Raw genomic sequence first — 57,671 nt, forward strand, 5'->3', positions numbered from 1 at the left:
CCTGCGGCCCAAAAGCGCGGCGCCCCGCGTCGCTTTTCGACCAGACTTTTGGGGACAGGCGCATGCCGGCCGCGTCAGTCCCAACAGGGAGCGTGAGTCTTAAAACGGATACGATCTGTTTGCGCCCCGGTGAAGAGTGTGATAAAATCAGCCATTGCCCGTGGTTTGGAGCAGGCTGCTGCCCTTGTATGTCTGAGAATTGTTGTCCCTGTGTCCCACATGATGATCCCTGCTTATTGACGCGGGTTGTTTGTCGTTGCTGTTGTACAGGCTTTCCCATATCTCAGTCCGATGTAGCAATTGCTCAGTCTCTGCCGAAGTAAGTGCCAACATCCTTAGATGGAGTAAGGACAATGACAAGAAACCGAGATAGCATCGTCGATGCCAGCAGGCCCAGCGCCGGTCGGATATATGACTACTACCTGGGCGGTCACCATAACTTCGAAGTTGACCGTCAGACGGCCGAGCAAGTTCTGCAATTGCTGCCTTTCTTGAGAAAAATGGTGCGCCTTCAGCGGTGGAGCCTGCAGGATGTTGCCGAAGAACTGACAATCAATCGTGGTTACGACGTCATCATTGACTTTGCTTCAGGAATCCCCACCCAGGACCATCTCCATGCTGTTGTGCCTTCAGGCACGACGGTGATCTATTCCGATTACGATCCGGTCGTAGTCGAGTATGCGCGTGAGATTCTGGGTGAAACCCCGGATGTGTATTTCTTCGAGGCGGATGCCCGCAGACCGGAGGAATTTCTCAATCGCCCAGAGTTGCTCGATATTCTGGGTGATAGGCGACGGGTGGCTGTTGTCTATTGGGGAATTGCAGGGTTCTTGACCGACGAGGAGATCATTCACGCAGTTCGAGTCCTGTATGATTGGACCGCGGATGGCAGTTGTTTGGCGTTTAATGCGCAGGTTGCCGATGCAAATCCTTCCGATCCATCAGGCGCCAGGGTGTTGAAGATATACGAGGAGATGGGTACTCCTATCCATGTTCGTTCTCGCGATCAGTACGAGGAGTTGCTTCGGCCCTGGCGGGTTGACCAGGGCGGTTTTGTCTCTCTGCTCGACTGGCACGGCTTCGACGAATCTGATTTGGGTGAGGAGAGTAGAGATGCCTTCGGGCCTACCGGTGCAGGCTACGGCGTATATCTTGAGAAGTGATTTGGTGGTTTGTGATACAGGAACATTGCGATGATTTGTGCCCTCCGGTTTTTTTCTCTCGGTTTTAATCCCACCCTTTTTGAATGAAGGACTTTTCGCAGCATCTCAGCCAGGATCAACTCTCGGACGAACTTGTGAGGACATTACGCACTACAGTGTTCTCAAGTGGCTTGCGGGTTTCGCCGCGGCGGGTTAAGCAGATAGGCGAAGAGATGGCGGCAGACTTTTTCCGCTATTACGATCAGCGAGACCAGGATTCAGTTCGACAGTATGGCGTTTCTTTGGCTGGGGAAGGACTTGGCCCCAGGTCGATGCTGGTGATGGTGGAAGCCTTGGGTCAGATGTGTCGGGAGGCCTCCAATCCGGTGGTGGAACTTCCGGATGTGGCTGGGAAATACTCGATGGCGCTCCTTGAAAGTTACATCGCAAGCCGGGAGGAGAATCTTCTGCGTGAACAGGAACTCACACATCGAGCCCACCTTCGGGCGCTGGGCGTGAGCGAGGGATAGTCGAATTGACTGACCTGGTCGACGCTGCCGAAGCCAGGATTGATAAGTTGGCTCAGGCTCGCGAGGAATTGAGCTCAGCGATCTTTGGGGCGCTGCGGGCGACATTGTTTGAAAGCCGCGCCTTCATTCGGCCAAAGGATCTACGGCGTTTGTCTTCTGAGGAGACAGACGCTTTTTTTGGCTTTTTGGCCGATGGGGAATCAAGCAGTGTGGCCGATCGAGGAAAGAGATTGTGTCATCGCGGGGTGGGCGATCTGGCCGTCCTGAGAATCGGCCAGGTACTTCGGCGATTCGTAAGCGATAATACCAGCGAGCAGGATGTAATCGACCTCCTGGAGGCGGCCGAAGGTTATCATCGCGCGTTATTGCAGGGCTACCTCGGTGCCCAGCGCGATATCATCCTCGAAGAACAGGAACGTATCAGGTTTGCTTTGCAGCAGACTTTGCACCGTTATACGATCCAGGTTCAGACGGCTTCCGAGGTGGCCCAGGCTACGATCTCGACTCTCGATTTGGGCGAATTGCTTACGACTGCAGTTGATTTGATCGGAGAACGCTTCTCCTTGGATTACGTCGGCGTTTACCTGGTCGATGAGGCCCAACAGTACGCCATTCTGCGAGCCGCGATCGGCCTGGCTGGACGGCGGCGGATGGCTACCGGACATCGACTGCGAGTGGTTGGTCCCTCAACCGTGGGAAGATGTATTAAATCCCGACAGCACCTTCTCGTGAATGATATTTCGGGGGCAGTGCTCCACGTGGAGACTTCCTGGGTCGAGGGTGTCCGCTCGGAGATCGCCCTGCCCTTGATCACCCGCGATTCGGTGATCGGCGCCCTGACGGTGCAGAGCAATCGAGCCAGTGCCTTCTCCTCCCTCGATGTCCCCGGATTCCAGATCATGGGGGACCAGGTGGCCAACGCCATTGCCAACGCCCGCCTCTATGCCGCTGCTCGCCGTCGCGCCGACGAACTTTCTCTCGCCTACGAGCGCCTCAAGGATCTGGAGGAACTCAAGGACCAGTTTGTCCAGAACGTCTCCCATGAATTGAAGACACCCTTGACCCTCGTCACCGGCTATGCCGATGCTATGAAAGCGGCTCAGTTGGGTCCCATCACACCGGAACAGATGGAGGCCCTGGAGGTCATCTCTCGCTCCTCCAGCGCCTTGGGTGACCTGTTCGACGATATCCTGACCATTTTGCAGGTAAGCGCTTCCCGGCCCAGCATTATTCCCATTTCGCTGGCGGAGGTTGCGGGGTCGCGGGTGGTGGAATTCGAGGCAGAGGCCAGGGAAAAGGACATTACGATCGAAGCCGATCTACGACCTTCCGGACAGCTCAGTTTCGTCGTGGTCCGCCCCAACCACATTCGCCGCATTGTCGACAACCTGTTGAGCAACGCAGTGAAGTTCACCCCCAGTGGTGGTCAGGTTTTGGTTCGCGTCTGGGAAGGTGAGGATCAGGTGTTCCTGGATGTTTCCGATTCCGGCATCGGTATTCCCCTGGAAGCCCAGGATCGGGTATTTGATCGTTTCTTCCAGGTCGATGGCTCCGTTCGCAGACGTTTCGGTGGCACCGGGCTGGGGCTGGCCCTGGTTCGTGAACTGGTTGAGTATTCCGGTGGCACCGTGGCGGTTTCCAGCCCAGGTGTGAACCAGGGCACTACCTTCACGGTGGCCTTCCCCGCTGCTCAGATTTGATTTCCTGATGTCGGAATGTCAACATATCGATATCGCATTCTGGAATCATGACATCATGACATCAAAACGCCGCCGCGCCCCCGCGGTCTCGCTCAGTCGATCCCCATGCGCTTCTGGAAGTCGGCCGCGGTTGCTGTGAGGCCCTGTTCGAGCGAGACCTCGGGGGTCCACTTTAGCAGGCGTTGCGCCTTGCTGATATCGGGCTGGCGTATCTTGGGGTCATCCTCGGGCAAGGGCTTGAAGACCACGCCGGCTTCATTGCCCGTTATTTCGTTGATCAGGTGGGCAAAACGAAGGATGGTCATCTCATGAGGATTGCCCAGATTAACCGGACCAACTTCGTCGGAGAGAAGTAAACGCAGGAGTCCTTCGACCAGGTCGGCAACATAGCAGAAGCTGCGGGTCTGAGAACCATCGCCATACACCGTCAATGGTTTTCCACGCAATGCCTGCCCCAGGAAATTCGGCACGACGCGGCCATCCTCGATCCGCATGCGGGGTCCGTAGGTATTGAAGATGCGAACGATGCGGGTATCCAGACCGTGGCTGCGGTGATAAGCCATCGTCATGGCTTCGGCAAAACGTTTGGCTTCGTCGTAGACACCTCGCGGTCCTATGGGGTTCACATTGCCCCAGTAGTCCTCCGGCTGGGGATGTACGAGGGGATCGCCGTATATCTCGGAGGTCGAGGCCAGCAGAAAGCGAGCCTCCTTGGCTTTTGCCAGCCCCAGCGCCTTGTGGGTACCCAGGGCACCAACCTTCAGTGTCTGTATCGGGAAATTGAGGTAATCTACCGGACTGGCCGGCGACGCGAAATGCAGGACCGCGTCCACGGGGCCTTCCAGGTAGATGTAATTGGTGACATCGTGAAAGATGAAGGTAAATTGTCGAGTGCCTGCCAGGCGGGCGATATTATCAGTGCTGCCCGTGATCAGATTATCCATGGCAATGACATCATGACCGTCTGCAACCAGACGTTCGCAGAGGTGAGAACCGATAAAGCCGGCACCGCCGGTGACGAGAATACGCATGAATTCAGGTCTCCTGTTCAAATATCGTTCCACGAGCGACCGATCAGACCCAGGCTGAGCATAAACAGGATCATCAGGTCGGTCAGGAACACGGAATTGTCGATCAGCCCGTGGAGCAGGGTGGCAACCAACGATGCCAATAGACCAAGCATCAGGGCCCACTGATCACCGCTCAACGATTTCAAGCGTTGCCGGCCCTGCCAGAATCCCGCAGCAAAGAGCCAGACGCCGACGATGACACCGATCAAACCAAGCCGCGTCCAGAAATCCAGAAGGATGTTGTGGGGGTGGCTCAGATTCAGTTCCTGCCATGCGGTCGGCAGGGCATAGATAGTCCGGTAGGTGTAGAGGAAGTTATCCAGACCGACGCCAAGCCAGGGATTGTCCTTGATCATGTTCCAGGCGCCCCGCCAGAGTTGGACCCGCTGGTAACTCGTGCCATCATTCAGATCAAACAGCCCGGCGAAACGTTCTGTGCTATAGAGGGGTATGAGCAACAAGAATCCAGCCGCAACCGTGGCCAATGCGATCCAGCGCCAGCGTCCCCCGGCAGCAAATCCCAGGAAGAGGATTGCAGCTGGCAGGCCCAGAATCAGGGCGCCCTTGCTGTAGGTCAGGAGCAACGCTGCAAGCACAGGCAACAGCAGCAGCAGAGCCAGGATGCGCCGGTTGCGGCTTCTGCCCAGCGCGCTGACTGCGATCAGCACAGGGGCAACATGGGCCAGGTAAAGAGCCAGGTTGTTGGGTGATCCGAAGGGCCCTCGAATGCGCCTCACCCCTTCGGCTACGATCAGGTCCAATCCTGTCACGGCCTGGCTGAGGCCCCAGACTGCCACGATGAGGGCTCCCAGGCCAACAGCCCAGGTGACGGGCCAGGGGTCAAAGGCACCTTTTCCCACCGGAGGCGACAGCCTGACCAGTCCGTAAACCAGCACACCCGCCAGGATCACAGTACGAAATTCGCGGGCGGCCACACCAAAATGGACTGCGAAGGGCAAAGAGAGAATCGAAATCAGTAACAACGCGACCACGGCCCAGTCCAGTATGGAAAGCTTTAACAAGGGCTTATTTGTTTCATTGTTCTTGTCCCTCCCCGTTGCCAGGTAGACAAGGATGGTTCTGACAACCAGAGCGACAGCGGTCATCCAGATGATCAGTTCCGTGGGGCTGAACCCCCGGCCCAGGATGTGGACAGGCACCAGGAAAAGGGGAATCGACAGGGCTATGAGGGCAATACCGGCGGCTGGAAAGGGCACCAGCCAGAGGAAGAGCAATCCTAACCCGATGATCCCGAGGAAACCGGGCAGGATCACTGAAAGCAGTGCCAGAAGAGCCGCCGCCCCATAGACCAGGGGGACCGGCAGATTGTCAAGCCGCTCGAAGCGTTGCTGTATTCCTGCGGGCGACTGGGATCCCGTAGAAGTGACCCACGATCTCACGGTGGCGCTGCTGGCCATCAAACAGATCAGACCTATGCCTGCCAACAACCAGGGTAGCCAGGCGGGCCAACTTGTGGCAGGCTTGCTTTCGATCACAATCTGTTCCAGTGGCCACTGCTGCCAGCCGCCATGGGCGCTGATTTCCATCCGGTGGGGACCGCCAGCCAGGTTGCGGGCGACCGAAACCACTGCCCTTCCTGCCAGCGGATCGTGGAGCAGCAGATTGGAGCGCCCATTGTCATCGACAGGCAGGGCGTTGGCGGGCGCACCGTCGACAGTGACATCCAAATAGCCCCAGTAGGGACCTCGCTGAATCGTCAGGGCTGCACCGGTACCTTCGAACTGCACCAGCAACCGGTTGTTAGCGATGGTTGCGCCATGGGGTGGGTCTGCCGCCAGATCTGTGATCCGCCAACCACCTTGTTGCGAAACAGCCGGATGAGAAGGGGGCCAGACCCCGGGAGAAAGGGGTTTGACGTCATGGTTCCACTTGTCGAGGGCATTCAATGCCGGGCGCTTCAGGCCGTCTTCTGTTACTAGTGCGAAGCCCCAGTGAGGATCGCCGGCTGGCTGAGGGGGTTGCCACCAGGCCCAGGCCATGCCACCCAGCCAGGGCCAGAAACCTCTCGCCCGTTCCGCAGCCGCTGCAGCCCACTCGGCCTGGGTGGCCTCGTCTACCGATTTCCAGGGACTCTCGCTGCCGGTCATAGTTGGTGATGGCGCATGCCAGCCGAACGAGGACAACCAAAGGGCTGTGCCGGCATCTTCGTGGTCCTGCATGACGTCACGCAGCAGCATCGCCCGGTTGAAATTCAGTACCTCCTGGTGTGCCGGGTCCGACGGAGGCAGATCAAATCCGTAGGGCTGTGCCGACACCGCATCGAAGTAGGGGGCTGCCCCCGAACTGTAAAGATCGTCCAGATAGCTGATATCGCTCTGGTTGATGCCACCCGGCTCCACATTGGGAGCCAGGGCAGCGGCCATCACAATGGCTTCTGGATCTGCCTCCCGGATCTGGATGGCCGCTTCCCGCAACAGCCCGGCATACTCGGTGGCATCGACCGGTCCGGCGCCCCAGTGAGGGGCGATATTGGGCTCATCCCACACTTGATAGAATCTGATTTGCTCGCCGTAACGTTGAGCGAATGCCGCCGCGAAGTTGCCAAAATCGGCGCTGGTCCCGGGGGGTGCCAGGGGGTTGGCACTGTCCTGTTGTGGCCGTGCCCAGGCGGGTGAACCATCTAGGACGGCCACCAGGCTAAGACCACTCTCATCAATCGCTCGGACGATTTCGTCCCATTGCGACCAGTCGAATTCCTGCGGCTCAGGTTCTATGAGATCCCAGGGGAAGCGCTGGCGAACCCACCCGAAACCAGCGCCTGCGATTGCCTGCAAGACATCGTATCGTTGGGCATTGTCGCCATATTGTTGTAGCGCGACATTTGTGCCCATGATGGGGCTGTGTCGCGGGATAACGGCTTGAGTTGGGGGGTCAACCGACGGGGTAGCGGGCAGAACGCCGGCCCAAAGCAGCAGGGCGGTCGCCAGCAGGAGTACACCCACAAAAACGAGTAGTCCTTTGCCCATAGAGCTTAAATCCTACCATAACGTTCCATGTTTTGACGAATCCCCTGACTTGGGCTAGAATAGGTCGATTGGCCCGCACCCTGGTCAACAATGGGAGCGGGTCAACCGCGCAAATAACGAGTATGTTTGTGGTGGGCGGCTCTCTGTAGGCGGCCCCCTCAGATTTGGAATGCATGGCTGGCGATTTCTTGGCGGCGGTCGGGTGAGAGATGGAGGAAAAGCAGAGAAAAATGGATGAGTTCACCATTGAAATTCAGAAACGCACCGAAGTGGGCAGCAAAGCGCGGCTTTTACGCGTTCAGGGTGTGGTCCCCGGTGTCCTTTATGGCGGCGAGGCAGACCCGGAAAATGTTCAGGTCGATGGCAAGACATTCGATAGAATGCTTGCCAGGGGTGGCGCTGCCCATGTTGTCGAACTGGTTGGCGATGGAATTCCCCAGACACAGGTCTTAATTCGCGAGGTGCAACGTCATCCCGTCCGGCGAAACGTCCTGCATGTGGATTTCGTGCGGATCGCCAGGGACGTCAGGATTCGAATGGCCGTTCCCGTGGTGTTGTTCGGTGAGGCGCCCGCCACTGCAGAGGGTGCAATCTTACTTCAGGGTATGGATGCCGTTGAGATTGAGTGTCTACCGGCTGATTTGCCTTCGCAGTTCGAAATCGATGTCTCCGGTCTGGAGCATATCAGCGACCGTGTTACGTTGGATGATTTAATACTCCCGGAGGGTGTGGTGTTGTACGGTGAGGTTGGCGACAAAACGATCGTCAGTCTTACCATACCTCGTTCTGTGCTTCATGACGAAGACGAGGAAGCGGAAATCCTTGACGAGGAGATGCTTGATGGTGAGGTTGAAGCTGAAGAGGCTGAGGCTGAATCCGAGCAAGACTGAAGCATCAGTTGAAAGTGTGGTAATAAATGGCGGCAGGCCCATGGGCTGGCCGCCATTTTTGATGTCAGCCCAGGGAGATACCCAGCTGTCTTGCGGTTTGAATTAAATCGCAATCCATTGGGATGGAACGAGGCACCCTGGCGACGCGTGACAGAGGCAGGTCGGTAAGGAATTCGCCGCGCAAAGCGACCATCCGGCCGAGTCGTCCCTGCTCAATCAAGCGTACGGCAGCGGCACCAAAACGAGTGGCCAACACGCGGTCGGTACTGCTTGGTGTGCCACCGCGCTGGACATGGCCCAGCACGGTTACCCGGATATCGTAATCATGCTGGCTGCTTTCCGGCGGCAACTGATCTCGCCGTTTTCTCAGCAACCAGGCCAGATGATCGCCGATACCGCCAAGTTTGGGTTTATCCTCGCCGGGCAGCGGGTCGCGGAAGACCTTATCGCCACCGGCGACACTTGCCCCTTCGGCAACGACCACGATGGCCGAACGCTGGACCTGGGCAAAACAGCGCTGGAGTCGATTGTAGACGGTGTCCAATTCGAAGGGGTGCTCCGGGACCAGAACCACGTCTGCTCCGCCCGCCACACCTGAGTGCAGAGCAATCCAGCCTGCGTGACGGCCCATCACCTCCACGATCATTGCCCGATGATGGCTTTCTGCTGTGGTTCGCAACCTATCAATGGCTTCAGTGGCGATACCGACGGCCGTATCAAAGCCGAAGCTGACATCGGTGCCATCTACATCGTTGTCAATGGTCTTTGGAACCCCAACCATGGGAGCACCCATGTCGTGGAGCTCCCGAGCAATGCGCATTGTGCCATCCCCTCCAATCACGACGACGGCATCCAACTGTAGCTCTCGAATTCGCTCGAGCACGCGAGGGGTCACATCAAGCTCAACCCTATTCCCTCTGAGGCGCTTCGAATAGAGGAAGGGGTTTGCACGGCTGGCCGCGCCCAGGATGGTGCCTCCCTGTGCCAGAATACCGTAGACCGATTCGAAGGTGAGTGGCACGGTGGCATTCTCATCGGTGATCAGTCCCTCGAAACCATCCCGAATTCCGATGACCTGCCAGCCGTAGGTCAAGATAGCGGTTTTGACCACTGCCCTGATGACGGCGTTCAGGCCCGGGCAATCACCGCCGGCAGTGAGAATACCGATTCGTCGGATGGGTTGTCTTGTTCTGATGAACCGCATTGTCTACCTCATGGCAGTGTCCTGCAATGGTTGCGACCCGCGATCGACGGCAAGGCTAGCGGAAGGAAGTCGTGGTCCACTGGAGAGGGTTGATGGCAAATCCGTGCAACCGCAGTTCCCAGTGCAGGTGATTGCCGGTGCTCAGTCCGGTTGTTCCTACATGGCCGAGCAGGTCACCAGGTTGCACGATCTGTCCCGCCACAACCGCGATGTCGAACAGGTGCCAGTAACCGGTGTAGACGCCGCCACCATGGTCGATTATCACCGCGTTGCCACGAACGGTCAATGGTTCGGCAAGAACGACCGTTCCTGGGCCGGCAGCGGTCACTGCCGCGCCCTCTGGCGCGGCGAAATCCTGACCCGAATGGAAGCCGCTGACAGGGCCACCATTGTAGGATCGCCTCTGCCCGTATGGCGCGCTGGTGACATACTGATCGCCAATGGGACGCAAGAATTTTCGCTGCCAAACCGGCTCGGTTTCGGGCAGACTCCAGATAGCCGCCAGTTTCTCTGCTTCGGCCCGAACCAGGTCGGGCTGTAAGAGACCACCTTTGGACGGCGGCAGAACGATATCATAGGTGGGATACCCGCCTTCGACAACCTCGATCGGCCACTGCATGCCACCTGTTTGCTCAAGGTCATCCTCGCCCTGCCAGGAGAGATCGAGGCGCGCGTAGCCCGGTTCGTGTAAGGCGTGGATAGCCACCAGCCCCCAATGTGCGCCATCCTGCGTCCGTCGCAACGGAACAATTTGATCGCCCAGAGTCATTGTCAGGCTGATCGGATCGCTCGTCTCGACCTGGATCAGCACCGCACTTCCCTGGGTAGCTTTTTCCGGCCAAACGACGATTCGCTGGATCGGGCTATCGGGCAGTGCAGGTGATGGGCCACCAGGGTCTGCAGGAACCAGGAGGTCCTGGCCGATCCAAAGACGTGCCTGCGATGGCATTCCGTTGATCTCCTGTAGCATTTCGGGGGAAGTGCGAAAACGCCGCGCGATACGGCCGAGGGTATCGCCTGGTTGGACCTCCACCCTCAGCAGGGGCGCGTTGGCTGGCGGGATTACCAGCCACTGCCCGGCAAAGATCTCATCTGGGTCGGCCAACAGATTGGCGGCAGCGATCGCATGCACCGTGCTGCCAAATTCCTGGGCGATGGCTGAGAGCGTGTCTCCGGATTGCACTTCGTAGCGCGATACAGTCTCATCCTGGGCGTTAGCTGGTGATGGGGAAACAAGGAAGAGGCCCAGCGCGAACAGGAGAAGGAGCGCGGTCGCCAGACGCTGTGCCAGCTTCGCCCGGTAAACGGGATCGATGGACCGCCGCTTTTGCGTGTACCACGCGGTCGCCCGCGGGCGCGGCATAGTGCCCGGATTGTCATCGCTGTGCCGTCGGGTGTGCATAGTGCCTTGTCTTACTCGTAGATCTCCGGTTTCAACACACCAATAAAGGGCAACTGCCGGTAAAGCTCGGCGAAGTCAAGGCCATAGCCCACGACGAACTCGTCGGGTACCTCGAATCCCACATAGTCGATCGGTACCTCGATCTCGCGCCGGGACACCTTGTCGAGCAAGCTGCAGACGTGAATGGTCGCCGGATTTCGTTGGCGCAGTAAGCGCAGCAGGTAATCAAGGGTTCGACCAGAATCTACGATGTCTTCCACGATCAGAATGTGACGGCCCTCGATCGCGTCATCCAGATCTTTGAGGATGCGGACCACGCCACTGCTTTCCGTGCCAGCGCCGTAACTGGCAATGGCCATGAAATCTACCGCCAGGGGCAGGTCTATCCGCCTGATCAGATCGGCCAGAAAGAGCATGGCGCCCTTGAGGACGGCGACAATCACGATCTCCTCGCCGGCGAAATCCCGGGTAATCCGGGCTCCCAGAACTGCCACGCGTGCCTGGATTTCCTCGTCCGAAATGAGGATTTCTGCCACATCGTTATACAAACTTGAAGGGTCTCGCGCGGGTGTCAAATCAACCTCCTGTGTACACGTAGTTGATGGTGACGAGTCAGTCGGCTGTCAGGCCCCTCCAGGAAGGGGCGCCGGTCGCCGTGATGTCGACAACTGGCACCTCCGCCAGTTTCTCCTCAGGCCCGACCGGCTGGACATAGTCGGCGCTGACCCAGCCATAACGCAAGTTGACACAACAAACCTGCCACCAGCTGTCGTCGGCCAGCCGGGCCGTGACGGGCAACATTCTACCGGCCGGCAGTTGAGCAAGCTGTTCCGCGGCGATGCTGGGGCCACTCCTGACATTGAGTGCCGCGGTTTCGACGCGGACGGCGGCGTGATCGGGCTCGGCAAGGACAGGCGCGACCCAGGATGAGGAGATCGCCACTGCCGGTGGCGGGTCATAGTTGGATGGCGCGCCGCTCTTGAACCGGCCGGTCCATTGGGCAGTCAGGTGCAGGAAGAGATCACCGTAGCTCCGGCTTGGCTCGATGTAGGTGCCTTCCGGCCACTCATTCCAGGACGTGATGATGACCCAGTCGGGATTGCTGTTGATGGCAGCCTGCCAGGTCTGGACATAATAGGACCCATTGTCGCGGCCCCGGATAAAGGCATTGCCGCGGCCTGTGCGCGTGTCGTCGTAGCCGGGCATGGTGGTAGCCACCCAATAGCGATGTCCACCGTATTGCTGGCCGGCATTGTCGACCCAGCGGCTGAACTTGTTGGCCGTGTACGACACATCGCTGGGCGGGTTCCAGGTGACAGAGTAGAGATGATGGCCATCGAACACCGACTGATAGCTCATATCGATGCCTTCGGCAATCCAGATGCTGTCGTGATTCGGGTCCACCTGGTTTCGGATCCACTGCCAGGTTGCCAGATCGAAGCGCTGTTGGCGCCAGAAAAAGAACACAGGTTTGCCATTCGCTCGCAGGTAAGCGGGATGGGCGGCGTGAACTCGCAGTGCGTGCTGAAGCATCTCGACCACGGACCCGGGTCCAGCAACAAATGGGCTGGTTACCTCGACGTCAAGCCCGACCCTGAAACTGCGGGCGGCCGCGACGTCCAACATGGCCGCGAAATTGCTCTCGGTCTGGTTGTTGACGCCGCCCCATGGGCCGTACCAGCTGACCACAAAGGCATCGATACCAGCGCCTTGCGCCTGGGCGATATGGCGATCCATGGTGCCCTGATCGCGACTGACGTAGGTCTGAACCGGAAAATCGGGCACCTTGGCCGGTGTCCAGCTGTTTTCGTCGAACCAGGTATAGTAGAAAGCCAGCACCAGTGGCGGGCCACCCGCTTCAACTGGCGCAGTCGAGTTGGTTGGTAAGCTCCCTGCTGCCTGGAAAAGCGGCGCGGCAACCAGACTGATAATTATGGTGATCAGGATGTGCAGAATTCTTCTGGGCAAGCGGTTCCTCAGTGTTCTGAGCGTGATGGGATCGATTATACCAGACGGAACCAGGGAAGGCCAAAGAATCAGGGACGCGGGGATGGGGAGACGTGGGGACGCGGGGATGGGGGGACGCGGGGACACGGGGATGGGGGGACACGGGGACGCCGCCAGCAGGCGTACCGTGAGGTAGGGAGGGTTTGGACCACGGTGGCGCGAAGGTCCGCGAAGGTCGCAAAGCGCGAAGGGCACGAAGCAGGAAGGGAGTTGATGGCAGGCAGAAGACGGCAGAGAGACGGGTAGGAGTCGAGGCTTTAGCCGGGGGGAGCGACGCGAGGACACAGGAGGGTTTGGACCACGGTGGCGCGAAGGTCCGCGAAGGTCGCAAAGCACGAAGGGCACGAAGCAGGAAGGGAGTTGATGGCAGGCAGAAGACGACGGACCGCGGACGGCAGACGGCGGCCGGCACAGAAGAGGGAGGTCAGTGGTCACGCATCCTGTGTGAAAGGTGCATCGGCTCGACTTGCCGGTCTGAAAAACCAGCGACCCGCTGCATCTCAGAGAAACGGCGGGTCGCTGGTAGTTCTATTCGGCGATGGGCAAGCGGAGGTCCAGGATCATCGTTGCAGGATCGGATTTACCATCCATCCAGCTCTGTTCCAGTCCCTACTCATGACCTATTGCCGGGCCATGATCATTCGCATTTCGGCTTCGTCATCCTTGATTACATCGCCGCTGACATCGAAGGTCACGCTGTAAACTGTGCCCGTGAATTCGAAGGGCGTTTCGTAGAACGGTGCCACCGGGGCACCAGGGTCGGCGCCAACGGTGATGCCGCCGGTTAACCCCAGGCTGAGAGGGGTGGTGTAGGGAAAGTCATTTTGGCCCACAAGCCTGTCATCGATGTAAAGTTGGGCGCGGCCTGGCGTTCCCTTGCCGTTGGCGATATCGGGCGGTCCGGAGACTTCGAACTCGAAACGCAGCTCGTGATGCCCAGTCGTCACCGCTTCGGTGGACTCGACATGCAGGTAGTCGCGAGCCACAAAGTTTTGCACGTATTGCAGTTTGCCATCCTGGACGAAGAGGGAGTAGCCGCCGTCGGTGCCTCCGAAGGAGACCAGCACGCCCCCCGAGCTCCCTTCTGGAATGTCCACGTCGGCCGTGATCGTGTGGGTTCGATTCAAGAGTTGCGGGCCGGCGTTGCTGGGTACCGCCTGCGTGTGCGGGTAGAAGGTGTAGCTGGTGCGATCTTTGGTAAGCTGGGGACGCTCTTCTGCGAAACGCAGCGTGCCGCGTCCATCCACCGGCAGCACATTGTACTTGCCTGCCTCGACGTACCACATACCGATCATGTCGATCAGCTTGGCTCGGACCTCGTCGGCCACGTTGCGTCCCTCGTTCAGCCACGTCTTGAGGGCGCCGACCGCGTTCTCCAGATTCAGCTCAGCGAGATTGTGGTTCTCGGCAAAGTCCTCTGCCACGTGATACAGTTCCCAGCCCGTGGCATCCAGCTCCGTCAACTTCTCGGCCGGGATTGGCTCGCCGAAGAATGCACCCGATTCGCTGAACGAGGGGCCGGGCCAGGGGCAGACCGCCCGCCAGCCGTCGTGATAGATGGAGCGATGGCCCATCATCTCGAAGTATTGGGTGTGATGGTTGCTGGCTGCCTCGCTGTCTTCAAATGTGTGAGCAAAGCTGACACCTTCCATTGGGGATTGGGTAACGCCCTTGATGCTGGCCGGCGGATCGATCTTGAGCATGTCGAGCACGGTGGGGACCATGTCGATGGCATGGGTGAATTGGGTGCGAACTGAGCTTTTGGCCTGGATGCCCTTGGGGAAGTGGACGATGAAGGGATCGCTGATACCGCCGCGGTAGGTTTCGCGCTTCCAGCGGCGGAAGGGGGTGTTACCTTGTATGATATGCGAGCAATCGGTTGCGAAATCGACCGTTGCGCAGAAGCCCCGCGCCCGGGAGATAGATATCCCCGGCTATTATGGGTGAATCCACTGATTGAGGCACAACTCAGCGATTATCTCACCTATTGCACCGCGATATTGTAGTTAGGGGGCACAATCTGGAACCAGCTGTTGCCCGGTTTGAGAGCCAGGGGATTGCCGCTGCCATCCACCAGCTCCAGGTTGTTCCATTTATCGGGCACGCGCCAGCGTCCCTCGACGGCGACGCCATCCCTCAGCACGATAGCCCGCCCCTCGCGCCCGGTCAGGTAGGTGCGAACACTTTTGCTGCCTATGCTATCCTCGACAAGATCGGTTAGCGCATGTTCCACGAACAGGATGACCACATTGGCGGCCGTCACCGGCTGTCCCGTATTGCCGTCGGACATGGGGATCCGACTGGTGCCCTGGAAGCGCTGATAGCGGCCCGTGCCAGGATCGTAGCGCCATTCCACCTGGAAGTAGCCACGGGGGATGTAGGGAACCACTACGCTGTTGCCTGGGGAACCCGCCGGTGGCGAGTCGCTGAAGATAAAGGGCTTGACCGAGGTTGGCGTATTGAGTCCGTTAGCCTCGACATAGGTTCGCAGTTTAGGGATGCTGGTGACCACGCGATTGCGCCAGTCGGAGCTCTCGACATCGGGGTTGGGGTTCATGAAGTATGGCCGGGAGTAACAGCGCTCATCCAGGTCCTGGATTCCCGATTGATAGGCGATCACCTGGTTCGGTCCGACTGCACCGCTGTTGGCCAGGGGGGCGTTGTACATCTGGGCCAACTGGATGCTGGTGGCTCGGTAGGAGCGCACCGGGCCCACTATCGGGGCATCTCCCGCCAGCCAAACCGATGTGAAGCGGGTGGTGTTCATGCTGTCCAGCAATTCCTCGAAGACCAGGTCAGCCCCGTCGAGACCGTAGTATTGCTCGACCTCCGACTGGTGTCCATGCCGGACCAGGAGGATGGGTCGCTGAAGTTGGGCTGGATCAACCTGCAATCCGGTGAGGGGATTGACGTTGCCGCCGACCGCCGGCCGGCTTGGGGGCACCTCCCGCACAGGACGATTCACGTCCAGATTGCACAGGCCCCAAAAACGTCCCGGAGGGGGGGTGTCGAAGTCGGGCACAACATTGCCGATCGCGACAGTGCCTCCGGCACCGGGACCCGATCCGGCGCTGGCAGAATCGCCCCCTGTATCGGCGTTCAGGGGCGGACTATCGATCACGGCGATGGAATCAGTTTCGCCACTCAGGTCGAGGAACTGGCCGGAAACCCAGGCTTGCTCCCCGTTGACGCAACAGAGTTTATACCAGGAGTTGTCCTCGTTGGTGCCCAACACTTCCAGGTTGTCGTTGGTGTAGACCAGGCCCACCTTGCCGTAGCGGGTGCTCGGACCCTTGCGTGCGTTGACCCCGTCTCTGGTGGAACTGGCGAAGGCCTTGGGCTGGGGCGTCGGCGTCGGTGGCTCTTCCGTCGGTTCCGGGGTTTCGGTAGGCTCAGGTGTAGCCGTCGGTGGTTCAGGGGTGTCGGTGGGCACCGTGGTTGGCGGCACCAGCGTATCGGTCGGTACCTGAGCGATGGCCGTAGGTGTTTTGGTCGGCGTCGGGATTGCTTCCGGTTCGTCGTCGCCACAGCCAGCCAGCGTGAACGCCAGGACGATCAGGGCAAAAAACAGTATTGTGCGCAGGATGTTTTCTCTCATTACTTCTTCCTCATGATATGGATCTTGGTATGATTGTCATGATGTCAATATGTCAAGATGCTACATGTCAAGATGCGGAATCATGACATTCTGACATTCCGCCCCTCCGACCTATTCCACGCCGGCATCGGACTTCAGGTTCACCACCTGTTCGGCGCGGATGATCCGCCACTGCTGACGCCCGCGGGGGCGGGCGAACCAGCGTTCCCAGGGCAATCCCCAGTTGTAGGCGACGGAGTCGTGGGCATCATCGAGCAGGTAGAAGGTAATGGTCGATGATGTCAGATCTTCGTGGGGAATCTGGTCGAGGGGAAGACCACAATTGGCGGCATGTTGGCTCAACTGTACGTTGACGCGGGCCGTGAAGGCATCGGTGCCATCCTCCATCTGCTGTGGTTCACAACAGGAGGTCCAATAGGTGGCAGGTGAGACTCGGTAGTCGTGCAGCGTGTCAGCCAGTTCAATGGTGAAGTCGATGGCTGCATCCGGTGTCGCGGCAGCCATCGAATCGGCCTCAACCGGCGCTGCGACCGGAGCGAGCGCCATCACGCCGGTTGCTTGGGTATGTCCGGGATCAGAAAGCCGCCAGAGCTTCAACGCCGCCAACTCGTTCCCCTGTTGAACCTGCGCCAGGTACTCGGTGACACTGTTTTCGGCCGTCGGGCCAGTGCCAGGCCAAAACTCGACAACCAGAATGAATGCCAGAAAAGAAACAGTTGATGTAAGGAGAACGACAAGAGGTAGACGTTGGCGCATTTCGTTAACTCAACTTCCAGGAAGCTCCCAGCTTCCTGGAGATTTTCAACAGTTACAAACAGGCAATCGACTCGCCGGCGCCCGGCCTGTGAGATTGCAATGCCCGCACTTCCTCGCCGAGATCGCGGGCCAGGTAGGTATTGATGAAGGCAAAGACATCCCGAAGATGTTGGAAGGCCCGACCATTTCGCCGGTCCAGCAGCCATTTGGCCTTCACGCGCCTGGTTTGCCGGTTGATGGGTCGCTCGATCCGCACCCGGGGCTGGCAAAACAGGTCGATAATCGTGAAACAGACGAATGGGTCCATTTCAACCGTATGATCCCAGAAGAGCAGGAAGGCCCTCGGGGCGTGAACCAGGAGCTTGCGGGCCGACACCTCATCCTGCACCAGCAACAATTCCTCCGGGAAATCGACCTCTTGCACCCAGCCCTGGCGGTAGTGCTGGCGTTTTTCCTTGGCCTCAAGCGCAACCTTGACCGGCTTGTTCCTTAGCGGCAACCTGAAGAGGAAATCGGGCCGGTTATGAGACTCGGTTTGATCCTTGAAGGGCCATCCCAGGGTGTCCAGCTGGTCCTTGATCAATTCCTCGAAGGAGCGATCAGCCAGGTCCCTGGTCCAGTAGTCGGCTCGACGTTCGTATGTTTCTGACATGAACAGTCCTTTTGCATTTCACCACCGATCACCCTGCCTGGAGTTCACCACACGCGACAGATCAGACCCTTGAGATACTCTCCTTCGGGGAAACTGAGCAGAACCGGATGATCCGAGCCCTGGCTCAGTCGTTCCACGATCTGCGCATCCCGGTTGGCATCAACAGAGGCGCCGAAGATGATCTTCTGGAATAGATCGGCCGAGACCAACCCGGAGCAGGAAAAGGTCACCAGGACGCCGCCGGGCCGCAGGAGTTGCATGGCAAGCAGATTAACATCCTTGTAAGCGCGGGCGGCCCGATCGACCTGTCGCCGGTTGTGCGCGAACTTGGGTGGATCCAGAATGATCGCATCGAACTGTTCCCTGCTTGCCCGCCAATCTCGCAGAACGTCAAACACGTTGCCGAGGATTCCTTCGGCCTGTGCGTCGGGATCAAAACCGTTGAGCGCCAGGTTGCGTTCGCCAAGCTCCAGGGCCTCCAGTGAGGAATCGACGTTGATCACATGGCGGGCACCGCCTCCCAGTCCGTAGACTGCGAAACCGCCGGAGTAGGCGAAGGCATTCACCATGCGCGCGCCGGCGCAGTAGGGGGCAATGCGGCGTCGATTCTCTCGCTGGTCAAGATAGAAGCCAGTTTTCTGGCCGCCAAGGATATCCACGTGAAACCGATAACCGTTCTCCTGAATCGTCAGTGCCGCCCGATTGGGGTCCTCGTCTGGTGCCATGTCGCCGGAGACGATCCCTGCGAACATGGGCAGCCCTTCCTTTTTGCGGACATCCACGTCGGAACGCTCGACGATGGCCTGTGGTTGACACAGTTCCTCGAGAAGCCTGATGATGGTAGGTTTTATCCGCTCCATGCCCAGGGTCAGTATCTGGATAACCAGCCAATCATCGTATCGATCGACGATCAGCCCGGGCAGGCCATCACTCTCGGCATGGACGAGACGGTAGGCATTGGTCGTTGGGTCTGCCGCCAGGGCCGCTCTCTGTTCAATTGCCCGCTCCAGGCGATAGCGCCAGAAGGCCTCGTCGACCACCTCATCGCGCTGCCAGGTGAGAAGCCGAAGCTGAATCTGGGAACGGCGGTTGACATAGCCACGCGCCAGCCAATTGCCACCATTGTCGACGACATCGGCCACCTGGCCATCTTCTGCGGTGGGGTCGATGCGATCGATGGCACCCGAAAAAACCCACGGATGGCGATTTTGCACCGGTTTCAGGCGTTTGGGTTTGAGCGTTACAGTTGTCATGACTGTTAGCGACACTCGCTTTTGGCGATCAGGCGCACATGCAGCACTCGATCCGTGTTATTGGATACCTTCGCCCTTTCGTCGACGCGAAGTCCGCAGACCCAGAGAATGGTGTCCTCGCAGTCAACCAGCAGGGGCCAGCGGTCCCGTGCTGGGGCAGGCACCTTTTCATTGGCGAAATATTCGCCCAGAAGCTTGCTGTGCCCTGCCATGCCCAAGGGCTGGAAGCGATCGCCGTCCTGTCTGGCGCGAAGGCGAAGTGGAGCACCTCCGTCCTCAATAGCCAGCCAGGCCTGCCAGGGATCGCTGTTCTCCCGCCAACCGAACGGCAGATCGGCCTGTGAAATCCAATCGGTTATTATGCACCACTCTGAAGCGCCGATTCGGATCGTTTGAGGCACTCTCAGCGGGAGAGATTGCCGATCCAAAAGAGGGAAACTGTCTATTGGCAGTTCGACAGGTGCCGTGCCCACAGCAAACTGGTGGTAGCCAAGCACCGCTTGTAGATCTGCTGGAAAGGTGATCCGGTCGCCCGTGTGGCCATCCTGGAGGATCCGGCGGGCGTTCTCGATGTGAACGAAGTTGATGTTGCGCAGGTTTTTTCGCAACCGGCCGACTATCTCTCGCAGCACGCTGCGCTGGAGGCTCATAGGCAGGGCGCGCCAGCCAGCGAGATCAACAACAATCCTGCCAGCTGTTTGGTGGACTGTCAGCTTGTCAAAGGCATCGTCCACCAATGTTCGCAGCAGGGCATAATCGTCACCCAGGACTTGGGCTGAGTTGCGCAGTATCCGGCGAATCTGGGGGTTATACTGTTCCAGGATCGGCAGGAGTTCATGGCGTAGCCGGTTGCGAAACAGGGTCGTGTCCTGGTTGGAGCGGTCGAAACGGGGCACCAGATCGTGATCGGCACAGTAACGCAGAACAGCATCGCGCGGGATCTCAAGCAGGGGCCTGACAACCCGAACGGTTCCCGGAATGGCAGGGAACGATGATCCCGAAGTTGCCGTTGCAGGCTGATCGGCGCCGCTTGCGGTGAGCCGGTAGTCCGATAGAAAGGTTTCGGGCATCATACCTCGCAGCCCTGCCAGGCCGCTGCCTCGAAGCAAATGCATCAGTACAGTCTCTGTTTGATCGTCGGCATTGTGGCCTACGGCAACCGCGTCAGTGCCGAGATCGCCGGCAAGACCAGACAGAAAGGTGTAACGGGCATGGCGAGCAGCTTCCTCCACCGACACCCCTGGCTGCCTGGCCTGGGCCGGCACATCGGCCAATGAAACGGTGCAGGGCAGGCCCCAGGAATCCGCCATCTTATTGACAAAGGCCGCGTCGGCATCAGCCTGTGCACCCCGCAGGCCATGGTGCAGATGTCCCACATGCAGGTTGAGTGCCCAGCTCTGTTCCAGTTGTTTCAGCACATGTAGCAGGCAAAGGGAATCGGGTCCACCGGAAACACCGACGACGACGGTGTCGCCAGGTGAGATCAGGTTGTAGCGCCAGATTGTATTCTCAACGGCCTTGAAGACATCCACGCCGCGATTATACCATAGAGGAAGAGGGTCGGGCGAAGAACAGGACTGTACTTTTGAGGAATTTTGAACCAGTTGTATAATATCACTGATGACTGCCGATATGCCACTCTCCCGAAAAGAAAGCACAATGCAGCCCGGAAACCTTCTGGCAAGCCTGCGAGCGCGCCGAACCTACCTGATTATCTATCAAGGCTACCTGCGCTGGCGCCCCAAGAGCGATTTTGCCGAACTGCTCGAGGTCTTGATTCAAGAAACGCAGGATGCCATCGCATCCATCAGTGGTACCATGCGGCGTCTGGAGGTAGATCCGAAACTGGCTGGCATCAATGAGACATTGCTGGCCCAAGGGGCTCGTCGAAAGGGCACTGCCAGCAAGCTGAACTTTTTGCTGGTCGGCGCCAATAATACGCTGGAGTGGTACCAAACCCTGGAGGCATCTGAAGAGGTCGAGGAAGTCCAGGTGTTGTGGCAGGCGTTGTCTCTGATGGAGCGCCGCCACCGGCAGATGATCGAGGAATTAATGGACAAGATTCAGATAGCGACCAGCCGCGTTTCCTGATGCCGGCGGGGTGCCCGTTCTGAACTGGTGACAAGGAGAGAGGGATGGCGATCAACAAGGTGGGGGTTTGCGGCTGTGGCCAGATGGGTTCGGGTATCGCCGAAGTCTGTGCCCGTGCGGGTTACCAGGTGGTCGTCTATGAAATCGACCAGTCGCTGCTCGATGGTGGACTGGCGAGGATCGAGAAGTCTCTCGCCAGGGCCGTAGCAAAGGCCAAGATTTCTGAACAGGAAAAAGAGGCGGCTCTGGCCCGCATCTCAGGCTGTACGGCAACGGAGAATCTGCGCGACAACGACTTGGTGATCGAAGCGGTCTTCGAGGATATTCAGACCAAACAACATATCTTTTCGATGTTGGACGAGATCGTCCAGCCCGACGCGATTCTGGCAACCAACACATCGTCGATTTCGGTCTCTTCGATTGCCACGGCAACCGATCGGGGTGACAGAGTCATCGGGTTGCACTTTTTTAATCCGGTGCCAGTCATGCCACTGGTCGAAGTGGTGCCCACGGTATTGACCTCCGAGGAGACGGTGGGGCGAGCCAGGGCCTTCGCCGAGTCGTTGGGCAAGACCACCGTTCTGGCCAGCGACACCCCCGGTTTTATCGTCAATCGTCTATTGTTGGCCTTTTTGATCGATGCGATCCGGGCCTACGAACAGGGGCTTGGCAGCAAGGAAGATATCGACAATGCGCTCAGGTTGGGGGCCGGCCACCCCATGGGACCTCTGACGTTGTGTGATTTCATCGGACTCGACGTTGTCGCCCACGTGGCCGACACCTTTTTCGATGCCTACGGCGAAGCTCGTTTCAAGGCGCCACCTCTGCTAACCCAGATGATTGCTGTGGGACACCTGGGCCGCAAGGCTGGCCGCGGATTCTATGACTATGGATAGTTCCCACTCTTGCCAGGCGGTGTCATGACAGGTTTGGACCAGACAACCGTAGACGCTGCATTGATTTCGGTTACTGATCCAGCCCTGGGCGAGAACATCGTCGATCTGGGCTATGTGCGCTCTGTGCGTACCGATGGGTCTGGCGCTATCCAGATCGATCTGCGGTTGCCCTCCGAGGACTATCCTCCTGCAGCAGCCATCCTGCAGGAGGTCCGCGCACAAGTGGCCGTGGCAACCGGTGCAAAAAACATGGAGATCAAACTCGTCAGGGATGGTCTCTGGACGCCCTACGATATGTCTGATCGTATCAAGGTTGTGCTGGGATTGCCATCGGTGGAGCCCCCACCACCTGCCATGCCACGATCTGGCTCGGGCATTGATCGCCTGATCAAAGGCCTGATGCGCCGCATTAGCATTAGATGAAGGAGCCACCCTTGCCTCGTACCCGAACTCTCGTGTTGCTCTCAGTGCCCTGGATAATCAGTGCCATTGTCGGCTGGTTCATCCTGACGGACCAGTGGTTTGCCGGGCCGGACCAGGTCCTGTTGCGTTATCTGTTCCTGGCTGTAATTGTGGTGCATACCATTGCCCTGATTATCGGATGGGCGTTATATATCTGGCGGCGACTGCAGCCAACTCCGGAAAGCCCTGCACTGCCCGAAGAACAGGACCTGCTGCCCGTTCTCCAGGAGATGTCTCCCTCGGAGTTTGAGGTGTGGGTGAAGGAACTGTTCGAGGAGCGGGGATACTGGGTTGAAAATACGCCGGATTCGTCCGATCACGGTATCGACCTGCGGATTGTGGCCCCAGACGGCACGCAGGCCCTGGTACAATGCAAGCGCTATTCGGGAACGGTGGGCGAGCCCGCGGTTCGAGACCTCTACGGCGCGATGCAGCACGAGGATGTGAATCAGGGATATCTGGTCACCACCGGTCGCTTCAGCCAGGCAGCGGAACAATGGGCCGTGGGAAAACCGATTGAATTGATCGATGGTCAGCAGCTGGTGCAGCTGGCATCAGGCGAAGGGACCTTGTGAGTCTTGCTCCTGCGCGAAGTCGGCCCCGAATTGTGGGCCACCGGGGAGCGAAGGGGTTGGCGCCGGAAAACACCCTCGCGGCGTTTCGCGTCGCCATCGAAGTGGGTGCCGACGGGGTGGAGCTGGATGTGCAGCGTTCGTCGGATGGTCATCTGCTCGTTTTCCACGATGACGATTTGCAGCGAATCACAGGGGTTCCCGGCAAGCTGGTCGAATGGCCTCTGGCCCGCTTGAAGGAACTGGACGCCGGCAGCCACTTCGGTCCGCAATTCGCGGGCGAGCCAATTCCTACCCTGGACGAAGTGATTGCCTCCTTGCCGCGGGATTGCTGGATCAACATCGAAGCGAAACGGTCCACCTGGGCATCGGACGGTCTGGAGAACGCCATTGTGGACGTGGTGCGAAACTGGAACCTGTATGAGCGCACGGTCATCTCTTCCTTCAACCCGGCAGCACTTTGGCGAATCGCCCGCATGGATCACCAGATTCCACTGGGCCTGCTTTATGCGCCCCACATGCCGCTGTGGTTGGGCACTGCCTGGCCCCGGCACTTTCTGCGCCTCCAGGACTTGCATCCCCATTTCTCCCAGGTGACGCCGGACCTGGTGCAGCAGGCTCGACAGGCGGGGCAGGCGGTCAACACCTGGACTGTCAACGAACCCGCGGAAATGCAGGCGATGGTCGATCTGGGCGTTGATGGTATCATTACCGATCAGCCGGCCGGCGTTTTGATGTCAATATTTCAAGATGTCAAAAAGTCAAAATGCGAATCGTGACATGATGACATAATGACATGTTGACATTCTGCCTCGGCAACCCTGCGCCCTTCCGCAAGGAGCGATTGACTTTCCAGGGGTCCCGGGATAAAATAGCCAGCGCCTGATAGCTGTTTTCGCGCATGGACAGGGCCAGGTTTTGCGCCCGCGTTGCCATGCCTCATTTTTCATCCGGAGTCTGTTGTGTCCGCAGCAAAAAAGAAGAACACTCTCGAATACGATTGGGATCCCCGCAAGTCGGTGGTCATTCGCAATGTCGGCGACAAGAATATCCTGCTTGACCTGCCCACCGGTCAATTTCGCCTGGATATCGGTCGCAGCTTTCGCATGACGCCCGAAGTCGCTGATTTGCCGCAGGTCAAGGAACTGATCGCTGCCGGCGCGATCGAGCTTGACGAATAGGACATCGGTCCAATCATGACAGAGAAACTTATCCTGATCGACGGGCATTCCCTGGCTTTCCGGGCCTATCACGCCCTGCCACCCGGGATGTCAACCCGCGACGGCGAACCCACCAACGCCACCTTCGGCTTCTTTTCCATGTTGCTCAACGTGCTGCGTGACGAGGCTCCGGAGTACGTGGCCGTTGCTTTTGACGTGGGTGAGACCTTCCGCCATCGCCAATATCCCGATTACAAGGGGCACCGGGAGCGCATGCCCGACGATCTGCGTCTTCAGATCGAAAGAATCCAGGAGATTGTGGAGGCGCTCAATATTCCGATTTTCACCCGGAAAGGCTACGAGGCCGACGATGTCCTCGGCACTCTGGCCAAGCAAGCCGACGATGTGCCAGTCAATACGATGATTGTCACCGGTGACCGGGATATCGTACAGTGCGTTACCGACTGGACCCATGTGCTCACCAGCGGGCGTCGCTTCAGCGATACGATTATTTACGATCCCGATAAGGTTCAGGAACGCTATGGCCTGGGGCCAGGACAGATCATCGATTTCAAGGCGTTGGTAGGTGACAAGTCGGACAACGTGCCGGGGGTTCGTGGAGTCGGCGAAAAAGGGGCAACCAACCTGCTCCAGCAGTATGACACGCTGGAGAATATCTACGACAACCTGGACGAGATCACGGCCAAGCGCACCCGAAGCGCCCTGGAAGCGGGGCGGGAGGACGCTTTCCTCAGCAAAGAACTGGTCACGATCGTTACCGATGTTCCCGGCGTGACCCTTGATCTCGACGCCTGCCGCACCCGCGACTACGATCAAGTGAAAGTTGTATCTCTCTTCCGCGACCTGGAGTTCCGCAGTTTGGTTGATCGTCTCCCCGCGAGCAGCCGCTCCAAGGAGGCCCAGAGCCCGCCCCCCACCGTGACACCCACCGGTCAATTGGCCCTCTTCTCCGAGATGGCGGAATCTGCTGCGACTGTCGCTGCCTCGCCCGGTGATGCCGAAGCAGTTGCCCTGCCCTATGGCATGGTTGTCAGCGATGAAGGGCTGGAGCGACTGGTTGCGATGCTGCAGGATGCCCAGTTGATTGCCTTCGATACGGAGACAACGGGCACCGACGCACAGACCGCCGAATTGGTGGGCATTTCGTTTGCCTGGGCCGAGGGAGAATCGGTCTACGTCCCGGTCGGTCATAAGGATTCCGGCGCCGGCGAGTCCGGCGAAACAGCGCAGCAACTGGCGCTGGACAGGGTCATTTCCGCCTTGAAACCGGTGTTGGAAGATCCCCGCATCGAGAAGGCCGCCCACAACGCCGAGTACGATCTGACGATGTTGGGTCGATATGGAATCCAGGTATCGGGGCCCCTGTTTGATACCATGATCGCCGAGTGGTTGATCAACCCCGGCAGCATGAATCTGGGTCTCAAGAATCTAACCTGGCAGCGGCTGGGGGTGGAGATGACTGCCATCAGCGCGTTGTTGGGCAGCGGTCGCAATCAGATTACGATGGACCTGGTACCGATGGCTGCTGCGGCCGGCTATGCCGCGGCCGACACCGATATGACCTGGCAACTTGTGTCTATCCTGCGGGAGGAACTTGAAGCCCTGGCGCTGACCGATCTGTTCCGCAACCTTGAGATGCCCCTGGTGCCGGTTCTGGTCGATATGCAGGCGGCCGGAATCGGACTGGATGCCGATTATCTGCACGAGATGTCCAATCGCCTCAGGAAACGGCTGGTGGAGATCGAGGAACAGATCCATCAGTTGGTGGGATATCGCTTCAATATCAATTCCACGCAGCAGCTTTCGGATGTGTTGTTCGGAACGTTGGGGTTGCCAACCCGGGGTCTCAAAAGAACCAAGTCTGGACACTATTCGACCGCCGCCGGTGTGCTGGAGGGTTTTCGGGGGCAGCATCCGGTCATCGATCTTATTCTGGAGCAGCGCCAGTTGACCAAACTGTTGAACACCTATGTCGACGCGTTGCCCCAGATGGTCAACCCGCAGACAGGTCGGGTGCATACCAGCTTCAATCAAACGGGCGCCGAGACGGGCCGGATCAGCAGCAGCAATCCCAATCTGCAGAACATTCCCATTCGCACCGAGCTGGGACGCCAGATTCGTCGGGCCTTTGTGGCCGAGCCGGGAACCGTTTTGCTGGCGGCTGACTATTCCCAGGTGGAACTGCGAATCCTGGCCCACATCTCAGAAGACAGGAACATGCTGGCGGCATTCAGAGCTGGCGAGGACATCCATCGCAGTACCGCGGCCAGAATCTACGATGTGCCGCTCGATCAGGTGACATCGGAGCAGCGCAGCATCGCCAAAATGGTCAATTTCGCCACCAGTTATGGCGTAAGCGCCTTTGGCCTCTCCCGCCGCACCGATCTGAGCCGCGCAGAAGCGCAGGCTTTCCTGGACACTTATTTCGCGACCTATCCCGGCATCCGTGGCTATGTGGACGAGACCATCGCTGCCGCTCGAGAACATGGCTATGTGGAAACGCTGTTGGGCCGGCGCCGCTATTTTCCGGCGCTGAAGGGTGGCCGGCGGGGTAACGAGCAGCAGCGGGCGGAGCGCGCAGCCATCAACCATCCCATTCAAGGCACGGCAGCCGACATCATCAAGATCGCCATGATCCGTCTGCACGGGGAGCTGCAGGAACGGGGCCTGAGAAGCCGGATGTTGTTGCAGGTCCACGATGAATTGGTGCTCGAGGTGCCGGAGGAGGAACTGGCGGAGGTTGTGCCTTTGGTGCGAGAGACAATGGAAGAAGCCTACCGATTGGATGTACCCTTGCAGGTCGATGCCAAGGTTGGGCCCAACTGGTACGAGATGGAGACGATGCCCACGTGATAAAAGATGAACTGATCGTTCTTTTCGGGAAAGCCATCAAAAAGGCGCAGAAAAAGGGGGATCTTCCCAAATTCGACATCCCCGAGATCGAGGTTGAACATCCAAAAAACCCGGCGCATGGCGATTATTCCTGTAATATCGCCATGAAGTCTGCTCGCCTGGCCAGGATGGCGCCGGTCAAGATCGCGGAGCAGATCATCAAACGCTTTCCCGAGGCGGACTTTGTTGGCAAGCTGGACATCGCTCACCCGGGCTTCGTCAACGTTACCCTGGACGAGGAGTGGCTGGCCCAGCAGGTCGCAGGGATAGAATCGGAGCCCGAAACATTCGGGAATTCAGATGCCGGCCAGGGACGCAAGGCGCAGGTGGAGTTCGTCAGCGCGAACCCGACCGGCCCCCTTACGATCGGACACGCCTGGGGTGCCGTGCTGGGCGATTCCATTGGTACTCTGTTGGAGGCCACCGGTTGGGATGTGACCCGGGAATACTATTTCAACAATGGCGGGCGACAAATGCGTCTGCTCGGCGAGAGTCTGCGAGTTCGATACATGGAACTGTTGGGCCAGCTCGAAGCGATTCCTGAGGATGGTTATCAGGGGGACTATCTTCGCTGGATTGCAGCAGGTCTGTATGCTGAACATGGCAAATCGCTTGCCGACGAAAGTGCGGATTTCTTCCGCAAGAAGGCGGAGGAGGCGATCTTCGCCAACATCCGATCCACGCTCGAGCGCCTGGATGTTCATTTCGATGTCTATTACAACGAACTCGATCTGTATGAAACGGGCAAGATCAATGGGGCGGTACAGAAGCTGACCAACAGCGGATATGCCTACGAAAAAGATGGGGCGGTCTGGCTGCGCACCTCCGATCTGGGTCTCAAAAAAGACCGGGTGATCATCAAGTCCAGCGGCGAACCGACCTATCGAATGCCCGATATTGCCTACCACGTGGACAAGCTGGAGCGAGGCTTCGAATACGTCGTCGATATATTCGGGGCGGATCATCATGCCACCTGGCCCGATGTCCTGGCGGGCGTTCGAGCGCTGGGCTACGATACCGAACAGATCAAGGTTATCCTGCACCAGTTCATTACCCTGATTCGGGAGGGACAGGAGGTCAAAATGTCCACCCGGAAGGGGGAATTCGTAACGATCGACGAACTGCTGGACGAAGTGACTACCGAATTGATCCCCGGCAAGGATGTGGTGCGCTTTACGCTGCTGACCCGGTCGCCAGACAGTCCCATGACCTTTGACCTGGACCTGGCCGTTCAGGAGAGCAGTGAAAACCCGGTTTTCTACGTCCAGTATGCGCATGCCCGCATCAACTCGATTTTGCGCAAGGCTGCGCAAGAGGGCCTTAGCCCCGATCTTTATGCCGACGGTGATCTGAGCCTGCTCAGACATCCGTCGGAGTTGGCCTTGATTCGTAAGATGCTCGAACTGCCTGAGGAGGTCGTGACTGCCGCGGAGCAGTTGGCTCCCCATCACCTGAGTCATTATGCCAGGTCGCTGGCGACGCAGTTCCATACCTTTTACCGGGATTGCCGGGTGATCTCAACCGATCCATCCGACCTGGAGGTCAGTAAGGCGAGGCTTCGGCTCAGTGAGGCTGCACGAATCACCCTGGCGCGGGTTCTGAATCTGATGGGAGTGACGGCACCGGAACGGATGTAGGATAATGGCAAACGGTCAATCCACTCCGCTTCGCTGCGGGACCTTGTGGTCAATAGTTAATTGTCAATGGCAGAGGTTGCAGTGAGAGACAGGGTTTTAATCGCCGATAAACTGGCTCCCGAGGGTATTGCCCATCTCGAACCACATGTCGAGGTGGTATTCGATCCATCTATCTCAGCCGAGACATTGACGGCAGCTATTCCCGGCTTCGACGGTTTGATCGTGCGCAGCCGGACGCGGGTATCGAGCGAAGTGATTCAGGCTGGTGGGCGATTGCAGGTCATCGGGCGGGCAGGCGTCGGCGTGGACAATATAGACGTGGCCGCGGCAACTCAGGCGGGCGTCACCGTGGTCAATGCGCCGACTGGCAACGCCGTTGCCGCGGCAGAGCATGCTGTCACCGTTTTGCTTGCGTTGGCTCGCAACGTGCCCCAGGCCGACCAATCGGTGCGTTCCGGTCAATGGCAACGCACTCGTTTCATGGGTGTCGAGGTACATGACAAACGGTTAGGGTTGCTTGGCCTGGGGAGAATCGCATCCCTGGTGGCCACGCGGGCCCAGGCCTTTGGCATGGAAGTAGTCGCATTCGATCCATACGTGGGAGAGGAGTACGCGGCGCGTCTCGGCGTAGAGCTGCTTCCCTTCGAAGAGCTTGTGGCGAGCGCAGACTTCATCTCGATCCATATCCCGCTGACCGAGCAGACGAAGAATCTACTGGGAGCAACGGAATTCGGGCGCTGCAAACCGACGGTGCGAATCGTCAACTGCGCTCGAGGGGGTATTGTTGACGAGGCTGCCTTGCTGGAGGCCCTCGATGCGGACAGGGTGGCCGGCGCAGCCCTGGATGTGTTTTCCATGGAACCCCCGGTGGATAATCCCCTTCTGGACCATGCCAAAGTGGTGCTTACGCCGCACATTGCCGGATCGACTCACGAGGCCCAGCAACAGGTTGCCGTGGATGTCGCCGATCAAGTTCTGGCCGTGTTGCAGGGCAAGCCCGCCATGCACGCCATCAATATGCCGATCATTCCTCCCAAGGATCTGGAAATCCTGATACCCTTCGTTGACCTGGTGGAGCGCATGGGGCACTTGCTCACCCAGTTCGAACCGGGTGTACTGGGCTCCATGGAACTGACCGTGCACGGACCGATCGCCAATTTCGACAGCAGCTACCTGCAGGCAGCCGCTCTCAAGGGGCTGCTCGACAATGTGGTGACGGAGCGCATCAACCTGGTCAATGCCAGACATATTGCGCGCCAGCGCGGTTTGATCCTGTCGGAACGACGGCAACGGCATCATGAGGAACGGTACGAAAACATGTTGACCCTGGCGGTAACCAACGGGGATCGTTCCAGCATGGTGCGGGGTTCGGTTCTTCAAGGGGTACCCCACATCGTTGCCATCGACGACCTGTGGGTCGATTTTGAAGCCAGAGGCCATTTCCTGTTGACCTGGCATTACGACCGTCCAGGAATCATCGGCAGGATTGGAACTATCCTGGGCGAGAACGATATCAATATCGCCTTCATGCACGTGGGAAGGCGCTCGCCGCGAGGTGAAGCCATCATGGTGCTCGGGCTGGATGACCCTATTCCGGAGGCACTATTCCCGCAGATCCTGGCCATGCCTCACAACTATTGGGTGAAGGCCCTGGAGCTCTGACAGGAAATCCAGGCGAGACTCGTCTGTTTTTTCGCGACGGCATTCCGTCACGCATCGCATCGACTGAGTTTTTGGGATCAGAAAATAGTACCAGCGTACTAGTGCAAACAGCGCCGAAACATGGTATGCTGTTAAGGGTTTGCAAATAGAAGGGGGCCCTTGTGCGTACGCGGGTGGGATTTTGCCGCGCAGGGCCTGGTTAAGTGTTGGAAAAGCGGACGCACAAGTCCGCCCTTTGGAGGGAATCCGCGATGACTGCAGCTCAGGCTCAATCGCCAGAGAATGATGGGAAGGACAACATCTTCCAGAGACCTGGGGAGGTTGAACCTCAGGTTCTGGTAATCGAAGACAACCCCGACATGAGAGCGTTCCTTCGGCGCGTTCTCGAGCACCAGGGCTGTTCGGTCATGGAGGCAGCGGATGGGACCGGCGGGATTTCGATGGCCCGGGAGCACCAGCCGTCACTTATCCTCATGGACCTGTCTCTACCTGATCAGGACGGCCTGGAAGCGATAAAAAGGCTCAAGTCAGATCCGCTGACCAGAGACATTCCTGTTGTGGCGGTGACCGCGCGTGCCCATCCGGTGGATGAAATTCGAGCTCTTGATGCCGGCTGCGACGGTTATCTGAACAAACCCTACAGCCTTCGCGAATTCATTGAACTGGTGAACAGGTTCCTGAAGCGGGACCCGGTAGATTGAAGAGAAAAAAGGTTGCTGCTGAGGCGTCTCTGTGGTATACTGCCGCATCATGCGCAGTGCCAGTCGATCATCCTCCAATTGGCGACCTATCATAGTGCCTTTTCTGGTGCTGGCCGCGGTGAGTCTTGCCTGCGGGAGCTTTGCGCCGAGACCAACCCCCATACCTCAGAAACCCTCGTCTACACCCATTGTTGAAGTTGCTCAGACTCAGAATACGCCCATACCCACACCAACGCGAAAGTTGCCTACCTCGGTTCCGACGCGGGTGGTTCCAACGGCGACTTTCACACCAACCCCCGTACCCGGCACCGAGATAATTGTTGGGCAACCCGCGCGAGTTGCGGCGGCCCAGGGCCTGAACGTGCGCAAGGGTCCATCCGTTGAAGGTGAGCGCATGGGGCGCTATGCACCGGGCACCTTGCTCAGCATCCTGGAAGGCCCCGTCGATGTCGATGGCTATCGGTGGTGGCGGGTGGGCAACAACGAGTTGAGCGGTTGGGTAGCCGAGGGGGATGACACCCAGGTTTGGTTGAGTCCCAAGATTGGCAGCACGCAGCCGGTCGATCGCCCTGTTCAACTCGGTGATGAGGTCATTGTGACGGTGGAAAGCACCGGTTTCCTGAAGCTGAGGGTGAAACCCGGCCTGGACTCGTTGATCGATCACCGGGTTCAGCAGGATACCCAGCTTTCGGTGGTGGAAGGCCCTGTGGATGTCAACGGCTATCGTTGGTGGTTGGTGACCGACGGGGGCGGCGTTTCGGGGTGGGCCGCGGAGGCAAGCCGCAGCGAACGTTGGCTGACTCCGTTGGAATAGCGGGCGAGGAGTGGCTGCATGAATTCTGATCGTGAACGACCGGCGGATCTGACGGTGAACCGTCCGGCTCAAAGGTTGGAGATTGTCTGGGGGGATGGACATCAAAGTCACTACCCTCTCAGTGGTCTGCGAAATGTCTGTCCGTGCGCCGATTGTCGCGGCGGGCATGAAAATATGGGCGGGCCGGTTGACAGAGCGGCGCTGCACCAGGTTTCTGACAAGACATGGGAAATTAAGCGGGCTGACCTGGTCGGCAACTACGCGCTCAATCTTACCTGGGCCGATGGCCACAACGGCGGGATATATTCATGGTCGTTTCTGCGGGAACTCTGTCCGTGTGATCAGTGTGAGGCTGAGGCGCGTCAAGCGGCCGAGGAAGCCGGGACCCTGGAATAGGGCGAACGATCATGGCAAAGAGCGACGACAAGGTAGTCTATTCCTCGGGAGACGATGATACGCCCAATCCCTTCGCCGAAAGCCTGGGCTTGACCCCGCCCAAGGCGGAGCCAGCTCCGACGGACCGTCAGACCTCCAGGCCATCCGGGGCGCCCGTTCCCTCCCTTCAGCGGGACACGCCTGTGCGGGTTTTCCGGGATCGGAAAGGCCGGCGGGGCAAGACTGTCTGCGTGATCACCGGTGTGATGAGTCGGACTAAAGGCAAAAAAGCACTGCTCAAAAAGCTCAAGAGCCAGTTGGGCACCGGTGGGACGCTCAAGGGGGACACCATCGAAATCCAGGGAGACCACCGGGAACGAATCGTGGAGATACTGAACGGTTTAGGTTTCAAGGCCAAGGCCGCAGGCGGATAGCGGGACCAGGATGTCGTAGCCCTGCCACGAATCTCGCCGTTGGGGTCTGGCCTGTGCGCGGCGCCTTTACGGTCAGGCGGCTCCATGATTTTTCCACAAAACACCGGCTGAAACCTCGACTCCTCTGTAAATTCAGAATGCCCAGGGGTGTTGCCTCTCTTGATCTATTGGGTTAGCCAACGCAGTGTCAGCGCCACGATCTCTCCACTGCGCTGCAATTTGGCGATGTCCAACGACTTGGCTCTGTCACGAACGCTGTTGATGTCGTCGTCAGCACCATCCCAGATCATCAAAACGGCTGGTACGTCCATCGTCTGGAACGGCGTATGGTCCCCTTCGTCCTTGCTGGAACGAACGTCAGCGCGAATGCCCAGCGCATCGGAGGAGGCGGACAATGCCCAGTGCAGCAATGATTCCCGACGCCGATCCCCTTCGAAGGTTGGGAAGAACCCCTGTCCCCCCGCGATGCTGTCGAGGTTGATGACGCCCAGGGTCTGCGACAGGGGAAGGGTCGGTTGCGCCACGTAGACTGTCGAGCCCCGTTGGTCAAGCTCGTCGCCATCCCAGGCCGCGAAGAGCACCGATCGGGAGGGTTCCATCCCCTGCTGCTTCCAGGTTCGGGCTACTTCCAGAAGTACAGAGACACCGGAGGCGTTGTCGTTGGCACTGGAATAGAGGGTGCCGTCCGGCCCCATACCCGCGCCGTCGTAGTGGGCACTCAGGACAACGACTTCGTCTGCCAATTCAGGGTTGGACCCGGGCCAGAGGGCCAGCACATTGCGGCCCTGTTGCTCCTGGGGCTCACCCAGGGGAACGAGCGCCTCCGCTTCAAGGTCGAGGCGCAACACCTCAGGTGCCGTGTTCAAATCCCTCAGGGTGATCTCGCCAAAACCCAGCAGAGCTTCAAAGGCATCTTTGGTCAACTGCATTACCGGCAGGGTTGGCGATATCGTCTGACTAAGGTCAACCGGCCGCCGGCTGCGAAGCTCGTTGGGTCCAATGTCGTTGGCCAGGATCAACGCGCCGGCGCCGGCCTCGGCTGCCCGGCGAACTTCCTCGTCCAATGCCTCCGATGGCTTGCGCAACGCCACCTTGCCGCCCAAGTTCATGTTGGTATAGTCAGAGTCCCGGACCCACACTACCTGCTCCCTGACGTCGCCGCCCAGGCCGTTGCCCTGCGTGAACTCCATGAAATCCTCGCGGTAGACCAGGGGCAGGCTTTCCCCGTTGCGATGCAAGGCCAGGACAGGCGTGGCTGCGGGCTGGGTCCGGGAAATGGCAAAGGTCTGAAAGTAGGAGCCATCAGCGCCGCCCGGAGCCAGACCCAGTTGCTGGAACTGGGCGGCGATGCTGTCACCGGCCAACCGGCCCCCTTCTGTACCGATTTCTCTGCCCTGGTACTGCTCACTGTCAAGGGTTTCGATCGATCCCATGGCGCGCTCGCCATCGAATGCCCGTGCCAGGGTTACCCAGTCGGCCGGGATGTGGTAAGCAGCCGAGGACTCCTTCCAGGCCTGTTCGAAATCCGCCAGTGAAAGGCCCAGCGCCGCCGGTATCGCGTCGATCAATGATGTGCTTTCGGAAAGCCTGGTCAGCAGATCATCCAGGCCCTGGCGGCCGTAGGTGTTCAACAGGTAGCGTGTGGCATCCCATCCCTGAGCTCGGGCCAGCGCTCGCTCGCTGATGGCCAGGCTTGCCGGCAGGGGCAGCTCTGCCAGGGGCCATAAGTTGTCCCGTTGAGCTGCCTTGGCTGCCTTACCGCTAAGACTGCCGGCCTGCTGCCAGCCGGTGCGCGGTGTTACCCATTGCAAGGCCAGGCGGCCCAGACCTGTGCGGAGCCACTGCGTTTCTGCCGACGATGAGATCCCGGCCTGAAGAAGCAGCTGCTCTACCAGGCTGTCCAGCAGCCTGTTACGCACATCCTGCACATCAGAAGCCCGATCACCGGCCTCGGCCAGGACGCGGATCGATTGACCATTGCCGGTCCATGTTTTGAGAGCTTCAGGCGCGGTGAAACCGGACGCCAGGGCGAATTCCCTGTCGTTGTTGTACAGATTAACCACCACAGGAGCCGCAGGCAGTCCCAGTATTTCGCCGATCAAGGCATGTGCCTGCTCAATCTGTGGCAGCAATGCTTCGGCCAGATCGCGATTGCTATGGCGATAGCGCAGGGTTACCAGGTCGCCTGCCGTTGAAAGCCATTGCGGACCGCCATATTGGAGGCGGTTCTCCTGTTCGGGGAACACCGCCTGGAAAGTGGCCCGCTTTGGTTCGCCATCCTCTTGCCACGTCGCACTGATTGCTGCGAGTGCGCCATCGGCGGTCAAACCATCCAGCCTGGCGGTGAGTTCCAGGTCATCGGGACGATTGGCCTCATCCAGCAAGGCAGTGAACCAGGTAGCTTCCTCGGAAAGCAGGGCGGGGTCCGCCGTGGCCACTGTGGACATGAACAGAGCCTGGTTGCCCTCGGAGATGGCCTGGGACCGGCGATTCATCAGCTCGGCGATCTGCCTATCGGCTCGTTGGAGGCGGTCCCGCCATTGGGCTTGCCAGGCCTGGTCGAAATCAGATGGGGATCGGCCAAGCACCTGCTGGAAGGCAAGCCTGGGATCATTGGACTCCGCCAGCGCTCTTGCCAGTTCGGGGACGATCTCCTCACCGTATTCCTGCAGGAGGAAACCGGTGGTGGCCCAGGCGACTGCCTGCCACGCGGAACTGCCGCCGGCAGGGTCCCGCAGCGAGGGGAAATCGTGTATCTGGTAGGGCACGGTGTCCTCCAGCATGGCTTTCAGGGAGGCCAGATACTGGCCTGGCTGAGCCTGACGGCCGGCGGAACTGGCGAAATGCAGGGGAAGCCCGTGCCACAGCCACGGCGCCGTCTCTTCCTGCAAGCCCAGTTGCGCCAGGGCCAACTGGGTGACGACGGTGGTGAGGGTTTCGGTACGGGTGATCTGTGAGCTGGCAATCAGGTGGACATTGTTGTCAACGACCCAGGTTTCCACGCTGTTGGGTAGGTTCAGGCCTGCGGCGACCTGCAACCGCTCCCGGGTTGGATGGAGATAGAAATCGCCGGGCGGCGCCTGTCGGGAAATGCCCATCCGTTCCCGCACTGCCTCGTAGTTGTTCCCGGCCATTTCGAGTACTTCGTCGACGAATCTGTCCGGTTGATAGGCGTGATGGAGGATCAAGGATGGGTTAGCCGTCGCTTCCAGGGCAGGCCCATCCAGCAGCCAGCGGCCCGTTTCCCGGGAGAACAGGGTTGGTCCGCTGAATCGTCGCACTACATCCCTGTCGGGGGAGCGCATTTCGTAGCGCAACGTGCCGGTGGCGACATCGCCGACCACAATCGGATTGGCAAGCAGGATATCGAGATGCTCCGGGGGAGCAACAGAGAGATCGAGCCACCAGCTTGCGGCCAGCGATCTCCGATCGGCCTCAAAGGTATCCAGAAAGGCATCCATATCTCGCTGGTCAATGGCTGTGCGTTGCTGATCAAGCAGTTGTTCGAGTTCAGGTTCCACCGATGCAAAGGAAAACAGGGCCAGTTGTGCCAGTTCGCCTGCCGCCTGGAGTTTATCCGGATCGATGACGTTGATCTGGTCGATGGGACGGTGGTAGTGGGCCAGTCCGGGGTCGTCTGCGGCGTAGTCGGCAAACCAGATGATCATACTGGCATCCACGCCGGCAGCCCGGAAGGGTACATGGTCGCTGCGCCCGCCATCCTCCAGGGTAGCCGAGATACCCTTGCTGGTGGCCAGGGCGATGAACTGATCGGCCACCGGGCCAGTTCCGTCCACCGCCAGGGTATCGCTGCCTGCGCCCACCATGTCCAGGTTGAGATAGGCCACGGTTCTGGAGAGAGGAAGCGTCGGGTTTTCGACAAAGTAGCTGGAGCCCCACAGTCCCTGTTCCTCGGCGTCCCACGCCGCGAAGACCACCGAGCGGCGGGGCACGAAACCCTGCTCCTGCCAGTCCCGGGCGATTTCCAACAGAGTGGCGATGCCCGACGCGTTGTCGTTGGCGCCCCAATAGACAGCGCCATCGACCCGGCGACAGATCTCGTCGCCGTCGATATTCTCTCGTGTGCAGAGCAGCCCGTCCGGGTCATCCCCAAGGTGATCGAAGTGCCCGCCCACCATTACTACCTGGCCGGCGAAATCGGGATCGGAACCGGGAATGATACCAAGCACGTTGCGCGCGATTGCACCCGTTTTTTCTTCCAGTTCTACCTGGAGGTGAGCATGGGTTTGCAGAGGTGTCCCCTGGGCCTGGATGGTCAGATCTTCCAGGGTGAGGTCGCTGCCGGCCAGCAGATCATGGACCAGCGCGGGTTCTATGATGAAGGCAGGCAGGGGGACCGGCACCAGCGGAATTCGGTAGCGTCCAATGCGGTCGATGGGTCGTTCGTCCGGTGCACCGATCAATAGCAGGCCGGCAGCGCCATGCTCGATGGCGTTGCGGGTGACATCCTCGGCGCCACCTTGCCGGCAGAGCACGATCGTATCCACCGCGTCAACCTGGTCGAAGTCGGCGTGCCGGCAGTAGTTGGCCCAAACCAGCGGACCCTCGGCTTCCCCCTGGCCGGCGTAATCGCGCACAAAGGAGCTGTAGTCGGTGCGAAACTCGTAGGGTCCCAGGGCCTCACCGTTGGGGTCGAAGATTTCGAGGACAGGCGGGGTGGTGTAGCCGATGAAGTAGTCTAGGGGGAATTCCTGAAAAAAACTGCGTTCGCCGTCCCGGGTCAGATCCCCGGCTGGCTGCAGATCATAACGGGAAAAGGCGTCGGCGATGTACTCGGCAGCCGCGCTGCCCCCTGCTGTGCCGGGCCGGCGGCCATCGAAGGGTGGCGCCGCAAGGATACCGATGCGCTCCATGGCCTGTTCTGCCGAAAATGCCTCTGCCAGAGCCTCGTGATCTCCCTCGCGGGCGGCGTTGCCAGGTTCACGGAGCAGCGGCGTGGTTCCGATGTTGAGGGTGTTGGCAGTGGAAGGCTGACCAGCCATCCCGGTGGATTCTGCCAGGGCCGCGGTTTGGCCCTGGCCATTTCCTGTAGCGTCGGCCGGCACCAACTCTCCCGAACTGGCGCTCGAGGTGGTGGAGATTTCACCGGGCGTCCTGGTGATCTCATCGATTCGCTCATTTTGCTGGAACCACCAATAACCCAGGCCCATGGCCCAAGCCGTCAGGAGTATCCAGGCAATGATGAGTAGGGGTTTTTGTTTTTCACTCGTCATTACTATCTACCGAATCTACGCTCGATTTCCTCTCTCCTTCAGTAAACTGGCTGCCAGGCTGGCTGGCTATTATTTCCCTGGTCCTCGGTGATCTGGGTCGTCGCGCTGCCCAGATCATCGACCAGGTGGATCAGCATGTCGCCATCGGGCACAAAGCCTCGACCGCTGGCTGTGTAGTGCTGGGATACGAAAGCGGCCTGGCGTCCATCGGGGGACCAAACGGGCACAAAGGCAGGATCGGCGACTCGCTGGCTCAGGTTGGTCAACTCGTCGTCGGCGATATCCAGGCTGTAGATGTCGGGCGCTGAGTTGCCTGTGCCGCCCATGAAGATCAAACGGTTGCCGTCGGGGTGCCAGGACATCCTGGTGAGAAACTCGAAGCCCAATCCACCCATGAGCATGGTCGTATCGCGTCCCGTTTCCAGCTCGTAGATAATCAGGCGCCGTCGTCGCCGTCCCGTGTCTTCGATCTCTCTGAATACCGCCAGCTGGCTGCCATCGGGGGAGAGCGCCGAGTCCAGGATGGTGCCTTCGATCAGCAGCTCGGGTGGTCCACCATCCAGCGCAAATGCATACATTCCCTGGCCATCCTCGCCATCCAAAGCCAGAAAAAGGGTGTTGCCATCGTTGGAGAATAGAATGGCCAGGTTGCTCTGGGCCTGGCTGATAGAAATGCCAGCGCGCCCGGCCAGGAGGTCCACCGGCTCCAAGTCTGCTTCGTTGGGATTAAAAAGCAGCAGTTGGGCTTGATCGTTCTCATTCCTTTCGTTGTTTTCGTCGCTGTCCTCGATGAAGAAAATGGCCGCCCTGGTGAAATCCTGGCTATGACCGCCGCTTTCCACCCAGCCTCCCCTCTTTTGCATGATCAGCTGGCGGTCGCCGCCGTCGGGCGTGGCCGAATGGACGCTGACTGTGTCGGTGGAATCGCCGAAGACACCGTTATCGTTGGTATCCTCGATCCGAGTCCAGATCAGGCGGGATCCGTCGGAAGGCCAGAAGGGATTTTCATCCATTCCCTCGTTTTCGGTGATACGCAGCTGATCGCTGCCGTCAGGCTGCATGACGTAGATCTCATCGTTGCCATCTCGGTCAGAGACAAAGGCGATCAACCCGTTGCGGGCGTTGCCGAGGGCTTGCGGCGGGCTTGCGATTGCCTGGTCGGTATCCGATTGGGTACTTTCCACGACTGCTTCGACCATGCCTGCCGGTTGGGCGGTTTCAGCAAGGCCGCGTTGGCGTACAGCCAAATAGACAGACCCTGCCAACAACATGAGTGCCACTATTCCAGTGATTGTCCACGCCAGTCTAAGGTTCATGGTTGCTCACCAGCTTGCATCCCGGCTGACCACAATCAGGGCCAGGTTTATCGCCGCACCAGCTTCCTGTAGCATCTCCGCTGAAAGAAGATCAATGGTGTCCCTGCGGATGTCGATCTCTGAATCGATTCGTTGGATGACGATGTTGGGTATTTCACGCCGCAACACCTGTTGATAGTCGTGGTGCAGGGGATCACCCCGCCGGACGTCAACGCCCAGGTCGCTGGCAGTGCGTTCGACCAGGTCGGCGACCCGTTCCGGCCTCTGGCTGATTTCCAGGGCATCGCCGCCGGCTCCCAGCCGGGTTAGGTTGAATCCAGCGACGGGGTTTAGTGGTCCAACTGGTCCTCCATAACTCTCGACATAATACTCGGCGCCCGACTTGGTCAATTCCGATCCGGTCAACACAGCGAAGAGTACCGTCCGGCGGGGGGTATAATCCTGCTCGTGCCAGAGCCGGGCAATCTCCATCAGGATACCGATTCCGCTGGCGCTGTCGTTGGCGCCGTCGTAGCGGACACTGCCATCGGGTTCGATACCGGGTGAATCGTAATGCGTGTTGATCACCACCAGCTGTTGGTTGAGGGCCACATCCTGGCCCGGATAGTAGCCCAATACGTTGTTTATCGTAACCCGTTCCGGTTCCGTCAATTCTACCTTGATTTCAGCCTGTACAGGAAGCGGGGCTTCGAGCCACGCACTGCCACCCGAATCTCTCAGATCGGCGACCTGCTCTTCCAGCGCTTCCAGGCTTGACCCCCCGGCCTTCAATAACCTATCGGCCGCGTCGGGCGACAGGGCCAGCACCGGAAGGGTAGGTTGTCGCAGGTAATCCTTCTCCACATCGGCCAGGTGAAAAGTACTCCTCAACTTCAGAGGATCCTCTTCGACAAGGATGACTGCTTGCGCTCCCCGGATCAACGCTTCGGTGGTAAAGCCGTCGGGCATGTTGTGGCCCAACGCCAGCACGATACGATCGCGCAGATCCATCCCTCGGTAGCTTTCGTTGTCCCAGCGGCGCCGACCAAAGGCGATGGCGGTGATGGGGGCCTGGGCCTCGCCACTGCCGGCGTGGTCGTCGATGCGCACGCCGAAGTCAATCTGGTGATCAAAGTTTTGCACCAGCTGTCCCGACGGGTCGACAAGCCTTAGCTGCGGCGTGCCCAGGGGCTTTACCAGATCGGTCTCGATCTTCTGAAAGTAGGAGCGCCCGCCGCCGGCTGGTTGCATGCCGTATGCTTCGAACCTGGCGGCGATATAGTCCGCCACTGCGTCATGACCGGCGCTGCCTGCCCGTCGACCTTCACTGGACTCTGTCGGCCCGGCAGGGTCTGCCAGTTCAAGGATGTCGGAGGCAGTCGCCAGGGCAGCCTGCCCATCGAAGGTCTGAGCCAGGCGGGCGTAGGATGGCGCCGGCCCAACATTGTTGATGATATACCAGGTGGCGGCAACCACCATGACGACGACCACCAACATGCGTTTACTCAGCAGCATAGCCGTGTTCACGCCGGCGTGTTCGATCAGGCGACGTAGTCCCTCGCCCATGGCGTTGAAGCCGAGAACTGCCAGGAAAAAGGCCATGGCAGGATATAAGACCATCCAGGGGCGGCCGCGGGCCCAAACGCGGCTGTCGGCCATCATGGCGCCCCATTCGGGAATGTCAGGAATGGTCGCAGAGACCTGGAAGATGTTTTCCTGCTGGGTGCCGCCCCCCATAAACACGCTGACGAATCCCAACTCACCCAGCAGCATCAGGGTCGCGCCCATCTCCAGGAGGGAGATGACTATCAGAGCTGGCAGGATATTGGGCAAGACGTGCCGGACGGCGATGGCGGAGCCTGTCAGACCCATGGCCCTGGCCCCCTCGATGAACGGCCGGTTGCGCAACACCAAGAACTCGCCGCGAATATACTGGGCGATCTCACCCCAGCCAACAACACAGAGGGCGATCAAAAAGACGATGATTCCCTTGCGAATGTCCAGGGCAAAGATAAGGATCATGCCGGTCAGAAGCAATGGCAACGCGGTGGTGACGCCGACCGTGCCCATGATGAACCGATCCATGCTCTCCCCTTCGTTCCAGCCGGCAAGGATACCCAGGATCGTGCCAAGCAGCACTCTTGCCATAGTGATGAAGGTGGCGGCAACCATGGTATTGCGGGTGCCATAGAGCAGCAGGCTGAGAATATCCCGGCCCCACTGATCGCTGCCCATGGGTTGTTGGGGCGAAGGTGGAAAGGGAGGCGACTGAAGTTTGCCCTCCACCATGGTCAGGCTGGTGGTGCCAACCAAATAAGGATTCTCCGGTGCGAAAAGGGGGCCGAAGAGGGTGATGAAAAAGAGAAAAACCACGATCACCATGCCCACCATCAGGGGCAAGTTCATCACCAGGTTGCGAGCGCTGACCCGCGGCCGGGAATGGGCTATCCTGGTTCCCGGATCCTCGTCCTCGGGCCTGGGCGGCAGCTGGAGGTTGCTGAAATCCGGTTTCCCGTTTAGAAACCGTTTCAGCGTGCGTGCGTGATCAGTCATTGTCGTTCATCAGGCGGCCTGGTCGCGCAGCCGGGGGTCGATAAAACGATACATAACGTCCAGCGCCAGGTTGACCAGCAAAAAGGTAGTGCCCAGGGCCAGGGCCAGGGCAGCGACCACCTGCGTCTCGCCGTTCTGGATTCCAAGTAGTAGACGATTGCCCAGGCCGGGCCAACCGAAAAAGAACTCGACCACTGGTAGTGTGCCCAGGGCAAAGCGCAGCGAGATGGCTCCAGCCGTGAAGATCGGGACCGCGGCATTGCGCAGGGCATGTCCGTTGATTACCTGTCTGAGGCTAAGCCCTTTGGCCGTTGCGGTGCGAATGTAATCCTGGCCCAGGACTTCACCAAGGGTCACAAAGGTTACGCGTGTGATGTAGGCAACCGGGCGGGCCGATAGCACGATGAGTGGGAAGAGCATGTGCCGCCAATCCCAACCGAAACCACCGACGAAGGCGATGCGTATCCCATAGTTCTGCACTACCTTGATGGAGAGCATCTGCAGGAGCATGGCAACGAAAAAAGAGGGAATCGAGATACCGATGACCGTTGCCGAAAGCAGTGCGAAGGATGCCAGCGATGTTCGTCGCAGCGCCGCAATGGTGCCCACCAACAGGCCCAACAGGGTCGAGATGACCAGAGAAGCAAGCAACAGCCCCATGCTGTTGACATAAGTTTCCTTAAGGATGTCGGTAATGGGTGTGGCGTGGTCACGGCTGACCTGCACCGCGCCCAGGTCTCCTTTTATCAGGTTGATGAAAAAGGTTTCCGTTTCGCCCACCGCAGCCTGGGCGTGGCGGCCAATGCGGTAATCGGGCCTGGGTGCGGTGGAATTGCGGGCCATACGCATGCCCAGGAAAACGAAGAAGACGATGGCAATAGCGACCACGAGGATAAAGGTGGCCCGACGGAGTGCGAATGAGATCATCGGTGGTGGTTTGGGAACGATTCACCAGGAGCTTGCATGGAATGGCGCGCGTCCTATGTACACAAACACGCGGGAGACAAGGTTCAATCCGTCATGTCAGTTGCGGCAAAACAAAGGCATAAAGAGCGACCAGATCCAGCAGCGCCAGCCCGGCGAAGGGCAGGGCGTAGGCAAACCTCATCATTCGGAGTTGAGTGGGCTCGCTCCAGCGGGGAATCAGGGCGCTCCAGGCGAAAAAGAAGAGACTTGAGGCAGCGAAGATAGCCAGCGACCATTTGTTGATGCCCGCGCCGAGCAATCCCCACATCACCGCGGCCAGGGCCGCTACGATGTAGACGATTGCCATCCAGCGCGCGGACACTGGACGCAATATGGCACACCAGCCCAGGGCAACTGCCAGTGCGATGGCGGGCAGGGCAGGAAATAGATAACGCCCCTGGGGCTGTACAAATATCATGTTATAGGCCGCATAGATTGCGACGGTCAGCAGGGCAGAAAGTGCCAGCAAACCGAGGGCCCATTTCTGGAAACGGATCTGGGCGGTATCGTTGGACTGTAGCGTCGCGCGATTGCGTGATTGCGATCCGTCGTTGACTCTTCGACCAACCAACAACGCCAAACATCCAGTTAAAACGGCCAGCGTGAAGGCCAGTAGCAGGGTATAGATCCGGCTGTCCATCCAGACACCCATCCATCCAAATACACCCCAGAAGCTGTCGTGGCTCCAGACAGCGAACCGTTCCAGCGCCGGACCCAGACCCGACTCTGCCAGCAGGGTGGCGGTGCGAAGCTGGCCTTTGACGACCGCGTCGTGGGTGCGGCGGGCCAGGAAATCCATCTGGCCATATTCACGGGCGTTGCGGGCATACCAGGGCAACGCCATGAGCAACGCCGCCACCGCCGCTACCGCTGCGAAGGTTATCGGTCCCTGCCGGGAGAAGAAGGCGGGGCAGGCAGTGGCCGGCGCGGTTGCCGCACTGCCAGCAGTTCTGCCTGGACGACCGGTTGTCGGACGGCCCTGTTCAACCCAGACGATCAGCGGCGCTGCCAGGGCGACCGGGACAGCTACATAGGCGCTCACCTTGGTGATCAGCGCAAAACCCAGCAGCAAACCGAGTAACAGGGCGTCAAGCCAATTCAGGCTGGCAGGGTCGACAAGACCGATTTTGACGTAACGTATCGAAGCGAACAGCACGGCTGCCAGCACCACCTCGGCCAACGCATCGTTGTTTATGGAAGCGGCCATGGCCACATGCATGGGCAAGTAGGCCACAAAGGCAGCGCCTCCGAGCTGAATGGCCGGACGATCGGGAAAGATCAGGCGAGCGATGCCGAAGATGAGCAAGACAAAGAGGGCGCCCAATAGAATTGACATAAAACGCAGCGGCAACAGGGCTCCACTGGCAAGGCGGAAGGTGACAGCCTGTAACAGATAGTAGAGGGGAAGTTGATGGCTCTCGTAGCGCACCGGGTCAATGGAGAGCTCAAGTGGGAAACGTTGACTTTTCAGCGCTTCCAGATAGGCTTCATCGTAGTCGCCGTCGCGCAACACAGGAAACTGACCGGATGTCGCCAGCTCTTTGATGTAGTTGTAATGGGCTGGCTCATCGGGGGCCTGCCAGGCCGGGATCTGCCATGCATACAGGCCCGCAATACCCAGGTAAATGAGAATGATCAGGATCAGCCAGATCCAGGTCGCAGCCATCCGACCTGCCCCGGCAGTTTGGCGAGACATGGGACCCATTGTACCGCAGATGGGTGGAAGGGGAAAAAAGCTTGGTTCAGGGGTGGTTTGACACGAGGTGAGGCTGCTGCTATTTTAGTGGAATGAACGGAATGCTTGCCTTTATCCTTGTGACGCTGATGGCGGTCCATTCCATGCCGGCCCCGGGTGCTGGCATGCCTGGTCCGGCGCGGCCTGTTTTCCTGACGCAGTCCCCACCGGCACCCACCCGCTTAACCCAGCTGGATCGGTTCGGTGATCTCCCGCTGGCAGATCTGCTGGGTGAGCCGGAGATTGGTTTTCGTTTCCAGGTCCTGAGTTCGCCCGGTGATCTTCTTCGGGCTGAAGTCGAACTGCGGCCCACCGGCGAGGCTTTCAACCAGGCCAATCTCGTCGGCGACCCTGTGCCGGCTGGCGGAACCGCCCAGTGGCTCGAGGTTTGGAATCGCGATCGGTTGCGACAAAGCGGCTATCACTGGCGGGCACGGGTTGTGGGGTCAGGAGGCGCCAGCGCCTGGGTCAACTTCGGCGACAACAGTGACACGGTGCAACCTCCAGCCCGATTCGCCGATGCCGATTTCTATAACCTGCACGAACCGATGGTGGCCTATCCAGACCCGCCTGCGGGATTCGAGGGCCTGGCACGGATTGGGCAACTTCCTCTGCTGGTCCCATCGGTGCAAACCTTCCAGGTGTCTTCATTTGATCGAAGCGAAGGCAACGCGGATGGGGGAAGCGAAGAACCGGGTCTGGAGACCTACTTCTACCGGGAGGGGGCAGCAGAGGTCGTGCTGGAGGCAAAGGGTCCTGGCCAGATCAACCGCATCTGGTTTGCCGAATCCAACGACCCGTCCTTTGTCAATACCCGCCTGCAGGTGTTTTTCGGCGGCGCCACGGAGCCGACCATTGATCTGCCTGTGGTGGACTTGATGTCGGGCGAGGTGCCGCCCTTCGTCGAGCCTTTCGTCTTGAATGCCGACCGTTCATCGGGGGGACTGATCTCCTATGTTCCCATGCCATTTCGGGATGGGGTCAAGGTACGATTCGCAGGACCCCACGCGCACTATCAGATCACCTATCAGTTGTTCGCTGAGCGGGGGAACATCGAGACCTTCACTGGCAACGAGGATTATACGCTCGCGCAGCACCTGTGGCGACGCACCGGCCTGGATCCCAAGCCCACGCGAGGCAATGAAACAGAGCAGATCGATGCGAACCTTGCATCGGGCGCTACTGTGATGCTCGTTGACCTGCAAGGTCCGGGGGCGCTGCAGAGTCTGCGGCTGCAACTTCCCCAGCTTCAGACAACCATTTACAGCGACCCGCCCCTGGAGGACACAGTCCGGGCCCATCTGGCAGGGGAGTCTCGCTTTCATCTCAGACCGCTTTTTTCCGATACGCCGACGCGGCTGCGAATGCGACGCGGTTGCCGTTTCGCGCCCCAGACTGCAACGGTCTTCGCTGGCGGGGCGGAACTGGGCCAGTGGATGCGCCAGGAGGGCAACGATCGCAACCGCTGGTGCGACGACAGTTTTTACCTGCCGTCGGACGTGGTTCTGGCAGGCATGCCCATCGACCTGCGGCTGGTCAGCGAGTCGACCGGCCATCCCTGGGAGGAGGCCCGCTACTGGCTGGAGCAACTCGATCTGGGCCATTGGCGGACTGCCGACGAACTGGATGTGGGCGATGTTCTGTCGGAGCAGGAACATGGCTACAGCATCGCGGGGCAGACAGGCTTTGGATTACAGGTCAACACCTATCCGGCGATCGTTGTATCCAGGCCGGACAGCCAGGCGCTGCTGGCAGGGCTGCGATTGCGAATCACCGCGGACGACCATGAGACAGCGGATGTGGATATCCCGGTTGGTGCCTTCTTTGGCTCAGCCGTTGGTGAGACGAACATCGAGTCGCTGATGGCTGGCATACAGCCAGAGAGGCATATCCTCTACTCCTATTGGCCCATGCCCTACGCCCATAGGCTGAAGATTGAATTGGTGAATACCAGTCACATACCTGTTCATGCCATGCATGCTGAGATTGCCTACGACCATACGGTCTATCCTTCACCAGGACGCCACACTGGCTATTTCCGGTCAGCGGAGTATCTTTCCCGGCCAACTGAAACGAGCACCGACCACGGGCTGATCCATGCCCGGAGCGCGGGCAAACTGGTGGGTCTGCACCTCCTGGTGCACTCGGGCAACGAAGCCTTCATCGAGGGGGATGAACGCTGGCATGTGGACGGTGCGCGAACGCCTCAGGTACGGGGCACGGGCACGGAGGATGTCTTCAACGGCGGTTGGTACTACAATCGAGGCCGTATTATTCGGCCGGTGCACGGTGCCAACAGTACTAGGCTGGAGGGCTGGATCGATCAATACCGCTGGTTTCTCAACGATTTCATCTCCTTCGCAGACCGTCTCGATGGCGGCATCGAACATGGCCCGACCAACGATATCAACGGTGATTATTCATCGTGGACCTTTGCCTACGCGGCCGAAGGCAGCGCGTTGCTTGGAACGGACAGTGTGGATCTGGACGACCCCGATTCGATGATGGATCACCAGGTTGAACTATCTGGACCGGTGCAGCCTTTTCAGATGGTCGGCCAGTTTGAGGGCGACGACGATTCGCTGGTTTCGGATGGCGGATTGCAGTTGCAGGCGGGATCGGTGCTTTCGGTCACGCTGGCGGTGGATCCGGCAGCGCGTCAGATTCTACTGCGCCGGCGCTACGACCAGGGTGAGAACAAGGAACAACTTCGGGTCTGGGTCGATGGGCAGCAGGCTGGCTTCTGGGTGGACGGGGGCCGAAATACCAGCAGGCGTTGGCGGGAGTCGATTTTCCTGGTGCCGCCGGAACTGACGGCGGGTAAAGGCCGTGTGATGGTGCGTTTCGAACCAGTGTCGTGGGCCGGCAGCCAGGGTGCAACGATGGCCCGGTTGACAGCGCTCAGCCAATACCGGGCCGAGCATGACATGTGGTTGCCCATGGTTATCGTCAATAGTCATTGACATTCGGGTAGCTCTCGATTAGAATGGCCAGACAGCGCCGCGGCATGGGTTGGCGAACGATCGGATTGGAGAGAGACTGGAAAGCAGGGCGCTGCGACAACCTAATGGAGGACCATCTGACTTCTTCGAAGACACGCGACCAGGCACCTTTGCGCCTCTTGCTGACCGCGGCCGGCACCCTGCTGCTGGGTGCCATCCTGCTTCTTCTGCTGGTGGGCTGCGCTCGCTACGGGGGCGCGGAAGGACTGGTCAAACGCATCCAGGTTGAGCTCGCCTCCCAGAAACCCCATCCCGAAATGGTGCCAACACCGCTGCCGACGCCGACGCGCGCTGCTGCTGAGACCAATGGTCCATCGCCAACGGCTGCTGCTTCAACCCCGCTGGAAACGCTTGTGCTATCGCCATCCTCCCCCAGCGCGGTGGAATCAGCGGAACAGACACCGGACGCCGATCTCGCTGATTCAGTTCCCGATGAGCCAACACCGACACTGATAGCGACTCCGATGGCGCCTTCTGCCAGCCCGACCGCTGCAGGCTTGCCCGTGGCGCTTGCGTTGGAAGGTTTGTCTCATTATTGGCAGACCTGGAACAACTGTGGCCCTGCAACCCTGGCGATGAATCTGAGCTACTTCGGCAGCACCTTGAGCCAGGAGGAGACAGCGGCCGTTCTCAAGCCGGACGACGACGACAAGAATGTCAGTCCCCGGGAGATGGCGGAATTCTCGCGGGCGCTGGGATTGCGGGCGTTGGTTCAGGTCAATGGCAATCCGGCCGTTTTGCGCCGGCTGCTGGACGCCGGCGTTCCCGTGTTGATCGAAACCTGGCTGGAGCCTGAGCCAAACGATGGCATGGGCCACTATCGTCTGCTAACAGGCTTCGACGACTCGCGGCGGCAGTGGATCGTTTATGACAGTTACGTCAGCGAGGGAGTCGATCCCGAAAAGCCCTATGCGGGCATCCGGTTGAGTTACGATGAGACGGAAGCGCTGTGGCGGGTATTCAACCGGACCTATCTGGCAATCTTCGATGACGCGCGAGCGCCGGCTGTGCTGGAAATCCTGCGTGATGAGGTTGATGCCGGAACGATGTGGACGCGGTCGAGGGCAACCGCCCAGGCTGAGGTCGAGAGACAGCCGGACGATGCCTACGCCTGGTTCAATCTGGGCAGCAGCCTGGTCTCGCTGGGCCGGTACGACGAGGCTGCCAGTGCCTTCGACCGGGCCCGGGTGATTGGTTTGCCCTGGCGAATGCTTTGGTACCAGTTCGGGCCCTTCGAGGCCTATTTTGAGACGGGGCGATTCGCCGAGGTCATTGCTCTGGCAGATGCAACTATCGCCACGGTCGACAACATCGAGGAGATTCATTTTTGGAAGGGCAAGGCGTACCAGGCGACGGGTGACCTGCAAGCGGCCCGAGCGGCTTTAGAACAGGCCATCGGTTACAACCCAAACTTCGTTGGGGCGGTTGAGGCCCTGGCGGAATTGGGAACCACCGACTGAGTGCCGCTTATTTCGCAGTGCTTTTTGACGCCGACGCAGCGACCTGGTGACACGAGGACGCGGCGACATCGCTGCCTGAGTGTGCGCCTGGTTTTCTGTTCACATCCTTCCAACCACCCGACACCATGACCAACGAATCGGCTACTGCCGCTGGCGAGACACGTCGCCAAAACTCGCAGCGACTGACCCACATCAGCCGCAACACCCTCATCGTCGCTGCATCTTTTGGGTTGGCAGCCGTGGTGGGCCTGGTGCGAAACGTTGTCATTGCTCAGCAGTTTGGCATCGGTGCAGACCTGGACGCCTATTTCGCGGCCTTCAAGCTGCCCGACCTGCTTTTCACCATCGTGGCGGGGGGTGCCCTGGCAACGGCATTCATCCCGATTTTTGCCAACTTCCTTTCGGCGGGGGATCGAAAGGGAGCCTGGCGTCTCGCCAGCGCCATCACCAATCTGGTGATGATCGTAGTGTCGACCCTTGCAATCCTGGCCGCGGTCGCTGCGCCATGGTTGGTAGAGACATTGATCGCTCCTGGATTTAGCGCAGCCCAACAGGCTGAAACGGTCGATGTGATGCGCATCGTGCTGATCTCGACGGTCATCTTTGGCATAAGTGCCGTTCAGGGCAGCGTGTTGCACGGCTTCAAACACTTCCTGTTGCCCGCCTTGGCGCCGGTGGTCTATCCACTGGGTATCGTGGTGGGTGCCATCTTTCTGGCGCCAACCATGGGTATCAAGGGCCTGGCAATTGGCGCTGTGATCGGCTCGTTGCTGAACCTGCTCATCAAGGTACCTGGATTGATCTATTATGGATTCCACTGGTGGCCGGTGCTGGATCTGCGGGGTGTCCACGCGGAGCCAGTGCGCCGGGTGCTGGTGCTGATGGGGCCGCGCGTGCTCGATCTGGCCGTGTTTCACGCCACGCTGCTGGCGGCGACTAATCTAGCTTCCCGGCTGGGTGAGGGCAGCGTCAGTGCTCTTGAATGGGGGTGGGACGCTATGCAGTTGCCCGAGACGGTCATTGGCACGGCGTTCGGATTGGTGGCATTCCCGACCATGGCGGAACTGGCGGCACGTAACGATCGCGACGGGCTGCGTGACACCCTGGGTGAAACCCTGCGAGCGGTGATTGCTTTCAGTGTGCCCGCGGCTGTGGGCTTGATCCTCTTGGGCCGGCCGCTCCTGGCCCTGCTCTATCAACGAGGCGCTTTCGATACCCAGGCGACGGAAGCGGTCTACACCACCCTGCGGCTCTTCGCCCTGGGCCTGGTTGGCCACGTATGCCTTGAGCTTGTGGCCAGGGCGTATTTCGCAGAGAGGGATACTATCACGCCGCTGATTGTTGCCGTGGTATTCGCTGTTGTCTATCTGTTACTGGCAATTGCCCTGATGGTGCCCATGGGCGCGGGTGGCCTGGCTCTGGCCAATTCACTGGCCATCACTGCCGAAGTGCTGACGCTGGTGTGGATACTGCGCCGGCGCTGGGATGGCATCCAGGGGATGGCTACCCTGTGCTCGTTGGCGCGGGTTCTTCTGGCCAGTGGCATTATGGCATTGGCGCTGTTGGCGGTTCTGGCCGCAGCGGAGAGCGCAGGTCTGGACGCCCTGCCGACCGTGGTCATCGCCGGTGGTATTGGCTTTCTGACCTACCTGGTGGCAGGGTTGCTTCTGGACGTGCGAATCCTGCGCGAGCTACCGAGAGCGCTGTTGGGAATGGAAAGCGACTGGTAAGGCCGGACTTAGCCGCAGGAGGAGCCGTTGCACTCGTTCTGCAGGTGAATCGGCTGGTCACCCTGCAGATTTGAAACGGCATCTGCCATTGGGAAGGAGAGGGTGGCAACTCCAACCAGAAAGAGAGCTGTTACCCAGCGCCGAAGATTGCGGGCGAGGGAGAGAGTCATGGTCGTTCCTCCGTTGAATGACTGGAGGTTTAACGAACCAGGGGATCCCGCCGCAGACGCGGCTCACGTGACTGTCTCGGAAAACCCGGCTGACTATGGGGTTGTGTCCCTCCGGTGGGATAAGCTGCTCTCCCCCCAGAAGGCAGCTTATCCCACTCGAAGGCCTGGGCAATTGTCTGGCGAACCTTGTTGCCTGAGGCCAGGGTCTGGAAGTCGTATCAGGATTGCAGGGTGCTGGCCAGATGGCGGGCAAATTCGAAGATTCCCTCTTCTGGCGGGAAAAACTCCACATCACCTGCTTGAAGCATTCTTCGGTCACGGGCACCGGAGTCGCCACCAGGACCCGCTACAATTTTCGCGTCGCTGGTGCATACCTGCTTGAGAAGCTGGGCAAGCCGTGGATCGTGCCTGAATTGATTCAACATGCGCAGACCGGCCGGAATGACAAGGCATTCTGTTTCGGGTGCAGCCGCCAGGGCCTCACCAAGGCGCATGTCCGGCTCGATGGCCAGGCCATGGGTGCCGGTGATGTGCTGTCCATGCAGACCGACGATCTTGACCTTTAGTCCGGCCTCTCGCAGAACACTGACGAAAACGGTGACTGGCACCTCGTCGAACTGGGTTCCCCAGAGTACGAATATCATCATTTACGACTCCCGTTCGTGACTGCCACATCGTCAGGTTCCCGCCACCACCCATGTCATTCTCACACCAACACTTCTCTGGTTACAGCATACACTACCTGGACTCTATTGGACTATCGATTGTCTACACAGACTCTGTCCAAGTCTTTCGAACACTGCAAAAGCCTTTGCTACGCGATCAGAGGATCGGCGCTGCAATTGCCTGGCTCGCCTGCGCCCTCGTGTCCTGGAGACAGTGCAATAGGCTGCGCGTCATTCCTGCATGACATGCCGTGGCAAAGTGCTTGGCGCGCGCGGGGCTAGGGGGTGGGTCAAAAATGCCGAATTGAGAATTGCGCCATGTTCTCTTGCATCCTGGACGTTTTGTGGTATCCTACTTTGCACTTTCGCCCCCTGTTTTCCCGGATTCCATCGCCCTTGGCGAACCCGATCTGGTGGGGATGGCTGAGACAAGGATCACTGCCATGCAAGACCAATCATTGGACAGCCTTCGCGAGCAGGTAAAAAAGACTCTGTCGCAGTGGGGAAAGGGTTCTTCCGAACATGCCCTGAAACACCTGCAACTTGTCAGGAAGCGAAGCCGGGAATCGGGCGTTTCTCAGACTCAGGCTGCCAACCAGGTGCTGTTTGAGGCTCTTGAACGGCTCGAGATGGAAGCCCCGCAAGGAGCCCGGATACTGCAGTTGCATTATCTGGAAGGCATGAGCATGCAGCAGGTCGCCAATCGTTCCAATCGTGCCCAGGCCTCCTGTTTCAATATCCAGCGACGGGCCATTGACCGGCTTGCCAAGATCATCGACAGGCAAGAGAGCGAACTGCTTGAGAGCATGGCCCGCGAAGCAACGGCGCGCCTTGGTCTACCCTCCTACGACCGCTTGTTTGGGGTCGACGCTCACCTGGACGAACTGCAGAGCCTGGTTCGTCGTTCAGCTCAACCCTGGCTCATTCTGCTGGAGGGAATCGGCGGCATTGGCAAGACGAGCCTGGCCGATGCCCTGGCACGCCGGGTGTTGGCAGAGGGTGATTTTGACGGCATCGTCTGGACGACCGCCCGCAAGCAGGTCTTTCGGCTGAGCGGCCATATTGAAACAGTGGTCGATCCTGTGCTGTCGGCCGAGGCGCTGGTGGAGCGGCTGGCCGAGCAGGTCATCGGCGACATGGCCTTGTTGCCCGTTCCCTTCGACATCGATCGAGTGCTGCCGATCCTGCAACAACACCTGGATGAGCGCCCGCACCTGCTGGTGATCGACAACCTGGAGACGGTGGTCGATCTGGAGACCTTGTTGCCCTCCCTGGCATCTCTGGCCAATCCCTCCAAGGTGTTGCTGACCTCGCGAACCGGCTTGCAGGATATGCCCAATATCTTCCGTCTGAACGTACCTCCCCTCAGCCAGGACGATGCGCGCGCTCTCCTCCGCTACGAGGCTCAACTGCGCAATGCCGTCCACCTGGCAGCGGCCAGTGACGGCGACCTGAACGCCATTTATGCCAGCACTGGCGGCAACCCCCTGGTGCTGCGCCTGGTGGTGGGACAGACCCTGGTCCACGATCTGCCTACCATTCTTCAGTCTCTGGGTGAGGCCCGTGGCCAGACGGTGGACCAGCTTTACACCTACATCTACTGGCAGGCGTGGAACAACCTGGACGAAAATGCCCAACGGGCCTTATTGGTCATGCCCCTGGTGCCGCCCAAGGGACAGGATCTCGATTTTCTGGTGCGCATCAGTGGCCTCGATCGGGCGCAAATGGTGGATGCCCTGGAAAGCCTGGTCAACCTGAATCTGGTGGATCGCCGCGGTGACTTGCACCAGAGCCGTTACACGATCCATCCCCTGACCCATGGCTTTTTGCAGGAGCAAGTGGCGAAATGGCAGTAGGCCCCGACCTCGACGCGCCTGCCTTATTTCAGACTTACATACAGCGCACGGTTCAGGCTGCCCTGGAGCAACTGGAGGGATCGGGCACGGCGTTGCCATTTGACGACGATCGCGATCTGGCGTTGCACACGTTGACCTTTGCTCTGGAACTGCCCACTGCCTGGGATGACACCAGTCGTCTGCTGATGACGCTGGCGCCCAAGATGGAACAGGCCGGCTTTCGCTCCGAGTGGATGGCGCTGCTGGACGAGGGTATCCAGACCAGCCAGAGGCGGGGAGACCGGCGCACCGAGGGGGAACTTCGCCTGCAGAAGGGCGTGCTTTGCCAGTTTCTGACCGACTACGATGGTGCGGCTGAACAATTCGGCCTGAGCGAGCGCTGTTTCCGTGTTTCAGGGGATGCGCGTGCACGCGCCCGGGTCTGGAACCGGCAGGCGTCGCTGGCCAGGCGGCAGGGGAAGCAGGAGGAAGCCGGGCGTCTGGTGGCAGCAGCATTGGAGGTTCTGCAGGATGCCGATGCGGAGCTGGGTTACAGCTATCTGGTGCTGGGCTTGATCGCCCTGGATGAGCGGCGATGGCCCGAGGCTGTAGAGAATTTCGAGGTGGCGTTGCGGCTCTTTGAACGGGCCGATGCCCAACGCTACCAGGCCTGGTGTCATAGCAATCTGGGATTGGTGCGGTGGTACCAGGGCGAGCTTGAGTTGGCGGAGAATCACCTATTGCGGGCGATCGGGCTCTTCGAGAGGATTGGCGACCCTATTCACCGGGGATCGGCCCTGATCAATCTGGGCAATGTTTACATCGATCGGGGCCAGCCCGCCAGTGCCCTGGCGTGTTATGGGGAGGCCGAGCCCATCTTTCGGCAGGCTCAGGACACGTTGAACCAGGCGATGATCTACAACAACATGGGCAAGGCCTATCGCGAGATGGGGAGATTTGGCGAGGCGCTGCCTGTCTGCCAGCGCAGTGTGGCGTTGTTCGGGCAGTTGCCCGGCCTGTTCAACCATCTGAACGCCATGGAGGGACTGGGGGAGACCTATCTGGCTCTGGAGTGCTTTGGGGATGCGCAGGGCGTCTTCGAAGCGATTCTCCGACAGCTGCCCGGCATGGACAACGTCGAGCGCCGGGCGAAGATGGAAGCGAGAATGAATGTCTACCTGGAGGGGATTGGCCGGGCTAGGGAGGCGCGGCGCTAGGGGGATGCGGGGATGCGGGGACGGTTTGGACCACGAAGGCGCGAAGTCTCACGCGCCAGCAGGCGTACCGTGAGGTAAGGACGCGAAGCGCGAAGGGTACGAAGGACGCGGGGATGTGGGGACGCGGGGATGGTTTGGACCACGAAGGCGCGAAGGTTCACGAAGGACGCGAAGCGCGAAGGGTACGAAGGACGCGGGGATGTGGGGACGCGGGGATGCAGAGACGCGGAGATGACGTCCACGAATGGGGTCACGAATTCACGAATTGCGCCAGCCACTGGACTGTGTATCCGTCACTCCCGCTTATTCCTACGCCACTCCCACGAACGCCAGCAGGCGATGCGTGAGCTAGGTAGCTAGGCAGGGACGCGAGGACCCAGGACGCGGAGATATGACGGCATGCGACATTTTGATATTTTTACGTTGTGACCCTGCATCACCGCGTCCCTGTCAGCCGATCTCTGGCAATTCCGCCAACGCTGCCTCGATCATCTCCTCGGGATAATCGTAATCAATGAGCTGATCGTTCAGGTAGGCGTCGTAGGCAGCCAGGTCAAAGTGGCCATGGCCAGAGAAATTAAAGACGATGGTCCTGGCCTCGCCAGATTCCTTGGCCGCCAGGGCTTCATCCATGGCAGCGCGCACGGCGTGGCTGGTCTCGGGTGCAGGCAGGATGCCCTCGGTATGGGCAAAGCTAACCGCGGCTTCAAAGCAGGCATTCTGCTGCAGAGACCGGGCCTCGATCAGGCCAGCCTGGGCCAGAGCACTTACCTGGGCGGACATACCGTGATAGCGCAACCCACCTGCGTGGATGGGCGCAGGTATGAAGTTGTGGCCCAGGGTGTACATCTTGACCAACGGGGTCAACATGGCGGTGTCGCCAAAGTCATAGGCGTAGGGCCCGCGGGTGATGCTTGGCGAAGCGGCTGGCTCCACGGCAACGATCCGGCTGTTCTTGCCGCCGGTGATGTTTTCCTTGACAAATGGGAAGGCGAAACCGGCGAAATTACTGCCGCCGCCCACGCAGCCGATGATGACATCGGGCCAATCCTCGCCGGCCAACTCCAGTTGCTTAATGGTCTCCTGGCCGATCACCGTCTGGTGCAGCATGACATGGTTGAGCACGCTGCCCAGGCTGTATTTGGTATCCTCCCGGGTGGCCGCCTCTTCAACCGCCTCGCTGATGGCGATGCCCAGGCTGCCGGTGGTATCGGGATCCCTTTCCAGGATCATGCGACCGGCCTGGGTCTGGGTACTGGGGCTGGGGACCACTGTTGCGCCCCAGGTTTCCATCAGGATACGCCGGTAGGGCTTCTGCTCGAAGCTTACCTTCACCATGTAAACCTTGCACTCAATACCAAACATGTTGCAGGCAAAGGAGAGGGCGCTTCCCCACTGTCCCGCACCCGTTTCGGTGGCGATGCGCTTGACACCCTCTTCCCGGTTGAAATAGGCTTGAGCCACGGCGGTATTGGGCTTGTGGCTACCAGGTGGACTCACACCTTCGTTTTTATAATAGATGCGGGCCGGTGTGTCCAGAGCCTTTTCCCAGCGATGCGCCCGATAGAGTGGCGATGGGCGCCAGAGCTTGTAGATTTCACGCACCTCATCGGGAATCTCGATGTAGCGTTCAGTGCTGACCTCTTGCATGATCAGCGCCATCGGGAACAGTGGTGCCAGGTCTGCGGGAGCGATGGGTTGCTGCGTGCCAGGATGTAATACCGGAGGCAACTCGATACCGGCTGACGGCAGGTCTGCATTGAGGTTATACCAGTGGGTTGGAATCTCATTCTCGGGTAGAATGAACTTGGTCTGGGACATGGGTTCTGGACTCCTTGATTGGGGAATTCGTTAATGGGCGGTTTTCGGTTTACGCGCGTTCAAACAGGTGAGCTGGACAGGCGATAAAGCTGGCATGGTCTGATCCAGGATTCCTGTTTCTGGCAATCGAATCGGGAGTCTCTCAGGAGAAGTAAGGCTCGATCTTTTCCAGCAACCGCTCCTTGGGCATGTAGCCGACGATTCGTTCGACCGGCTGACCATCCTTGAAGAGGATCAAGGTGGGAATGCTCATCACGCCATAGGCCATGGCAGTGGATGGATTGTGATCCACGTCCAGCTTGGTGATTTTTAACTCGTCTTCGTATTCGTCGGCCAGATCCTCAAGGATCGGCGCAATCATCTTACAGGGGCTGCACCAGACAGCCCAGAAATCGTTTAAGGTCGGCACTGAAGCCTGCAGAACCTCTTCTTCGAAACTAGCATCTGAAACTACAACCGGCTTTGCCATCGTATTATCCTCCGTAGCCGCGAAAAACTGTTGCGACGATCGGTGCCGTCCACGTCCAGGAGAGGACAAAGGCAGCGGCTCGATCATCCCTGGTATGATAGTCTGGGCAGGGTACTTTGTCAAGAGGGGGGCTGACAGAGTTGTGAAAAATCGTTGGCATGGTGGTGCATTTGTGGTACAATGAGTTTGTGATTACCAGGGAAGACACGAGCAACGCAAAGGGATGGCCGGTGACAGGCCATGAATGGGCTGTCGATCTGTTGCGGCGTAGCCTGGATGCAGATCGATTGCCCCATGCATTGCTGTTGACTGGACCGCGCCAGGTTGGAAAGAGGACCCTGGCACTGGCACTGGTCTCTGCCCTGTTCTGTCAGGCGGAGAACCGCCCGTGTGGGGAATGCCGGGCATGTGTAAGGGTTGCGCATGGCAACCATCCCGATGTGCAGGTGGTCGAAGCAACGGTGACTGGCCGGGAGAGGGAGGGTGTTCTCAGGATCGACCAGATTCGTCTGCTTCGGCGGGAAGCAGCTCTGGCGCCCCTGGAAGCGCCCCTGAAGATTTTCGTATTGCGCGAGATCGAACACGCCAATTTGCCCGCCGCTAACGCGTTG

Annotated in this window: 43 protein-coding genes and 1 pseudogene (1 of these 44 running past the window's edge); 23 read left to right on the top strand and 21 right to left on the bottom strand. The window is 59.3% G+C overall.

Annotation, left to right across the window (positions count from 1 at the left end):
- Positions 1–353: 353 nt before the first annotated feature.
- From U9R25_18935 to U9R25_18945, 3 genes are all read left to right on the top strand, one after another.
- Positions 354–1,163 (top strand): SAM-dependent methyltransferase, encoded by an 810-nt coding sequence (locus U9R25_18935; protein ID MEA3337970.1) that lies wholly within the window; start codon positions 354–356, stop codon positions 1,161–1,163.
- 155 nt (positions 1,164–1,318) lie between these two features.
- A complete protein-coding gene (locus tag U9R25_18940) occupies positions 1,319–1,672 on the top strand; it encodes a hypothetical protein (protein ID MEA3337971.1) in 354 nt (117 codons plus the stop codon).
- A gap of 5 nt (positions 1,673–1,677) precedes the next feature.
- Entirely contained in the window at positions 1,678–3,372 is a 1,695-nt protein-coding gene (locus tag U9R25_18945; protein ID MEA3337972.1) for a GAF domain-containing sensor histidine kinase, read from the top strand.
- Positions 3,373–3,464: 92 nt separating this feature from the next.
- On the opposite strand, the gene U9R25_18950 is transcribed toward U9R25_18945, so the two are convergent.
- Both U9R25_18950 and U9R25_18955 read right to left on the bottom strand, forming a co-directional pair.
- Positions 3,465–4,403, bottom strand: a complete 939-nt coding sequence (locus U9R25_18950; protein ID MEA3337973.1) for a UDP-glucuronic acid decarboxylase family protein — start codon at positions 4,401–4,403, stop codon at positions 3,465–3,467.
- Between the two features lie 17 nt (positions 4,404–4,420).
- Positions 4,421–7,429, bottom strand: a complete 3,009-nt coding sequence (locus tag U9R25_18955) for an O-antigen ligase family protein (protein MEA3337974.1) — start codon at positions 7,427–7,429, stop codon at positions 4,421–4,423.
- 230 nt (positions 7,430–7,659) lie between these two features.
- On the opposite strand from U9R25_18955, the gene U9R25_18960 reads away from it, so the two are divergent.
- The gene (locus U9R25_18960; GenBank protein ID MEA3337975.1) at positions 7,660–8,319 is read left to right on the top strand and encodes a 50S ribosomal protein L25; all 660 of its coding nucleotides are present in this window, start codon (positions 7,660–7,662) and stop codon (positions 8,317–8,319) included.
- A gap of 64 nt (positions 8,320–8,383) precedes the next feature.
- On the opposite strand, the gene U9R25_18965 is transcribed toward U9R25_18960, so the two are convergent.
- From U9R25_18965 to tilS, 10 genes and pseudogenes are all read right to left on the bottom strand, one after another.
- On the bottom strand, positions 8,384–9,523 hold the full coding sequence (locus tag U9R25_18965) for an ATP-dependent 6-phosphofructokinase (protein ID MEA3337976.1): 1,140 nt from the start codon (positions 9,521–9,523) through the stop codon (positions 8,384–8,386).
- Between the two features lie 55 nt (positions 9,524–9,578).
- On the bottom strand, positions 9,579–10,925 hold the full coding sequence (locus U9R25_18970; protein MEA3337977.1) for a LysM peptidoglycan-binding domain-containing M23 family metallopeptidase: 1,347 nt from the start codon (positions 10,923–10,925) through the stop codon (positions 9,579–9,581).
- A gap of 11 nt (positions 10,926–10,936) precedes the next feature.
- Entirely contained in the window at positions 10,937–11,473 is a 537-nt protein-coding gene (hpt, locus tag U9R25_18975) for a hypoxanthine phosphoribosyltransferase (protein ID MEA3337978.1), read from the bottom strand.
- A 64-nt stretch (positions 11,474–11,537) separates the two neighbouring features.
- On the bottom strand, positions 11,538–12,893 hold the full coding sequence (locus U9R25_18980; GenBank protein MEA3337979.1) for an endo-1,3-alpha-glucanase family glycosylhydrolase: 1,356 nt from the start codon (positions 12,891–12,893) through the stop codon (positions 11,538–11,540).
- A 659-nt stretch (positions 12,894–13,552) separates the two neighbouring features.
- Positions 13,553–14,788 (bottom strand): annotated as a pseudogene (locus U9R25_18985) (sulfatase-like hydrolase/transferase).
- 128 nt (positions 14,789–14,916) lie between these two features.
- On the bottom strand, positions 14,917–16,530 hold the full coding sequence (locus U9R25_18990; GenBank protein ID MEA3337980.1) for a DUF3048 C-terminal domain-containing protein: 1,614 nt from the start codon (positions 16,528–16,530) through the stop codon (positions 14,917–14,919).
- A 111-nt stretch (positions 16,531–16,641) separates the two neighbouring features.
- Entirely contained in the window at positions 16,642–17,286 is a 645-nt protein-coding gene (locus U9R25_18995; GenBank protein MEA3337981.1) for a hypothetical protein, read from the bottom strand.
- Positions 17,287–17,338: 52 nt separating this feature from the next.
- Positions 17,339–17,938 (bottom strand): hypothetical protein, encoded by a 600-nt coding sequence (locus U9R25_19000; GenBank protein ID MEA3337982.1) that lies wholly within the window; start codon positions 17,936–17,938, stop codon positions 17,339–17,341.
- Positions 17,939–17,982: 44 nt separating this feature from the next.
- Positions 17,983–19,191 (bottom strand): class I SAM-dependent rRNA methyltransferase, encoded by a 1,209-nt coding sequence (locus tag U9R25_19005; GenBank protein ID MEA3337983.1) that lies wholly within the window; start codon positions 19,189–19,191, stop codon positions 17,983–17,985.
- A gap of 5 nt (positions 19,192–19,196) precedes the next feature.
- Positions 19,197–20,723: a tRNA lysidine(34) synthetase TilS gene (gene tilS, locus U9R25_19010; GenBank protein ID MEA3337984.1), complete on the bottom strand. Its 1,527-nt coding sequence runs from the start codon at positions 20,721–20,723 to the stop codon at positions 19,197–19,199.
- 127 nt (positions 20,724–20,850) lie between these two features.
- On the opposite strand from tilS, the gene U9R25_19015 reads away from it, so the two are divergent.
- From U9R25_19015 to U9R25_19075, 13 genes are all read left to right on the top strand, one after another.
- Positions 20,851–21,282, top strand: a complete 432-nt coding sequence (locus tag U9R25_19015) for a hypothetical protein (protein ID MEA3337985.1) — start codon at positions 20,851–20,853, stop codon at positions 21,280–21,282.
- Between the two features lie 44 nt (positions 21,283–21,326).
- On the top strand, positions 21,327–22,178 hold the full coding sequence (locus U9R25_19020; protein MEA3337986.1) for a 3-hydroxybutyryl-CoA dehydrogenase: 852 nt from the start codon (positions 21,327–21,329) through the stop codon (positions 22,176–22,178).
- Positions 22,179–22,202: 24 nt separating this feature from the next.
- Positions 22,203–22,601, top strand: coding sequence for an iron-sulfur cluster assembly protein (locus U9R25_19025; GenBank protein MEA3337987.1), 399 nt, complete (start codon positions 22,203–22,205; stop codon positions 22,599–22,601).
- Between the two features lie 11 nt (positions 22,602–22,612).
- Complete coding sequence (locus U9R25_19030; protein ID MEA3337988.1) at positions 22,613–23,215, top strand: restriction endonuclease; 603 nt, start codon at positions 22,613–22,615, stop codon at positions 23,213–23,215.
- The gene (locus U9R25_19035) at positions 23,212–23,991 is read left to right on the top strand and encodes a glycerophosphodiester phosphodiesterase family protein (GenBank protein ID MEA3337989.1); all 780 of its coding nucleotides are present in this window, start codon (positions 23,212–23,214) and stop codon (positions 23,989–23,991) included. Before U9R25_19030 ends, U9R25_19035 begins: the two co-directional genes overlap by 4 nt.
- A 183-nt stretch (positions 23,992–24,174) precedes the next feature.
- Positions 24,175–24,393 carry a hypothetical protein gene (locus U9R25_19040; GenBank protein ID MEA3337990.1) on the top strand — a complete coding sequence of 73 codons (219 nt, stop codon included), beginning with the start codon at positions 24,175–24,177 and terminating at the stop codon, positions 24,391–24,393.
- Between the two features lie 15 nt (positions 24,394–24,408).
- Positions 24,409–27,246, top strand: coding sequence for a DNA polymerase I (gene polA, locus U9R25_19045; GenBank protein ID MEA3337991.1), 2,838 nt, complete (start codon positions 24,409–24,411; stop codon positions 27,244–27,246).
- Complete coding sequence (gene argS / locus U9R25_19050; protein ID MEA3337992.1) at positions 27,243–28,922, top strand: arginine--tRNA ligase; 1,680 nt, start codon at positions 27,243–27,245, stop codon at positions 28,920–28,922. Before polA ends, argS begins: the two co-directional genes overlap by 4 nt.
- A gap of 81 nt (positions 28,923–29,003) precedes the next feature.
- Complete coding sequence (gene serA, locus U9R25_19055; GenBank protein ID MEA3337993.1) at positions 29,004–30,584, top strand: phosphoglycerate dehydrogenase; 1,581 nt, start codon at positions 29,004–29,006, stop codon at positions 30,582–30,584.
- A gap of 251 nt (positions 30,585–30,835) precedes the next feature.
- On the top strand, positions 30,836–31,285 hold the full coding sequence (locus U9R25_19060) for a response regulator (GenBank protein MEA3337994.1): 450 nt from the start codon (positions 30,836–30,838) through the stop codon (positions 31,283–31,285).
- 241 nt (positions 31,286–31,526) lie between these two features.
- Positions 31,527–32,099 (top strand): SH3 domain-containing protein, encoded by a 573-nt coding sequence (locus U9R25_19065; GenBank protein MEA3337995.1) that lies wholly within the window; start codon positions 31,527–31,529, stop codon positions 32,097–32,099.
- A gap of 18 nt (positions 32,100–32,117) precedes the next feature.
- The gene (locus tag U9R25_19070) at positions 32,118–32,495 is read left to right on the top strand and encodes a DUF971 domain-containing protein (GenBank protein MEA3337996.1); all 378 of its coding nucleotides are present in this window, start codon (positions 32,118–32,120) and stop codon (positions 32,493–32,495) included.
- Between the two features lie 11 nt (positions 32,496–32,506).
- A complete protein-coding gene (locus U9R25_19075) occupies positions 32,507–32,908 on the top strand; it encodes a hypothetical protein (protein ID MEA3337997.1) in 402 nt (133 codons plus the stop codon).
- 164 nt (positions 32,909–33,072) lie between these two features.
- Here U9R25_19075 and U9R25_19080 read toward each other — a convergent pair whose 3' ends face one another.
- From U9R25_19080 to U9R25_19100, 5 genes are all read right to left on the bottom strand, one after another.
- Positions 33,073–38,142, bottom strand: a complete 5,070-nt coding sequence (locus U9R25_19080) for a M20/M25/M40 family metallo-hydrolase (protein ID MEA3337998.1) — start codon at positions 38,140–38,142, stop codon at positions 33,073–33,075.
- A 38-nt stretch (positions 38,143–38,180) separates the two neighbouring features.
- Positions 38,181–39,458 carry a hypothetical protein gene (locus U9R25_19085; protein ID MEA3337999.1) on the bottom strand — a complete coding sequence of 426 codons (1,278 nt, stop codon included), beginning with the start codon at positions 39,456–39,458 and terminating at the stop codon, positions 38,181–38,183.
- Positions 39,459–39,464: 6 nt separating this feature from the next.
- On the bottom strand, positions 39,465–41,990 hold the full coding sequence (locus tag U9R25_19090) for a M28 family peptidase (GenBank protein MEA3338000.1): 2,526 nt from the start codon (positions 41,988–41,990) through the stop codon (positions 39,465–39,467).
- A 9-nt stretch (positions 41,991–41,999) separates the two neighbouring features.
- Positions 42,000–42,917: an ABC transporter permease gene (locus U9R25_19095; protein ID MEA3338001.1), complete on the bottom strand. Its 918-nt coding sequence runs from the start codon at positions 42,915–42,917 to the stop codon at positions 42,000–42,002.
- Positions 42,918–43,008: 91 nt separating this feature from the next.
- The gene (locus tag U9R25_19100) at positions 43,009–44,652 is read right to left on the bottom strand and encodes a glycosyltransferase family 39 protein (GenBank protein ID MEA3338002.1); all 1,644 of its coding nucleotides are present in this window, start codon (positions 44,650–44,652) and stop codon (positions 43,009–43,011) included.
- A 101-nt stretch (positions 44,653–44,753) separates the two neighbouring features.
- On the opposite strand from U9R25_19100, the gene U9R25_19105 reads away from it, so the two are divergent.
- From U9R25_19105 to murJ, 3 genes are all read left to right on the top strand, one after another.
- Positions 44,754–47,654, top strand: a complete 2,901-nt coding sequence (locus U9R25_19105; protein ID MEA3338003.1) for a DUF2961 domain-containing protein — start codon at positions 44,754–44,756, stop codon at positions 47,652–47,654.
- Between the two features lie 23 nt (positions 47,655–47,677).
- Positions 47,678–49,153, top strand: a complete 1,476-nt coding sequence (locus U9R25_19110; GenBank protein MEA3338004.1) for a C39 family peptidase — start codon at positions 47,678–47,680, stop codon at positions 49,151–49,153.
- A 125-nt stretch (positions 49,154–49,278) separates the two neighbouring features.
- A complete protein-coding gene (gene murJ / locus U9R25_19115; protein ID MEA3338005.1) occupies positions 49,279–50,883 on the top strand; it encodes a murein biosynthesis integral membrane protein MurJ in 1,605 nt (534 codons plus the stop codon).
- An 8-nt stretch (positions 50,884–50,891) separates the two neighbouring features.
- Here the strand turns inward: murJ and U9R25_19120 are convergent, their stop codons facing one another.
- Together U9R25_19120 and U9R25_19125 are read right to left on the bottom strand one after the other, a co-directional pair.
- Positions 50,892–51,053 (bottom strand): hypothetical protein, encoded by a 162-nt coding sequence (locus tag U9R25_19120; GenBank protein MEA3338006.1) that lies wholly within the window; start codon positions 51,051–51,053, stop codon positions 50,892–50,894.
- 218 nt (positions 51,054–51,271) lie between these two features.
- On the bottom strand, positions 51,272–51,700 hold the full coding sequence (locus U9R25_19125; GenBank protein MEA3338007.1) for a DJ-1/PfpI family protein: 429 nt from the start codon (positions 51,698–51,700) through the stop codon (positions 51,272–51,274).
- Positions 51,701–52,062: 362 nt separating this feature from the next.
- On the opposite strand from U9R25_19125, the gene U9R25_19130 reads away from it, so the two are divergent.
- Positions 52,063–53,574 (top strand): NB-ARC domain-containing protein, encoded by a 1,512-nt coding sequence (locus U9R25_19130; protein MEA3338008.1) that lies wholly within the window; start codon positions 52,063–52,065, stop codon positions 53,572–53,574.
- Entirely contained in the window at positions 53,565–54,770 is a 1,206-nt protein-coding gene (locus U9R25_19135) for a tetratricopeptide repeat protein (GenBank protein MEA3338009.1), read from the top strand. Before U9R25_19130 ends, U9R25_19135 begins: the two co-directional genes overlap by 10 nt.
- A 450-nt stretch (positions 54,771–55,220) precedes the next feature.
- Here the strand turns inward: U9R25_19135 and U9R25_19140 are convergent, their stop codons facing one another.
- Together U9R25_19140 and trxA are read right to left on the bottom strand one after the other, a co-directional pair.
- Positions 55,221–56,591 (bottom strand): TrpB-like pyridoxal phosphate-dependent enzyme, encoded by a 1,371-nt coding sequence (locus U9R25_19140; GenBank protein MEA3338010.1) that lies wholly within the window; start codon positions 56,589–56,591, stop codon positions 55,221–55,223.
- Positions 56,592–56,733: 142 nt separating this feature from the next.
- Positions 56,734–57,060 (bottom strand): thioredoxin, encoded by a 327-nt coding sequence (gene trxA / locus U9R25_19145; GenBank protein MEA3338011.1) that lies wholly within the window; start codon positions 57,058–57,060, stop codon positions 56,734–56,736.
- A gap of 158 nt (positions 57,061–57,218) precedes the next feature.
- On the opposite strand from trxA, the gene holB reads away from it, so the two are divergent.
- On the top strand, positions 57,219–57,671 hold the 5' portion of the coding sequence (gene holB, locus U9R25_19150) for a DNA polymerase III subunit delta' (GenBank protein ID MEA3338012.1). 618 nt of this gene lie beyond the right edge of the window; only the first 453 of its 1,071 coding nucleotides appear in the window; it begins with the start codon at positions 57,219–57,221; its stop codon lies off the right edge, out of view.

This window comes from Chloroflexota bacterium, assembly GCA_034717495.1.
Taxonomy (GTDB): domain Bacteria; phylum Chloroflexota; class Anaerolineae; order JAAEKA01; family JAAEKA01; genus JAYELL01.

Coding starts and splice junctions, on each gene's coding strand:
- U9R25_19005 (MEA3337983.1), bottom strand. CDS start 19,191: ATGACAACTGTAACGCTCAAACCCAAACGCCTGAAACCGGTGCAAAAT.
- U9R25_19090 (MEA3338000.1), bottom strand. CDS start 41,990: ATGACTGATCACGCACGCACGCTGAAACGGTTTCTAAACGGGAAACCG.
- U9R25_19125 (MEA3338007.1), bottom strand. CDS start 51,700: ATGATGATATTCGTACTCTGGGGAACCCAGTTCGACGAGGTGCCAGTC.
- U9R25_19060 (MEA3337994.1), top strand. CDS start 30,836: ATGACTGCAGCTCAGGCTCAATCGCCAGAGAATGATGGGAAGGACAAC.
- U9R25_18965 (MEA3337976.1), bottom strand. CDS start 9,523: ATGCGGTTCATCAGAACAAGACAACCCATCCGACGAATCGGTATTCTC.
- U9R25_19070 (MEA3337996.1), top strand. CDS start 32,118: ATGAATTCTGATCGTGAACGACCGGCGGATCTGACGGTGAACCGTCCG.
- U9R25_18995 (MEA3337981.1), bottom strand. CDS start 17,286: ATGCGCCAACGTCTACCTCTTGTCGTTCTCCTTACATCAACTGTTTCT.
- U9R25_19075 (MEA3337997.1), top strand. CDS start 32,507: ATGGCAAAGAGCGACGACAAGGTAGTCTATTCCTCGGGAGACGATGAT.
- U9R25_19025 (MEA3337987.1), top strand. CDS start 22,203: ATGACAGGTTTGGACCAGACAACCGTAGACGCTGCATTGATTTCGGTT.
- U9R25_19000 (MEA3337982.1), bottom strand. CDS start 17,938: ATGTCAGAAACATACGAACGTCGAGCCGACTACTGGACCAGGGACCTG.
- U9R25_18935 (MEA3337970.1), top strand. CDS start 354: ATGACAAGAAACCGAGATAGCATCGTCGATGCCAGCAGGCCCAGCGCC.
- U9R25_19120 (MEA3338006.1), bottom strand. CDS start 51,053: ATGACTCTCTCCCTCGCCCGCAATCTTCGGCGCTGGGTAACAGCTCTC.
- murJ (MEA3338005.1), top strand. CDS start 49,279: ATGACCAACGAATCGGCTACTGCCGCTGGCGAGACACGTCGCCAAAAC.
- trxA (MEA3338011.1), bottom strand. CDS start 57,060: ATGGCAAAGCCGGTTGTAGTTTCAGATGCTAGTTTCGAAGAAGAGGTT.
- U9R25_19080 (MEA3337998.1), bottom strand. CDS start 38,142: ATGACGAGTGAAAAACAAAAACCCCTACTCATCATTGCCTGGATACTC.
- U9R25_18990 (MEA3337980.1), bottom strand. CDS start 16,530: ATGAGAGAAAACATCCTGCGCACAATACTGTTTTTTGCCCTGATCGTC.
- U9R25_18960 (MEA3337975.1), top strand. CDS start 7,660: ATGGATGAGTTCACCATTGAAATTCAGAAACGCACCGAAGTGGGCAGC.
- U9R25_18970 (MEA3337977.1), bottom strand. CDS start 10,925: ATGCACACCCGACGGCACAGCGATGACAATCCGGGCACTATGCCGCGC.
- U9R25_19105 (MEA3338003.1), top strand. CDS start 44,754: ATGCTTGCCTTTATCCTTGTGACGCTGATGGCGGTCCATTCCATGCCG.
- U9R25_19015 (MEA3337985.1), top strand. CDS start 20,851: ATGCAGCCCGGAAACCTTCTGGCAAGCCTGCGAGCGCGCCGAACCTAC.
- U9R25_18955 (MEA3337974.1), bottom strand. CDS start 7,429: ATGGGCAAAGGACTACTCGTTTTTGTGGGTGTACTCCTGCTGGCGACC.
- U9R25_19020 (MEA3337986.1), top strand. CDS start 21,327: ATGGCGATCAACAAGGTGGGGGTTTGCGGCTGTGGCCAGATGGGTTCG.
- U9R25_19110 (MEA3338004.1), top strand. CDS start 47,678: ATGGCCAGACAGCGCCGCGGCATGGGTTGGCGAACGATCGGATTGGAG.
- U9R25_19085 (MEA3337999.1), bottom strand. CDS start 39,458: ATGAACCTTAGACTGGCGTGGACAATCACTGGAATAGTGGCACTCATG.
- U9R25_19095 (MEA3338001.1), bottom strand. CDS start 42,917: ATGATCTCATTCGCACTCCGTCGGGCCACCTTTATCCTCGTGGTCGCT.
- U9R25_19140 (MEA3338010.1), bottom strand. CDS start 56,591: ATGTCCCAGACCAAGTTCATTCTACCCGAGAATGAGATTCCAACCCAC.
- U9R25_18950 (MEA3337973.1), bottom strand. CDS start 4,403: ATGCGTATTCTCGTCACCGGCGGTGCCGGCTTTATCGGTTCTCACCTC.
- polA (MEA3337991.1), top strand. CDS start 24,409: ATGACAGAGAAACTTATCCTGATCGACGGGCATTCCCTGGCTTTCCGG.
- U9R25_19100 (MEA3338002.1), bottom strand. CDS start 44,652: ATGTCTCGCCAAACTGCCGGGGCAGGTCGGATGGCTGCGACCTGGATC.
- U9R25_19135 (MEA3338009.1), top strand. CDS start 53,565: ATGGCAGTAGGCCCCGACCTCGACGCGCCTGCCTTATTTCAGACTTAC.